General features: G+C 59.8%; 58 protein-coding genes and 1 riboswitch (2 of these 59 running past the window's edge). Of the genes, 10 read left to right on the plus strand and 48 right to left on the minus strand.

Annotated features, from left to right (window positions below; all coding sequences use genetic code 11):
• From KH389_RS06935 to KH389_RS06975, 9 genes are all read right to left on the minus strand, one after another.
• A protein-coding gene (locus tag KH389_RS06935) for a UvrD-helicase domain-containing protein (protein ID WP_213607106.1) crosses the window boundary here: on the minus strand, positions 1–106 show its 5' end (the start). It extends 1,364 nt beyond the left edge of the window; 106 of the gene's 1,470 nt are visible here — the first part of the coding sequence; the start codon lies at positions 104–106; its stop codon lies beyond the left edge, outside the window.
• A gap of 11 nt (positions 107–117) precedes the next feature.
• Positions 118–867: a TIGR03747 family integrating conjugative element membrane protein gene (locus KH389_RS06940; RefSeq protein WP_213607107.1), complete on the minus strand. Its 750-nt coding sequence runs from the start codon at positions 865–867 to the stop codon at positions 118–120.
• Between the two features lie 10 nt (positions 868–877).
• Positions 878–3,094 carry a type IV conjugative transfer system coupling protein TraD gene (gene traD / locus KH389_RS06945; protein WP_213607108.1) on the minus strand — a complete coding sequence of 739 codons (2,217 nt, stop codon included), beginning with the start codon at positions 3,092–3,094 and terminating at the stop codon, positions 878–880.
• Between the two features lies 1 nt (position 3,095).
• Positions 3,096–3,317 carry a hypothetical protein gene (locus KH389_RS06950; RefSeq protein WP_213607109.1) on the minus strand — a complete coding sequence of 74 codons (222 nt, stop codon included), beginning with the start codon at positions 3,315–3,317 and terminating at the stop codon, positions 3,096–3,098.
• A gap of 32 nt (positions 3,318–3,349) precedes the next feature.
• On the minus strand, positions 3,350–3,880 hold the full coding sequence (locus tag KH389_RS06955) for an integrating conjugative element protein (RefSeq protein ID WP_244988692.1): 531 nt from the start codon (positions 3,878–3,880) through the stop codon (positions 3,350–3,352).
• The gene (locus KH389_RS06960) at positions 3,877–4,437 is read right to left on the minus strand and encodes a lysozyme family protein (RefSeq protein WP_103470025.1); all 561 of its coding nucleotides are present in this window, start codon (positions 4,435–4,437) and stop codon (positions 3,877–3,879) included. The genes KH389_RS06955 and KH389_RS06960 overlap by 4 nt, the downstream gene beginning before the upstream one ends.
• Positions 4,422–5,180: a TIGR03759 family integrating conjugative element protein gene (locus KH389_RS06965; protein ID WP_213607110.1), complete on the minus strand. Its 759-nt coding sequence runs from the start codon at positions 5,178–5,180 to the stop codon at positions 4,422–4,424. The genes KH389_RS06960 and KH389_RS06965 overlap by 16 nt, the downstream gene beginning before the upstream one ends.
• 10 nt (positions 5,181–5,190) lie before the next feature.
• On the minus strand, positions 5,191–5,886 hold the full coding sequence (locus KH389_RS06970; protein ID WP_213607111.1) for a methyl-accepting chemotaxis protein: 696 nt from the start codon (positions 5,884–5,886) through the stop codon (positions 5,191–5,193).
• A gap of 676 nt (positions 5,887–6,562) precedes the next feature.
• Positions 6,563–6,838, minus strand: a complete 276-nt coding sequence (locus KH389_RS06975) for a hypothetical protein (protein ID WP_213607112.1) — start codon at positions 6,836–6,838, stop codon at positions 6,563–6,565.
• Here KH389_RS06975 and KH389_RS06980 point away from each other — a divergent pair.
• Positions 6,837–8,888: a TonB-dependent receptor gene (locus KH389_RS06980; protein WP_213607113.1), complete on the plus strand. Its 2,052-nt coding sequence runs from the start codon at positions 6,837–6,839 to the stop codon at positions 8,886–8,888. The genes KH389_RS06975 and KH389_RS06980 overlap by 2 nt on opposite strands.
• A gap of 193 nt (positions 8,889–9,081) precedes the next feature.
• Here KH389_RS06980 and KH389_RS06985 read toward each other — a convergent pair whose 3' ends face one another.
• Positions 9,082–11,142: a TonB-dependent receptor gene (locus KH389_RS06985; RefSeq protein WP_213607114.1), complete on the minus strand. Its 2,061-nt coding sequence runs from the start codon at positions 11,140–11,142 to the stop codon at positions 9,082–9,084.
• A 75-nt stretch (positions 11,143–11,217) separates the two neighbouring features.
• Positions 11,218–11,619 (minus strand): DUF2946 family protein, encoded by a 402-nt coding sequence (locus KH389_RS06990; RefSeq protein WP_213607115.1) that lies wholly within the window; start codon positions 11,617–11,619, stop codon positions 11,218–11,220.
• 147 nt (positions 11,620–11,766) lie between these two features.
• Here KH389_RS06990 and KH389_RS06995 point away from each other — a divergent pair, with 147 nt between their 5' ends.
• From KH389_RS06995 to KH389_RS07005, 3 genes are all read left to right on the plus strand, one after another.
• The gene (locus KH389_RS06995) at positions 11,767–12,147 is read left to right on the plus strand and encodes a DUF2946 domain-containing protein (protein ID WP_213607116.1); all 381 of its coding nucleotides are present in this window, start codon (positions 11,767–11,769) and stop codon (positions 12,145–12,147) included.
• A gap of 174 nt (positions 12,148–12,321) precedes the next feature.
• Entirely contained in the window at positions 12,322–12,711 is a 390-nt protein-coding gene (locus KH389_RS07000) for a DUF2946 family protein (RefSeq protein ID WP_244988693.1), read from the plus strand.
• Positions 12,712–12,787: 76 nt separating this feature from the next.
• Positions 12,788–13,363, plus strand: a complete 576-nt coding sequence (locus KH389_RS07005; protein WP_213607117.1) for a putative natural product biosynthesis protein — start codon at positions 12,788–12,790, stop codon at positions 13,361–13,363.
• A gap of 28 nt (positions 13,364–13,391) precedes the next feature.
• On the opposite strand, the gene KH389_RS07010 is transcribed toward KH389_RS07005, so the two are convergent.
• The 8 genes from KH389_RS07010 to KH389_RS07040 form a co-directional block, all read right to left on the minus strand.
• The gene (locus KH389_RS07010) at positions 13,392–13,823 is read right to left on the minus strand and encodes a copper uptake system-associated protein (protein ID WP_213607118.1); all 432 of its coding nucleotides are present in this window, start codon (positions 13,821–13,823) and stop codon (positions 13,392–13,394) included.
• A gap of 56 nt (positions 13,824–13,879) precedes the next feature.
• A complete protein-coding gene (locus KH389_RS07015; RefSeq protein ID WP_213607119.1) occupies positions 13,880–15,796 on the minus strand; it encodes a TonB-dependent receptor in 1,917 nt (638 codons plus the stop codon).
• Between the two features lie 106 nt (positions 15,797–15,902).
• Positions 15,903–16,283, minus strand: coding sequence for a DUF2946 family protein (locus tag KH389_RS27565; RefSeq protein ID WP_338053207.1), 381 nt, complete (start codon positions 16,281–16,283; stop codon positions 15,903–15,905).
• Between the two features lie 136 nt (positions 16,284–16,419).
• Positions 16,420–16,710 (minus strand): c-type cytochrome, encoded by a 291-nt coding sequence (locus KH389_RS07020; RefSeq protein ID WP_213607120.1) that lies wholly within the window; start codon positions 16,708–16,710, stop codon positions 16,420–16,422.
• Between the two features lie 247 nt (positions 16,711–16,957).
• Entirely contained in the window at positions 16,958–17,605 is a 648-nt protein-coding gene (locus KH389_RS07025; protein ID WP_213607121.1) for an energy-coupling factor ABC transporter permease, read from the minus strand.
• Between the two features lie 36 nt (positions 17,606–17,641).
• Positions 17,642–17,845, minus strand: a riboswitch (cobalamin riboswitch).
• A gap of 37 nt (positions 17,846–17,882) precedes the next feature.
• Complete coding sequence (locus KH389_RS07030) at positions 17,883–19,352, minus strand: PepSY domain-containing protein (RefSeq protein ID WP_244988716.1); 1,470 nt, start codon at positions 19,350–19,352, stop codon at positions 17,883–17,885.
• Between the two features lie 5 nt (positions 19,353–19,357).
• Positions 19,358–21,511 (minus strand): TonB-dependent receptor, encoded by a 2,154-nt coding sequence (locus KH389_RS07035; protein ID WP_213607123.1) that lies wholly within the window; start codon positions 21,509–21,511, stop codon positions 19,358–19,360.
• Positions 21,512–21,582: 71 nt separating this feature from the next.
• Positions 21,583–21,972, minus strand: a complete 390-nt coding sequence (locus tag KH389_RS07040; RefSeq protein ID WP_213607124.1) for a DUF2946 family protein — start codon at positions 21,970–21,972, stop codon at positions 21,583–21,585.
• Between the two features lie 682 nt (positions 21,973–22,654).
• Between KH389_RS07040 and KH389_RS07045 the strand changes: the two genes are divergently transcribed.
• Positions 22,655–23,086, plus strand: a complete 432-nt coding sequence (locus KH389_RS07045) for a DUF2946 domain-containing protein (protein ID WP_274611463.1) — start codon at positions 22,655–22,657, stop codon at positions 23,084–23,086.
• 46 nt (positions 23,087–23,132) lie between these two features.
• Positions 23,133–24,059: a LysR family transcriptional regulator gene (locus tag KH389_RS07050; RefSeq protein WP_213607126.1), complete on the plus strand. Its 927-nt coding sequence runs from the start codon at positions 23,133–23,135 to the stop codon at positions 24,057–24,059.
• A gap of 237 nt (positions 24,060–24,296) precedes the next feature.
• On the opposite strand, the gene KH389_RS07055 is transcribed toward KH389_RS07050, so the two are convergent.
• From KH389_RS07055 to KH389_RS07095, 9 genes are all read right to left on the minus strand, one after another.
• A complete protein-coding gene (locus tag KH389_RS07055; protein ID WP_213607127.1) occupies positions 24,297–24,917 on the minus strand; it encodes a class I SAM-dependent methyltransferase in 621 nt (206 codons plus the stop codon).
• Positions 24,918–24,972: 55 nt separating this feature from the next.
• Complete coding sequence (locus tag KH389_RS07060) at positions 24,973–26,397, minus strand: di-heme oxidoreductase family protein (protein ID WP_213607128.1); 1,425 nt, start codon at positions 26,395–26,397, stop codon at positions 24,973–24,975.
• 295 nt (positions 26,398–26,692) lie between these two features.
• Positions 26,693–26,848 carry a cytochrome bd-I oxidase subunit CydX gene (cydX, locus tag KH389_RS27695; protein WP_213607129.1) on the minus strand — a complete coding sequence of 52 codons (156 nt, stop codon included), beginning with the start codon at positions 26,846–26,848 and terminating at the stop codon, positions 26,693–26,695.
• 17 nt (positions 26,849–26,865) lie between these two features.
• Complete coding sequence (cydB, locus tag KH389_RS07070; RefSeq protein ID WP_213607130.1) at positions 26,866–28,020, minus strand: cytochrome d ubiquinol oxidase subunit II; 1,155 nt, start codon at positions 28,018–28,020, stop codon at positions 26,866–26,868.
• Positions 28,021–28,023: 3 nt separating this feature from the next.
• Positions 28,024–29,628, minus strand: a complete 1,605-nt coding sequence (locus tag KH389_RS07075) for a cytochrome ubiquinol oxidase subunit I (RefSeq protein WP_213607131.1) — start codon at positions 29,626–29,628, stop codon at positions 28,024–28,026.
• A gap of 33 nt (positions 29,629–29,661) precedes the next feature.
• Positions 29,662–31,374: an amino acid ABC transporter ATP-binding/permease protein gene (locus tag KH389_RS07080; protein WP_213607132.1), complete on the minus strand. Its 1,713-nt coding sequence runs from the start codon at positions 31,372–31,374 to the stop codon at positions 29,662–29,664.
• Positions 31,359–33,062, minus strand: a complete 1,704-nt coding sequence (gene cydD / locus KH389_RS07085; RefSeq protein ID WP_213607133.1) for a thiol reductant ABC exporter subunit CydD — start codon at positions 33,060–33,062, stop codon at positions 31,359–31,361. Before cydD ends, KH389_RS07080 begins: the two co-directional genes overlap by 16 nt.
• Before the next feature lie 314 nt (positions 33,063–33,376).
• Positions 33,377–34,207, minus strand: a complete 831-nt coding sequence (locus tag KH389_RS07090) for a DJ-1/PfpI family protein (protein ID WP_213607134.1) — start codon at positions 34,205–34,207, stop codon at positions 33,377–33,379.
• Between the two features lie 10 nt (positions 34,208–34,217).
• Positions 34,218–36,398, minus strand: coding sequence for a TonB-dependent siderophore receptor (locus KH389_RS07095; RefSeq protein ID WP_213607135.1), 2,181 nt, complete (start codon positions 36,396–36,398; stop codon positions 34,218–34,220).
• A gap of 380 nt (positions 36,399–36,778) precedes the next feature.
• Here KH389_RS07095 and KH389_RS07100 point away from each other — a divergent pair, with 380 nt between their 5' ends.
• Both KH389_RS07100 and KH389_RS07105 read left to right on the plus strand, forming a co-directional pair.
• Positions 36,779–37,162 carry a DUF2946 family protein gene (locus tag KH389_RS07100; RefSeq protein WP_213607136.1) on the plus strand — a complete coding sequence of 128 codons (384 nt, stop codon included), beginning with the start codon at positions 36,779–36,781 and terminating at the stop codon, positions 37,160–37,162.
• A gap of 117 nt (positions 37,163–37,279) precedes the next feature.
• Positions 37,280–38,644 (plus strand): PepSY-associated TM helix domain-containing protein, encoded by a 1,365-nt coding sequence (locus KH389_RS07105; protein ID WP_213607137.1) that lies wholly within the window; start codon positions 37,280–37,282, stop codon positions 38,642–38,644.
• A 163-nt stretch (positions 38,645–38,807) separates the two neighbouring features.
• Here the strand turns inward: KH389_RS07105 and KH389_RS07110 are convergent, their stop codons facing one another.
• The 16 genes from KH389_RS07110 to pilM all read right to left on the minus strand — a co-directional run bounded on the left by KH389_RS07110 (position 38,808) and on the right by pilM (position 50,690).
• Complete coding sequence (locus tag KH389_RS07110; RefSeq protein WP_213607138.1) at positions 38,808–39,038, minus strand: hypothetical protein; 231 nt, start codon at positions 39,036–39,038, stop codon at positions 38,808–38,810.
• 659 nt (positions 39,039–39,697) lie between these two features.
• Positions 39,698–41,947 carry a DEAD/DEAH box helicase gene (locus KH389_RS07115; protein WP_213607139.1) on the minus strand — a complete coding sequence of 750 codons (2,250 nt, stop codon included), beginning with the start codon at positions 41,945–41,947 and terminating at the stop codon, positions 39,698–39,700.
• Between the two features lie 97 nt (positions 41,948–42,044).
• Positions 42,045–43,484 carry a DUF6094 domain-containing protein gene (locus KH389_RS07120; RefSeq protein WP_213607140.1) on the minus strand — a complete coding sequence of 480 codons (1,440 nt, stop codon included), beginning with the start codon at positions 43,482–43,484 and terminating at the stop codon, positions 42,045–42,047.
• Between the two features lie 32 nt (positions 43,485–43,516).
• A complete protein-coding gene (locus KH389_RS07125; RefSeq protein WP_420831963.1) occupies positions 43,517–44,113 on the minus strand; it encodes a hypothetical protein in 597 nt (198 codons plus the stop codon).
• Positions 44,114–44,176: 63 nt separating this feature from the next.
• Positions 44,177–44,431 carry a hypothetical protein gene (locus KH389_RS07130; RefSeq protein WP_103470012.1) on the minus strand — a complete coding sequence of 85 codons (255 nt, stop codon included), beginning with the start codon at positions 44,429–44,431 and terminating at the stop codon, positions 44,177–44,179.
• A gap of 93 nt (positions 44,432–44,524) precedes the next feature.
• Positions 44,525–45,130, minus strand: a complete 606-nt coding sequence (locus KH389_RS07135) for a DUF3275 family protein (protein WP_103470011.1) — start codon at positions 45,128–45,130, stop codon at positions 44,525–44,527.
• A 60-nt stretch (positions 45,131–45,190) separates the two neighbouring features.
• A complete protein-coding gene (locus KH389_RS07140) occupies positions 45,191–45,601 on the minus strand; it encodes a DUF5983 family protein (RefSeq protein ID WP_213607141.1) in 411 nt (136 codons plus the stop codon).
• A gap of 70 nt (positions 45,602–45,671) precedes the next feature.
• The gene (locus KH389_RS07145) at positions 45,672–45,992 is read right to left on the minus strand and encodes a hypothetical protein (protein WP_213607142.1); all 321 of its coding nucleotides are present in this window, start codon (positions 45,990–45,992) and stop codon (positions 45,672–45,674) included.
• A 307-nt stretch (positions 45,993–46,299) separates the two neighbouring features.
• Complete coding sequence (locus KH389_RS07150) at positions 46,300–46,650, minus strand: hypothetical protein (RefSeq protein ID WP_213607143.1); 351 nt, start codon at positions 46,648–46,650, stop codon at positions 46,300–46,302.
• 88 nt (positions 46,651–46,738) lie between these two features.
• Positions 46,739–46,951 (minus strand): hypothetical protein, encoded by a 213-nt coding sequence (locus KH389_RS07155; RefSeq protein WP_213607144.1) that lies wholly within the window; start codon positions 46,949–46,951, stop codon positions 46,739–46,741.
• 65 nt (positions 46,952–47,016) lie between these two features.
• Positions 47,017–47,442, minus strand: coding sequence for a hypothetical protein (locus tag KH389_RS07160; protein ID WP_028700175.1), 426 nt, complete (start codon positions 47,440–47,442; stop codon positions 47,017–47,019).
• Positions 47,443–47,517: 75 nt separating this feature from the next.
• Positions 47,518–47,676, minus strand: a complete 159-nt coding sequence (locus tag KH389_RS07165) for a hypothetical protein (protein ID WP_213607145.1) — start codon at positions 47,674–47,676, stop codon at positions 47,518–47,520.
• Positions 47,677–47,729: 53 nt separating this feature from the next.
• Positions 47,730–48,302 (minus strand): STY4534 family ICE replication protein, encoded by a 573-nt coding sequence (locus KH389_RS07170; RefSeq protein ID WP_213607146.1) that lies wholly within the window; start codon positions 48,300–48,302, stop codon positions 47,730–47,732.
• A 323-nt stretch (positions 48,303–48,625) separates the two neighbouring features.
• Positions 48,626–48,751, minus strand: a complete 126-nt coding sequence (locus KH389_RS27490; protein ID WP_023629570.1) for a hypothetical protein — start codon at positions 48,749–48,751, stop codon at positions 48,626–48,628.
• A 249-nt stretch (positions 48,752–49,000) separates the two neighbouring features.
• Entirely contained in the window at positions 49,001–49,351 is a 351-nt protein-coding gene (locus KH389_RS07175) for a hypothetical protein (RefSeq protein WP_213607147.1), read from the minus strand.
• Between the two features lie 898 nt (positions 49,352–50,249).
• Complete coding sequence (gene pilM / locus KH389_RS07180) at positions 50,250–50,690, minus strand: type IV pilus biogenesis protein PilM (RefSeq protein ID WP_213607148.1); 441 nt, start codon at positions 50,688–50,690, stop codon at positions 50,250–50,252.
• Between the two features lie 104 nt (positions 50,691–50,794).
• Here pilM and KH389_RS07185 point away from each other — a divergent pair, with 104 nt between their 5' ends.
• Both KH389_RS07185 and KH389_RS07190 read left to right on the plus strand, forming a co-directional pair.
• Complete coding sequence (locus KH389_RS07185; RefSeq protein ID WP_244988694.1) at positions 50,795–51,073, plus strand: helix-turn-helix domain-containing protein; 279 nt, start codon at positions 50,795–50,797, stop codon at positions 51,071–51,073.
• A complete protein-coding gene (locus KH389_RS07190; protein ID WP_213607149.1) occupies positions 51,060–52,208 on the plus strand; it encodes a tyrosine-type recombinase/integrase in 1,149 nt (382 codons plus the stop codon). The genes KH389_RS07185 and KH389_RS07190 overlap by 14 nt, the downstream gene beginning before the upstream one ends.
• A gap of 265 nt (positions 52,209–52,473) precedes the next feature.
• Here KH389_RS07190 and pilV read toward each other — a convergent pair whose 3' ends face one another.
• The 4 genes in view from pilV to KH389_RS07210 are tightly spaced (at most 22 nt apart) and all read right to left on the minus strand, a layout consistent with a single transcriptional unit that may run on beyond the window.
• Positions 52,474–53,652, minus strand: coding sequence for a shufflon system plasmid conjugative transfer pilus tip adhesin PilV (gene pilV / locus KH389_RS07195; RefSeq protein WP_213607150.1), 1,179 nt, complete (start codon positions 53,650–53,652; stop codon positions 52,474–52,476).
• Positions 53,642–54,586, minus strand: a complete 945-nt coding sequence (locus KH389_RS07200; protein WP_103470003.1) for an ATPase, T2SS/T4P/T4SS family — start codon at positions 54,584–54,586, stop codon at positions 53,642–53,644. Before KH389_RS07200 ends, pilV begins: the two co-directional genes overlap by 11 nt.
• Before the next feature lie 11 nt (positions 54,587–54,597).
• The gene (locus tag KH389_RS07205) at positions 54,598–55,113 is read right to left on the minus strand and encodes a type 4 pilus major pilin (protein WP_213607151.1); all 516 of its coding nucleotides are present in this window, start codon (positions 55,111–55,113) and stop codon (positions 54,598–54,600) included.
• Between the two features lie 22 nt (positions 55,114–55,135).
• Positions 55,136–55,809: the 3' portion of a type II secretion system F family protein gene (locus KH389_RS07210; RefSeq protein WP_023628940.1), read on the minus strand. 493 nt of this gene lie beyond the right edge of the window; 674 of the gene's 1,167 nt are visible here — the last part of the coding sequence; the start codon falls outside the window, past its right edge; the stop codon is at positions 55,136–55,138.

Below are 55,809 nucleotides of genomic sequence, written 5' to 3' on the forward strand. Positions count from 1 at the left end.
CATAGCCCACCAACGTTGTGGTCTTGCCACTGCCAGCGCCGGCTTGGATAAGGAGTTTCGGGGCCTCCGACTGGATGATTGGCGACTGCTCGTGTGTCCATTGCATCGTTCTCTTCCTCACAAATACTTCTTGAAGCTCGCGGCCGTAATGCTCACGGACACCCCGAGTAAGGCAGCGCAGGGGAGTAGTACCAGCATTGGGCTGATGCTGATCGGGAGCGCCAAGTAGAAAGTCCAGGGGAAAATGGCCAACGGCATCATCGTTGCCCGGGCCTTGTGGTACAGGTAGCTGGACTCCCGGCCGGCACCAAATTTACGGAGGTCTCGCCGCACCAGACCGTCGACAAGGCCTGTGAGTGCAGCCATGGCAAAAAGCGGTACCGTCATCAGCAGCACGACCAGGCGGACGCAAAACACCAGGACGGTGAAGAGGGCGGCCAGGGCATAGTTCTGTACCGTTGTGACGCTCTGCGCGGCCCAATAGCGCATGTCCAGCTCGTTGCGGGGACCGGCTTGAGCGATCGACTCCATGCCCTGGACCCAGCTAAGCATCCCGGTCTTCACGACCAGCCAGTCGTAAGCTTCAGTGACCAGCCAGGTCGCGGTGCGCCCGGGCTCTTGGACGACAGCGCTATGGACCAGGCCCTTGGATAGCCAGCCGACCTCGCTGACCAGCATTTGCTGACCGTGCCGCCACCCGGCCTCTGGCCAGAAGAAGTACAGGCATACCCAGTCGACCACGATGGCGAGGAACAGCGAGCTGAACATTACGCCGATGAAGGTAATCGGGAACCAGAAGATCTTGCTGAACAGCGATTCCTGTCGCTCTTGCTGCTGTTCGGCCTTCTTTGATACGTCATCTGCCATTGGCTACACCTCAAGCTGCATCATCGGTGGCCACCTGGCGGAAATCTTCAACCAGGTCTTCGGGCAAAGCTGATTTCAGCTCTTGATAGCCAGGGGCTTCCCACCAATCGTTCGAGGACGCTGCCGATCGCCGCATGCCGGCGGCCAGCTCCTGCAGGTTGCCGGGCATGACCTCGTCTGGGTCGTTCGCGGGGAGCGGCATGCGGATTTTCCACAGATTCCCACCTTCGATGAGCGCGAAGGCCTGTCCCTTCGGCAGTCCCACCACGTGGGCTGGCTCAATCATCGGCACACTCGCCAGCTGCACCTGGTCGTGCGAGCTTGAGGTGAACGCGGTTTTGCCGTTGACCGAGTCGTTCGCGCTGCTCGCCGGCGTGCTGTTGTAGATCTGCACTTTTGGTAGCTGGTTGGTCAGCAGCTCAGCGGTCGCTGTTTCCCGAACACGCAACATGAATAGGTTGTTGAAGTTACCGATCACCTGGCCGGCTTTCGCCTTCGAGCCGATCTTCGCTTCGATATCACTCATCGTCTGGGTGTAGGCGGTGACCTGGATGCCGGCACCACCGGCCTTATTGACCATCGGGATGAATTCGTCCCCGATGAGCTCGTTGAACTCGTCAGCGTGGAGGTTGATGCGTACCTTGCCCCCAGCCATATGTCCGGGCAGGCCGTCGTCGATGCCGTGCTTGTAAATGTGGCCTGCAACAGAGACCAAGTCACTGAACATCGAGTTGCCCACGGCCGCACTGACTTCGGTGTCGGATAGTGCATCGAGGCCAACATAGACCACGGCGCGTTTTCGGATCACTTGCATCCAGTCGAAGATGGGACGCTCATCGGCGAGGTCCAGGTAGTCGGGGGCAAGCAGTTCAGCGATACGCCCAGTGGTGAGCTTCTCCAGGAGTGGCAGCAACGATGCGACGATCTTGTCGAAATAGGTCTTGTCGTAGCGGACAGCGCTGCGCAGGCCATCCATAACCGAATCGTTGATGCGCTTCTGGGTCAGGTACATGTCGATGGCCACCACGCGCAGCGGGCGGTCTTTCATGGCGAAAGACAGGTTCTTGCGATCGATCTTGCCTTCAAGTTCGACGATGGTTTGCCATGCCTTCGGATCATGTTCAGCGAAGTACTTCTGTGCGTACTCAATGAACAGCTCGTCGATATTGATGACGTGCCGGCGGATCTGCTCGTAGTCAGGGCGACGGCCGAGCGCGACAAGTGACTGGGCGATGATATTGACGAACCGCCAGGCGAACTCCCGGAATGCTGCAGAGTTACCCTCGCCGGAGAGCTGACCAGCGATGCGAGTGGCCACCTCACTGATTCGGCCGAAGCGGCCGATGGCGTTGTAGCGAGCGGAGATATCCGGCCATCCCAGATGAAACACGTAGAACTCGTCGAGGCGCCCGGCGCGCTTGCACTCGACGTACATGCGCTTGAGCAAGTCGGCATCGCCCTTCGGATCGAAAACGATCACGACCTCGTGGTCGGCCTGTTCCTCTGCTCGCCGGCGCCGGCTCCATCGATGAGAGGCCTGGCTCCGTCGCCCCATGCGGACTCGCGGCCCGCGGCGATGTGTTCGGCGAATGTCCTGGGTGATGAACACTTCCGCCAGGCGAGTCTTGCCCACCCGTGTGGTGCCCAGGACCAGTGTGTGACCTACGCGCTCACCCAGAGGGAGACTGACATTCTGCTCATCTGGTTCGATCCCGTGCAATCGGGGCAGGCCACCCACCGGTGGGAGAGGTCGAGCGGGGTTCCAGTTGGAATCCCAACCAGTGAGTTTTGTGATCAGTTTCAGTGGGAAGGGGGCGAACTCTAGGCGTTCCTCCAGCCAGCGCGCCCGCTCATAAAGGTTCGTCGGTTCCACGTATGCCGCGAACTGAGGGAGGTAGGTGTCGGCCAGGCGCTGTGTGTGCTTCTGAGTCCACCGGAACCCGCGTCCGATGAACAGGCGCTCGTTGCTGATCGGCATTTCAGCGCTGGTCATGGTGTAGTGGGGAAGTCGCCTGAGGTTCGCCTGGTACCTTAGGACCCTCCGCGCCTGCAGCAGTCGAATGGTGCCCAAGTAGATAAAACCCAGCGCGGCGACAATTCCAAATAGTGGGGTCAGCGCAAAAGCCCAGGGCGCGCCAATGCAAAGCGAAGCTGCCACATAGCAAACCGCAGTAGTGAAAAGCTCTACTGGCGGCCGGAGCAGAGATTCAAGGGTGTAGGTCGCCATCTCAAGTCCTCGCGGTGAATGTCATGGCGTCGACTTCCGCACGCGCTTGCTCAACCTGGTCCGGTGTCAGCCGTTCGGCCAGGCGCTGGGCGAATGCGTGTTCGTTGAGCTCGGAGATTCCTGTCAAGCGAGCACCGTACAGCTCGCTCACATGGCGAACCTGCTCGATCATTTGCTCCCGGCCGGGCCGGTGTAGGGGATGGCTGATGATCAGTGTGAACACCGGCGATAGTCGTGTTGGGCGCATACCGGTTCTCACTGCTGAAGGGTTGTAGCTGTGATCAGCACCGGGTAGTGCTGCAGCCCCAGGCGACCAGCAATATCGCTGGCAGGTACAGGCATCACCTGCAACCCAGGTGCCCAGCGGCGGATCTCTTGCAGTCGTGCAGCGTTGCTGACATTCACAGCAAGGCCTACTGCCTGCAGGCCTTGAAGTGCCGACAGCTTCTGCTTGAGCCAGGCCTGCGACGTTGGATCATCCCCAACGATGAACATCGGCTGCAGACCTGCTGCGTTGATCACTCGTCCCTGTACTGGGCCGGGGCTCAGTTCTGGAGTCGACACCGGAAATGCCCCGCCCGCCCGGACGCCAGTCACAACTGGGGTGGTGTGCGTAGGCTCGGGATCAATGTCTTGGTAGTAGGACAGTGCGGATGAGCCGCCACGGTCCTCCACCACGGTGAGCACCGCTTGCTGATCAGCATTGCAGGGCAGAGCCAGGCTGCTCACGATCGCGAGGGCCAGTGCCTGCACGGCGTGTGATCGCCGGGCGTGGGGATATGTCATGGGGTCACTACCTCGAATTTGATGCCGGTGACCCGGCTAAGATGTTTCGTGAAATAGCTACGGTACTTCGCGGCCGGCGCCCCCCCGGCAGGGCGGTGATACCGGCCCGCAGCATCGATCCAGGTTCCACCCTTAGCCTTTTGTTCAGCCAGGATCTGAGCGGTCACCGCCAGGTTCTTGTATGGATCCAGGCCTTCGCAGGGATAGCGGTAGCGATGCCCGTTGTAGCGAATATTTGTTTGTCCCAGCCCCACGTCGACTCGAGCGGGTCCAGCCTTAACAATCGCTATCATCAGAGCTTGGCAAGCGTCTGCTCGTGTGGCGAAGCGGTAGCCTGTTCCGGCCACATTCAACGTCCAGGGCCACGGCACAAGCTGCCCGCGCAATCGCGTCCCGCTTTCCTGCAGTGCCACCGAATAGAGCACAACGGGCGGGACCCCGTGTCTGATGCCGATCGCCTTGTAAGCTGCTGGCGGATCCTCTACACCCCATGCGTTGCCGGCGAGCAGAACCACCGACAGAACGTAGAGCCGCCATCCGCTCACTGACGACGCCATGATCCATTCACCTGTGTAACGGCGGCTGGCAGCGAGCCACCGAGCCCGAGGCGAACCCAGCGGCCCTGGTCATGATTCAGTGTGATCAGTCGGCTTTTAACGCTGGACGGGTCAATACCCGCGAGAATTGCCCAGCGGCGGATCCTTTCATCGTCTTGCTGGCTGCCGACGAAATACAGATCAAACGGCGTCTGTGACGCCTGCAGCCGTTTGACCTGGTCGATGCAGGGTAGGCAGTCGTCTTTGACGAAGAGTGCCATGCGCCCGTTGCCCTCCAGAGCTGGGCCGCTCCCGGATCCGGCCTGGCCCGAAGGGGTGGTCGAAATCTCAATGGCTTTGATGCCTGGGAACATGCGCTGGTACGCCTCGTCGTAGGCTCGCTGGTAGGCGAGCTCCCGATCGACTCGTTGGCGCTCTGCTTGGACCTGCAGCTCGGCGAACCGGCGTCGTTCGCTCTCTGATCGGGCCTCGATTCCCAGCGCGGTGAGAGGGTCAAGCCCTGGCGAATACACCCCCCGGGGCCCCTGCATTACCTCTTGATATCGTTCGTACTCCTTGGGGGTCAGGCCCCACTCCTGCGCGGCTCTATCATCGAGCTTGTTCTGGGACAGGGTGCTTTCGCTGGTGAGCTGTTGAACACTGGAGGCGGCCCCTCCAGCGGCGGAAGGAAGCGGCGCGGCCTCAATGCCAATTGCGGTAAACGCGCAGGCGCAGGCGATGGCTCGAACGAACGGTAGATTCATGGTGCTTTACTCATGGCTGGATGCTCAGGGTTCGGGTTGTTCCGCCGGCGTCGAAGGTTGCGGTCCGTTCATCTACAGCCCTGAGGCGCCAGTTGCTGCCGCTGACCACTTCCCCAGGCCGAATCAGGTAGATCTGGCTTAGCCGCGTGCTACCAGTGGGGGCAACAGACAGGAAACGCTCTCCGCCTCGGTATTCGAGGCCGACCATCTGAAAGGGCGGAGGATCTTGCGGGATTGGTGGGGCTTTAACCGGTGCGGGCTTCGGCTTCGGTTTGGAGGAGGCTTTGGGGGCTGGTGCAGTCGCCTGAGCCTGAGGCTTGCTCATTTTCTGCAGTTTGCCGTCGAGCGACTCAAGGTCGGCTTTCAGTACTAGGAGATCGCCCGCAGTCGCGGATGAGCGAGTGGCTTCAGCTGCAGCCTCGTGGGCCTGCGTTGCTGTGGCCTGCACAGCATCGATCCGGCTCGAGAGCGCTTGCTGGCTGATACGGAAGTCTTCCATCGTGACCAGGGGTTTGCCGGACACAGTGTCGAGCCGATCGTCGATCGCGCTCACCCTGTTCTGGAGTGCATCGATCGAGACTTTTTCTGCTGCGCCATTCACGGTGCGAGACAGAGTCGACAGCTGGTACTGCTGGAACGCAATGATGGCGCCCAGGATGAGCAGGCCCGCAGCAAGGGGCAGATGTTTTCGGATCGGCAGTTTCATGGGGGTCCTCTCGAAGCCGAGTACACCCTCGCGCAACCATGATCCTGATTCAGCAGAAAATACTTAGCCCGCCCGCGTGGAATTTCTTGATCGATGCCGAAAGGCAACCCTTTGCTGTCGAGCGCCGCGACTGAAAATCCACTCTTGCAGTCCGGTTCGCTCTCCGACCGCCTTCCAGTTGTACGTACCGTTTAGCCAAAGGAACACGCTGTCGAGTACCTCACGTAGGTGGTCTTTACCACTCTTGTTGGTTGCATACCGAAATGCCATCGAGTCTGGGTCAGCGGCGTCCAACTAGCGAATGAACTGGTGCACAGCATTAACGTTGGGTCTGGCTGCTCTGGGCCCATCTCCTTGAGACGATGACGCAATTCAGACCACAGAGGTATCAACTGATGCTTGTCGTAGTTTTTGGGCTCTTTGCCAGTCAGAACGCGAGCACTGTTTAGCATCAGCTTTAACTGCAGCTCCAGGGAGTGGCGGTACAGAAAGAGCAAAGGCTAAATGCCGCTATCCAGCGGTACCCGACGATTAGTCATAGCTCCACGAGGCCGTCAGCGGCACCTTTGTATGCAAAGGCGTAGAGGTCGGCACGAAAGTGAGACCAGTTCAGCATCGCTTTGTATTGCCAATCCGCGTTCTGAATAAACAGCTGCTGGCCGGAGAAGTCTGCCGGTCAATTGATAGCCTCGAGCTCCGGGTTAAGCATCGGTAGCGATTCTTCATCCATATCATCACCCCACGTTAGGCAGTCCATGGTTTGGGAATGTACGAATCCGCATTGACTGCCGGCAACCCTTAAATGGCCTTTGGGTTGATCTGCTAGGCGCGACCAAAGGGCGAACGTATCGGTGCCGTCTATGAGCGCGCGGAAGCCTATCTTTCTTGATTTGATATGATATAACATATCAATAGGCAAACAGGCCAAGACCCGGAGTTCAGGAGCTTTCATGAGATTTACGTCGGCCTCCATTGCCGCATTTACGGCATTGTTCACCCCTGAAATTTTTGCTGACCAAACTGGCAACTCCACCATCACCCTAGGTGAAGTGAACATTACGCAAAAAGCAGGCGTGGCACTGAGCACGGAAAATGTACTGACATCAGTCGACGTCATGGGCGGCGATCAGGTGGAAGACAAGAACGTGATGAATAGCTGGCAACTACTGGGGCAGATGCCAGGTATTCAACTGACCGAAACTGGCCAGGGAGCGGAGTCGGGGAAGGCCACGTTCCGCGCATTTAACGGCGAGGGCTATATCAATGGCATCAAGACCCTGATCGACGGCGTGCCGAGCAACGTCAACAGCGGCAACCAGCGTTTCATCGACATGATCTTCCCGCTGGAAATTGACTACATCGAAGTGGTACGGGGTACCAACGACCCCCGCTATGGTTTGCACAACATTGGCGGAAACATCAACTTTGCGACCCGACAAGGCGGCAACTATGTCGATAGCCGCCTGACCTATGGCAGCTTCGACACGAGGGAGGTGCAGCTGGCGATCGGTCACGAGGAGGGCAACATTGCCCAGAACTACTTCCTCGCCAAACAGGACAGCAACGGTTACCGCGATCACAGCGAGTCCAACAAGTACGCGCTCGGCGGCAAGTGGTTCGTGAGCAACGACGAACAGGATTTCCGGGTCGGACTGATCGCCCGGCTGTACCATCATCAGGCGGAGGAGTCCGGCTTTCTTACCCGCGAACAGATGCGCGACAGCCGCACCCAGTCGCCAGCGAAGAACGCCAACGATAGCGATGATCGCGATATGAAGCACCTGAGCTTGCACACCGATTGGCAGCTCAACGATGACCTGAACCTGAGCAGCAAGCTGTACTACAACAGTTACAACGATGACCGTACCATCACCTTCACCGACTATCAGTCAGGCAACGCCCCTCGCCAGCGCCGCCAGTGGGACGAGCAGCAGACTGGTGTCCTCAGCAACCTGACCTGGCGCGCCAACGACCTTCTTACCCTCGACGGCGGCATCAACTACGAGGAACAGGACAACAGCTACCGCCGCCTGCGCTACAACTACAGCGTTCCGACCGACTTTGATGTCGCCCCGGCGCGGGTGCAGAACGATGACCAGTACACCCTCCGAAACATCGGTGGTTACGTGCAGGCCGTCATCCAGCCGATCGAGTCGCTGAAGATTATCCCGGCCATGCGGGTGGACAAGTTCTCCGGCAACACCGAGCTACAAAATGGCGTCAAGGCGTCACTGCAGGACTACGGCTGGATCCGTCAGCCGAAGCTGAGCGTGGTCTATAGCCTCACCCCCGAGATCGATCTCTACGCCAACTGGGGCCGGACTTTCCAGATTCTCACTGGCTCGACCGCGCCAGCGTATGTGACCCAGGGACAGGTTTCGTTTGACCCGTCGATCAATACCGGCAAGGAAGTAGGGGTGAAGTTCCGTCCGTTCGAGGGCGCGCAAGCGCGTGTCGCTGTATGGCAACAGGACGCCACCGACGAGGTGGCAAACATGCCGAGCACGGGCACCACGGTCGGCCTGGGCGAAACCCGTCGTCGCGGTGTGGACATGCAGATTACTGCGCAACTGAACGAGCAGTGGACAGTCTGGGCCTCCCATGCGATCCAGGAAGCCAAGGTGGTCAAGGCCTACACTGCGACCGGCCAGTCGTTGTCGGGCAAGGAGGTCTTCTCTACGCCGCGGTACATCAGTAACGTCGGCGTCGACTACCGCTATAACGATGACTGGAAGTTCGGCCTGCAGGGCCGCGCGCAGGGTAGCTACTACATTGACGAGCTGAACGAGCAGGGCAAGTACGGTGGTTTCGTGTTGATGGACGCTAGCATCAGTTACCGCATGACCAGCACCACCAGCGTCGACCTGCAGGTGAAAAACCTGCTGGATCGCGAGTACGAATACGTCTGGTATGACAACTTCTTCTGGGGTGGTGACGACCAGCCGATGTTCTCTCCGGCGCCCGGTCGCTCGGCCTTTGTCTCTCTTAACATGAAGCTCTGAGAAGGTAGGAGCATTCACGCGACTGGCGTGAATGCTCCCATGAGTCCCTCGCCATGTGTGCGTTGGCTCTCTGGAAAAGAGCCCCCAGAGACTGGCAAAGACGCCATCATTTCAAGATGCGGCTGCCCAGCCGGCGTAGATGACGAGGGGCCGCCACCTCTTTCTCCACCAGATCGCCAGTCCTAAACGACCTTCAGAAATCGAAGGTCAGCCCGGCATACAGTGCACGGCCATCGCCAGGTGAGTGCAGCGAGGCATCGGCTCCATCCGGGTCATACCAGACATACTCGTAGTAACGGTTGGTCAGGTTCTTCAACTGCAGATCCACGCTCATCGACTCGCTGAGCTTGTAGGTCGCGCCCAGGTTCATCAGTACATAGCCGCCATAGGTACCTTGAGTATTCTCACGCTCAAGATAGTAGTTGGTTTGTCCGTTTGCCCACGCCGTCAGTTGCAACGCTGGGGTTACCTGGTAGCTGACGCCGGTATTCCACAGGTGGTGCGGCACATGGTCGATTTCCTTGCCCTTGCTGTCCGGGAGCGCGCTGCTGGGCTCAAGGATTTTCGAGTACTGCCAGGAGTAGCTCATCCACACTTCGGTGCGTTCGTCCGGGTGTAGGTTGACCTGCAGGTCGTAGCCCCAGCGGCGAGTTTCGCCGACGTTATCGGATTCTCCGCTCGGGTCGTTCAGGCGACGACTGACCTCGCCTGTTGCGTCTTGCCGCCAGTACGCCACTCGACCATCCATCCAGCTGACTGGGGTGAACTTGACGCCGGTTTCCCAGCCTTCGTTGATCGAAGGATCCAGATCATCCTTGCGTGGCGGGACCTTGTAGGATGCCGCACCTGTACCCACCTGGAACGTCCTGCCCCAGTTGGCATAGACACTGGCGAACTTCCAGGGCGAGTAAACAATGCTGAGCTTGGGCTGCTTGATCAGACCGTAGTCATTGATGTCATAGTCCTGCCCGGTCATCTTGTTGGTGAAATCGCCACTGATCTTGTCGACACGGTAGGCCGGGACGATTTTCAGCGATTCGACCGGCTCGATTTCAGCCTGCACGTAGGCCCCGACGGTGTTGAAGTCGAAGTCCTGGTCGCGGGTCTGCGCCTGACGTACCCGTTGCAGGGTACGATAACGCTCGCTGCGGTTCTCCTGTTTCTGCACGTCGCTCCCGCCTTCCAAGGCGAAGGCATGCAGCCAGTCTATCTGTGGTCGCCAGGTCAGGGAGGTGATGGCTCCGTACTGGTCCTCGTAGGTATCGCGCTCTTGCTGGGAACTGGTGCGCCAGTACTGCGTCCAGCGGCGGTCGTCGAAGGTATTGAGGTACGTTTTGGCCGACCACGACAAGGTGTCCGATAGGTCGGTGTCGAAATGCACACTGACCTGGTTCATCCGCCGCGTTCCCTTGTCCGTGGCGTTGTAGACGTTGGTCATCCGCGGGTGGTGGCGGGCGTTGTCCTCGGTCAGGTAGCCGGCCTCCTGAGCTTCCGACTCGTAGTGACGGGCAATCAGACCTAGGCGGAAGCTCGCATCGTCGGGGCTATAGAACCATTTGCCGCCGAAACTGTAGCGCTCGGTATCGGCGTGATCGCGGTAGCCGTCGACATGTTGGCGGGCAAAGAAGTAGTTCTGCGTCCAGTTGCTGGTCTCTATACCCTTGGCCAGTTGCACCTCGCGGGTGTTGAAGCTGCCGTAGCGCAGGCGGGCCTTGTTGTAGTTGCCGCCCGTGCGGGTGTTGATGTTGACGTTGCCGGCGATGTTGTTCAGGCCGTAACGCGGGTCGCTGGTGCCGCGGACGACCTCGATGCTGTCGATGTCCATAGGGAACACCGAGTCGATGAAGGGCATGTTGCCGTCGTTGGTGTTGCTGGGAATGCCATCGATGAGCAGCTTGACGGCGTTGACCTCGCCTTCACCGTTGAAACCCCGGAATGACAGCTTGCCTGAGGTGGTGCCCTGGTTGAATTCGGTCAGCATGACGCCAGGCGCGCGGCGGAACAGCTCCCAACTGTAGGCCACGGGCATCTTCTCGACGATGTCACCGCCAAGGATATCCACCGAGCTCAACACGCTGCTGGTGGCTAATGGGCCTGTACTGTTGCCGCTGACAGTGACCGCCCCTAGCGTAAGGGTCGAGTTATCGCTGGACAGCGTTTCTGCTACTGCTTGGGACAGTGGGCTCAGGCTGGAAACACAGGTAAGGGCAAACACGGGCAGTACGGCACGTGCGGTGCTACGAAACGCAGGCATGGAAAGCTTCCTGGCAAAAAAGTCGGGCACGGTCATCACGCGCGTTGTGCGCAGGACCGGGTAGAAGTCGACAGCTCAGGCCAAGGGGGAAGCGCGCGGATTCAGGTTGGGCCACTGTTCACGGGGCAGAGGCAAGATTGGGATATGGCCCAGCAGCTCAGCGGGCCAGAAACGCGGATAAAGATGCTTGAAGTAGTCGCCGACCAACAGTGCCTGCCCGGCGTGACCGCAGCAGCAATCACCGGATTGCAGCTTGCTGTCGGCATGATCCGCCAGTTCGGACTGATCGAGCTTGAGTTGCGCCAATAGCGACTTGGGTAGGCTCTGCACGCCGTGCAGGCTGCAGAAGCTGCCGAGAATCAGCGACTGCTCTACAGGTGGTTCGCGCAGGGAACGGTCGAGCGGCATCACCAGCAGGTTGAACAACACTGCGAAGCAAGCGAGCAAGCAGAGGTGAGTGCGAACGCGTGACAGCATGGACCGCCCCATGAAGTAAGCTGCGCATTAAGCCGCATACGAGGCGGCCTGTAAAAGTTCCATGGAGCGGCATTATGTCGCAGCCTTGCGCTCATGCAGTCCCGCTGGGCTTCAAACAACCGAGCTTGGATGCTAGAGTCGCCGGCCATGGATCGTCCTGCTTCCAACCGTCCCCTCATTGCCTGGATTCTGTATTTCAGCGTCCTGTTCAATGTGCTTTGCTGTGGCCTCAGCCACGGGCAGGCGCTGGGCTTTGCGCTCAATGGAATCGGTGGCAGCTTCTGCAGCCTGGGTAGCGACACCTCGGTTCTAAAGATCAAACAGGACGGTGGGTTGACCACTGCCGATTGGAGCAATCCTTTCACCTGCCCCATGTGCTCAGCGATACTGCTTCTGCTGCTGTTTCTGGTTGGCGTCGCCTGGCTACTGGCGTGCGCCAATCCAAAGCCCTTCAAACGCGAGGTGCGCAGCCAGGCACCACCGCGCTACTGCTGGCCATCGGCCAATCCCCGCGCTTCTCCTCTCTGATGTAGTCAGCGCCTAGGCGCTGAAGCGGGCCTGTGCCCGTTTGTCGAATGCAGTGCTGTTGATTGTGCGTACCTGCTGGTACGCCTTCGGCCGGCACTGCGACGTTCATCGTCGCCGGAGGATCAGCTTTGTCATGAAGAATCTAAACTCCGCACGCGCTCCGTCGGAAGAAACGTGACCGTGCGCTGCGGCCTGCACAGTCGATCCAGGGACAACCTCTGGGTCGCTGCGCTGGTGGCCATGCTGCTCAAGGTGTTGGTGCTGCCCATGGCAAGCACCCTGGGCGAGTTCAGCCTGGCACAACTGCTGACGGGTAGTTACTGCTCATCCGGTGGCATGCAGCCGGTGGTATTGGACATGGATGATGCCGGCAAGCCGGTGGTGTCCGATGCCGGTCATTGCTGTTGCTCTAACGGGGCTCCGGCTCCGCTGCCAACGGCGCTGATCATTACGCCGATACCGCCCGGATCTTCGCTGGTGCCGGCGATGTCGCTCGCCAATGCCTATGTTCCTCGGGAACGTTGGTCCTCGCTCAATCCGCGTGCTCCTCCTGCGACAGCCTGACTGCAAATGAGAACAGGCTACCCGGCACAATTCAGGCCGGGGCCTGCCGAAGGCTATCTGACGTATGGAGTACGTGATGTCTCGTCCCATGAGCGTGTCGACCCTGTTCGACACTCAGGCTCGCCCTGCGCGCGGAAGCGATTCCCGCCTGCCGTTTCCCGACTACCCTTGCAACGCTCGCAGTTTTGTCCACCTGGATGCACGGCTTCTACCGTATTGGCACACGTTGTTCGACGTCTGTCCTGGCCTGCTGAAGCTCGATCCCCCGGAAGGCCTGGAACTGTTCCGTCGCTTCATGACCTGGGCTTACCGACATCATCCGGCACTGGATTGGACCTATTACATCAGTGTCTGTCGCTGGCTGTTGGGCTCGCCCTACAGGTCGCGGGTGACCGACGAACACATAGAGGCGCTCCTGGCGGCGGCCGCTGCATTGTGGGTTGCGGGTGACATGTCCCAGGCACGTGGTCTGGTACTGGCTTGGCAACCCATGGACGGAGTAGTCGTGGAATGGAAAGCCGGCGCGCAGCCGGCTGGATGCACCATGGAAGAAGGCGTCGGGCTGCCACCCCCTTCCTGGGAGTTTTCCTGGAGCCCGCTCAGTGGCAAGGGACTAGAGAACTTTCGTCGCTGGTTGCCTGTACCTGGCTAGGCCCGCGGAGCCCGGGCCGGGGCAAGCCTCAATGGTTGCCGTGCCCGGGATCTTTATCGACCTTGACCACGCCCTGGAATAGGGCGAATTGTTTGACCCTCTCTTCGGACTGGGTCGCTTCTGCGCTGCGCACTGCCTGGCTCAACTGAGTGGCATCAGCGTCACTGAGCCCGGCACTGCGCAGGGTGGACGGGTTGAGCAGCGAGTCGCCGGCGCATAACACCACGCGCCATCCATGTGGCCCCTTGCGCAACAGGGCTCGTCCACCCCGCTTGTCCTGCAGCCAGCCTGCGACGGCATGATCGCCCTCGACCGTGACCGGGCCCACGTCCAGCGGGGCATCCGGGCGTTCGAAACTGTGCCGCATCAGTTGCTGGATGCTCTGTTGCTCACTGGCGATATCCGCCATTGCCAAGAGGGGACTGCACGCCAGCAGCAGTGCGAGGATCGGTGCTTTCATCAATGTGTTCCTTTGCAAGGCTGCCGGCGGTGAGCCGGCAGCGTCCGTTTTCGGGCTCAGAAGCCCATCTTCACACCCAGTTGCGCCGAGGTGCCGGGCATCGGGTAGTTGGTGCGGTAGGCATAGTCGCGGTCGAACAAGTTCTCTACGGCGACGAACACTTCGCCCACCTTGCCCAGCGCCGGTACTGCGTAACCTACGCGCATGTTGACCACGGTGAAGCTGTCGACCTTGGAGAAGTTGCTGGCACCTGCGGTACGTTCCTCTGCCAGCACATACATGTCCTTCTGGTACTGCGCATCGGCGGAGAGGCGCCATTGGCCGATCTCGTAGGTCGTGCCCAGCGACAATGACTTCTGGGGGGCGTAGGGCAGGGTCTTGAGCGACGGATCGAGCCAGGTGAAGCCGACGAAGCTGCTCCAGTTGCTGGTCCAGCGCTGTTGCCAGGTAGCTTCGGCACCCTTCACGCTGTAATCGCCCAAGTTGATGTACGAAGGGCGGGACACCGCCGGCGGGAACGCGAACAGGTAGCGGTCCTGCAGTTTGTCCTTGAATACGGCGAGGTCCAGGGTGGCGCTGTCGATAGGGTTGAAGCGTACACCCAATTCCTGGTGGTCGACCTTTTCCGGTTTCAGGTCTTTCCAGGTTTCGCCCAAGGCAGGTATCAGGCTCGACATCACCGAGGCTTCAAGGCCGGGGTAATTGATGCCACGTGAAGCATTGGCGCGGAACTCGACATTGTTCGAGGACAGCAGCAACCCGGCATGAGGTGCAGTAGCGCTATCGAAGACATTGTGGTCGTAGGTGCGCACGCCGGCCGATGGGGTCAGGGTCCAGGTGTCGTTCAGTGCAAAGGCGTGGCTGACGGCGATATGCGGCGACGTAACGCGCAGGGTTGGCGCGTCGAACTTGGCTTGTGGCGCCGGAGCGATACGCTTGAAATGCACCTCACCCTTGCTTTCGTCGATATCCAGGCCCAGGGCGACCTCACCGCCTTGCCAGGGGCGGAGTTGTTCTTCCCAACGGATGCCTTGCAGGGTGAAGTCGCTGATGGTGTCGCCGTCCAGACCGGTCTGGTCCAGCGCTGCGCCGCGTCCTTCATTGTGGTAGACCTTGAGGCTGCCATTGCCCCAGTCATGGTCGTGGTCCAGGGACAGCGAGGCCAGCGTGCCACGGGTGTTGAACTCACCGTTCTTCGTATCCGGCAAGCCTTTCTGGCCTGGATCGGATACCTGGTTGTTGGCGTGCAGCACCAGCAGTCCTGCGCTCCAGTTGTCGTTCAGACGATAGCCGAGGCGCGCCATGCCATTGTTCAAGCGGCCGTCGCCGTCTTTGCGGTCACCATCGGAGTGGGCTGCACCTTGAGCCAGTAGGTAGTCGAAATTGCCTTCGCGGCCTATCAGGGTGGCTTGTTCGGTGGCGGTGCGGAAGCTGCCACCCGTCAGTTGCATTTCGCCGTGATGGTTGTCGCCCTGCTCGGCGACCTTAGGCGTCAGGTCGATGGCGGCGAAGGTGTTGCCGAATTTCTGCGGCTGCGGTCCTTTGTAGATACTGATGCTCTGCATGCCATTAATCGGTAGCAAGTCCAGCAAGGGGTGGCCCCAGACCCCCATGTAGAACGGCACGCCGTCGATATAGGTCTTGATCTCGCTGCCGGGGCGGCTGGCGCCCATGCCACGAATGTAGACTGCGCCACCTTCGGCCCCGCCGAACGACCCCACCGGATTGAATCGCGATACCACCACCCCTGGAGTGCGGCGAAGGGCGGAGGACAAGTCGAGGGCATTGAGGTCACGGATCTGCTCCTGGCCTACCACAGTGGTAAGGCTGCCGAAGCTGTCGACGCTGTTCTGGTCGATGACCGAAGTGCCCACAACGGGCGTTTCGGCAAGTTCAACCGAGTTGGTTTCGGCCAGCGTGGCGCCGCTGGACAGTGCAAGTGCGGCGGCGCAGCAGAGGGTTTTCTTCTTCATTCTCTGGAAATTTCCTGATGCTGTGAATCAAGGTAGGCCAGCGTCGCGCACATGGCGGCATCCCTATGTGCTTAAAACCAGGGCGCGGGACGGCAATGGAACTGAATCAGGTCAGAGCAGGTGAGGCGCGAGGATTGGCAGGTGGCCAGAATCGGCGTGGCCAAGTCGCGGGCGCGATGGGCAGGAGTGTTTGAACGGCAGGATCGGCAAAAGGCAGGCTGAACTGCAGAGACGTGAAAGCAAGACCGGTATGGCTGCATAGCGGACAGTCGAGCGTAGCGCCGACTGCCAAGCCATCGCCAAGCCATTGCTCGAAGCTGATTGAGCGGGGAACCGCGCCTATGTGGCCGCAGAATGCGCCGCCTAATCCATTGAGCGTCAGACCGATCGCTTGACCTTGCCCCAAACCACAGTGCAGCACGGCGAAAAAAAAGCTGGCGTAAAGGAGCCAGGTGAGTGAGCGGCGACGCGCTGCTGATCGGTGCATATCCTTTGCTCGATGACCGCTTTGGAATAGTTCGATGCGGGAGTCTAGCAATGCTTGTGTGTTACGTCCGGTGCGACAGCCTGCCGCACCGAACTTACCCCTTCGCAGGTACCCCAGTTCGGCCCTGGTACCTGGATCACTTTGACATGTAGTCGATCACGGCCTTGTAGTCCTCGGCCGTGCAGTCCATGCACAGGCCACGTGGCGGCATGGCGTTGAAGCCTTCGGTAACGTGTTTGACCAGTACCTCGCTGCCCTGCGCCAGTCGAGGCTTCCAGGCTTCGGCGTCGCCTTTCTTAGGAGCCATTGGCAATTGGCCGTTGTGGCACATCTGGCAGGCTCGATTGAATACCGCCTCCGGATCTTGCGCTGCCTGTGCCAGGCTCGCCACTGCCAGGCAAGCGAGCATCACCAATGTCTTTTTCATGAATGGCCTCTCAGGTTTTCTTATTGGAAAGAGCGGAGTGTATGAAGCTTGCCGCAGATGTCAGTTGCGACCGTATGACGCACCTTTTCCGCTAGTCGCGAGCCTGTGAGGCAGGTCGGCGATGAGCGATCGAGGTGCGACCTACTGTCGCACCCTCGATTTCATTCACGAAATTGGCGCCATTAAAAAGCCGGGACTGAATTCAGCCCCAGCTCGTGTCGGTGTCAGATGGACACTTAGGTCGAAGTCAGACAGCCAGCGACTTCACGCAGGTCAAGCGGGAGACCAGCAGACTATCGGCATGGCGCTTGAGGGTGCGCACCACCAGGCAGGTGAACAACGGTTCGCACAAAACCAGTGGCAGGTATGACAGGGCGAACAATGCCCAGTTGTGAAGCGGCGTCGGCTCTTCGCCCAAGGACAGCCAGAATCCGACCATGAGCACCACGCCCGTGTAGTACAGAGCGTCGAAGCGGACTACCTCAGCCCAGCGGATGCTATGACCGCCCTCATTGAAGAATCGCCTGCCAAGCGTGTAGTGAGCAGTGATCAGCGGCAGCATCAACGACAGCGAGTTCACTCCCAAATGCACCAGGTCCTGTGGCTCGAACAGCATCCCCTGAAGCAGCAGGCCTATTGCAAAGCCCAGCAGCGTGGGGACGAAGCCGAACACGAAGTACACCGCCGAGGCGCCAACGAAATGCAGTTCGGAGGCACCGACGGGGAGATGGAAGACTTCCATGAAGATCGAGAAGAACACCGCTGCCAGGACGGTCTTGAGAATATCGTCGGGTCGCTTTAGCAGGCGTGGCGCAAAGACGGCCAGGGTGCCCAGGGCGGTGACGTTGGCGTACAGCACTTTCGCGGCGTTCAATACGCCAGGTTCGATATGCATCGTTACTCCCTCCGAGTGATGCGATTTTTAGAAAAGCCCAGCGGGCTGCCTGCGGCAGGTTTCCTGGCTCGCGGGTCGTCGTAGCGGACGCGCCTTCCCGGTCGAAATGGACCAGTGGCATGTTGCGTCCGTACTCTCCGCTCACAGTTGCGGGGGCAGCGCGGGAATCGCCTTTGTGGAGGCTTGCCCGCTTCCCTGTTGCCTGTGTCTTGCGTCACAACCGGCAGACGCTGCAAGGGTAGTGTTGCTAAACGTATTCGCTAAGCGCCTGTCGTTCTCAGCGGCGCGGTCGTATTCGCCATAATCTGCGCCAGCCGAGAACTACGCCGCTCAGGGCTATGACCGTTCCGCCAAGGCTGAAGCCGATGATCATGCTCTCGCGTAAAGCGGGCCGTTGCAGGAGCGGTTGCCAATCCCAGCTGTGCAGCAGATTGAACAGCCAGCGCCCGGTGCGTTGCGTGAGATCGTGACTGGCAACCAGTTCACCGCTGGCAGGGTCCAGGTAGATCCAGGTCCCGGCGGGGTCCTCGAAGCGCAGGCGCAATACCGGCAGTGGCCGGGGCTGGAAGCCATACATGCTCTGGGCATCACGGGCGAAGTAATGGAAGTCGTAGCCAGTCTGCCAGTCGACGCGCAGCGATGTTTGCGGCGAGATGGCTCGTGCTGCAGCTTCCAGTCGCTCGCGTTGCAGCTGCCTGGCGGGCAGAGCGCCTAGTTCGAGGATCCGGCTGTCCCCTACTGCGTTGCGCGCCACCAGGTAGGTGTTTTCGCCAAGACGCCGCCATTGCAATTCAACCGTCCTGAAAGCGGCTTCCTGGTCCAGGCTGGCCAGTGCCTGTTTCACGCTCTGGCCGATATCCGTAGCTCGTAGCAGTCCTTGCTGCAAGGCGCTAATGTCCAGGCGAGAGTGGCTGTCGGTCAGGCCCCAGGGGCGCATCGACATCAGTCCGCTGAACACCCATGTCACCACGACGACTCCGAACAACAGGCCGCCGATGTGGTGCCAACGTAACCAGCCGCCCGGATAGGGACTGCAGGAGCCGCTGCGGTAGCGCGTACGCAGGCGAACCCGCATGACGCCAACCACCATCCCAAGCAGCGCCATCAGAGTGCCCAGCAGAGACAGGCCGATCACCAGCGTGCGCCAGCCATTGTCGAAGCCGAAACCGCCGCGCAACGGGTAGAGCCAGTGCAGCCAGGCGCCGATCCAGTTCCACGTGCGCTCCTGAGCGCTGGCATCGCGCACTACCTCGCCGGTCCTGCCCGACAGGTACAGCCAGGTGCACGCTGCATCGCCGACTTCAACCCGCTGCAACGGTCTTTCAGCATCGAGCGCTCGGGAGTGGGTCCACATGTCTTCGTCGAGGCTGCCCCGGTACTGGAGTGGCACGTCACCGGCGTATTGCCGGGCACTGGCCAGTGCCCATCGTGCATCAACACTGGTTAGCAGCTCACCGTTGGCGGCGTCGAGTGCCACGCGGCGACCATCGGCCAGGTCGAGCAAGTAGTACGGGCGTCCGCCGAGGCTGCTCAAGCGCAGCGCCTGCAGTGGTTCGTCGACCCAACGTGCCGGTAGCTCGGCGCAACAGCCCGCCGGCAGGACGGGCAGGTGCGCCAGGCGCTCGGTCGGAGTCAGCTTGGGGTAGCCGACGTACAGCATGACCACCCCTGAGACGAACCACAGCGCCATGAACAGGCAGGTGACGATGCCTAGCCAGCGGTGCCATAGATAGAGTTGGCGCTTCAGCTTCATCAATAGCGCCACTGCACGGCGACTTCCAGGCTGCGTGGTTCACCCACGTAGTACTGGGTGTTGGTCTGGTGGATGAAACGCGCGTAGACCTCATCGGTCAGGTTGCGCAGGCGCGCGCTGAGCTGAACGTGCTTGTCCAAATCATGGGTCATGGACAAGCCGTACAAGGTGTAGGACGGCACCCACATGGTATTGGCGGTGTTGGCGTAGACCGATGATACATAGCGGGCATCGGCACCGACCTGCCAGCCGGGAGCAAGGTCGTAGGTCAGCCAGAGGTTGGCGGTGCGCTCAGGAATGTTGACCGGGTTCTTGCCCTTGCGTGAATACACCACGCCACTGACGGTTTCGTTGAATTCGTCGTATTCGGCGTTGACCCAGCTGAAATTGCCGGCGGCCAGCAGTTGCGGGGTGACCTTGAACGAAGCTGCCAGCTCTATACCGGTGGAGGTTTGCTGGCCGGCCTGCTCGGTGGTGTTTGGCACGGTCGAGGACGGCACCGAGATGTTCTTGCGCACGATGCGGTAGGCTGCGGCGGTCGCCGAGCCGCGCCCGTCGAGGAAGTCGAACTTGCTGCCAACCTCGACCTGGCGCCCGGTGCTCAGGTCGAAGTCGCCGACCTGGCTGATCGAGGCGCTGGTCAGGGTACCGCCCGGCGGCTCGGCCGAGGTGCTGTATTGTGTATACAGGCTCAGGTTGGAAGTCAGGTCGTAGACAAGGCCCAAGCGTCCGGTGATAGCGTCCCAGCGCCGGTCGAGGCTGGTGCGGGCGACATGGTCGACGACATCGAAGTCGATGTGGTCGTAGCGCAGGGCGCTGATCAGGGACAGTTGGTCGGTCAGGCGGGTACGGTTCTCGACGAACAGCGACGAGGTGTCGGTGGTGGTGCTGCGGCCTTTGCTGCGCGGCGCGTCCATGCCTGGGATATCTAGGAAGCGATCTGGATCGAAGGCGCTAGGGTCGACCGTGTCGAAGGCGCCCTTGGATAGCGGGTAGTTGGTCTGCTGGTTGCGGTTGTAGTCGACACCGAAGGCCCAGTCGCTGGCCAGGCCAAACAGCTGGCCTTGGTGGCTCAGGTCGATGCGGTTGCCATTGACCTCCTGGTCATGGCGCTGGCGATAACCGCCGGAGCGGGCGATGGTGCTGTTGTCGGCGTTGTAGCGATAGACCTCAAGGTTGCGGTAATCGCGTTGGCCGTCGTAGTGGTAGAAGGTGTTATGCAAACGGGTGGAATCGTCGAAACGGTACTCGGTGATCGATCTCAGCCAGCGGGTGCGCTGTTCGTAGCGGCCGTCTTCGACGTTGTAGTTGTTGAAGCGGTCGTGTTTGTCGATGTGCAACTCGCCCACCAGCGGTTGCAGCACCGGCGTACCCCAGTAGGGGCTGTCTTCCTTTTCTTCCAGGTACTCGAGGGCCAGCGTGTGCGAGAGCTGGTCGTTGATATCGCTTAGCAGCGAGAAGGCCAGGTTTCCGGCGCCATTTTCCTGGCGATCGATATAGCTGTTGGTGCTGGTGCGGCTGTAGTCGAGGCGGGCGTAGTGGCGCGGCCCGTCGCCTGTGTTGAGCGCTTTGTTGAAGCCGACCGAGGTTTCCATGGTGTCGTAGCGGCCGTAACTGACTCGTCCTTCGAACGTATCTTCGTCACGATCAGCGAGCTTGGTGATGACGTTCAGGCTACCGCCTACCGCGCCGCTGCCATTGAGGAAAGACGACGGACCGCCGAGCAGTTCGACGCGGTCGTAGATCCACGCGCCGACCGGGCGTGCTGCGCCGCCATACTGCAAGTTGATGCCGTTGAACAACTGACTGATCTGGGCACCGTTGAAGCCGCGATACGCCACATACCCGCCCCAGCCGGGTGGCGCGGAGGCATTCACCCCGGGCAGGGCATTGGCGGCATCCTGGAAGGTCCGCGCGCCAATACGCTCCATGGTCTTGCGATCGGCCACACTGACCGAGGCCGGGTTTTCCCGGGCGCTGAGGTTCAGGTTCGAACCGCTGTCGATGGGGCGGTCGAGGTCGAGACTGGTGGCTTGACTGGCCGTGTCGGCCATGGCGCTCACTGTGCTGGTAGGCAGGGTCAGGGCATTGTCCTGCGCCCAGGCGCAGGATGCGCTGCCAACAAGCAGCGCCAGGGTGGTCATGCGAAACATAAGGGTTTCCAGGCTGGAAAGAGATCGGCACGTGCCAGCCGATCGTCATCGACGGCCAGTGCGCAGCGTTTTCAGAGCACGGGAAACAGCGCGGGAGAGGCTCGGGGATTGAGCAAGGGCCAGCGTTGCCTCGGCAGTAGCCGCATCGGCTGGCGTGGCAGGAGGTTGATCGACTCGCCGGCCAGCAGGGCGAGCAAACCGAAGAAAGCGGCCAGCAGGGTGGCGCCGAACAGGCTGGCGATCACGCAGTCGCTGGTCATCGGCAGCGAGTGCGAGCCAAGGTCGTTGTCGCCCTTGAACGGGCTGCTGCCGTCGAGTGAGCAATACTCCCCATCGTCCAGGCCGCTCAGGCTCAGGCCAGCCATCTGGCCATGGCCCATGGCGCACAGCAATGAGCCGAACAGAACGCTGAAATACAGCATCCAGGCGATCGGCGCTTTGTGGTGGCGGACTAGGTTCATGGGAAGACTCGAATCGACGAGACAAGGTACGGGGTGGCGAATTGTATCTATTTGTATCCGTAAAGCACTACACGCCCTGCAAAAACATTCGGATGGATTATGGGTAAGCCATGCGTCAAGCCGATGAAGCGCCATAGCAAGCCAGCCGTATAACCGCGTGCGACTGCGAGCGGTGCGACCGTCCGCCGCAGCCGTTGCGCGGTGCCCGTCATTGATGGCCTCTTCTCCAGGATGCTGTGGCGAGTTGCCGCAGGCCAGTGGCGCGAGGCCTCCATGCTACTGTTCGGGCACGACGTGAAGGTTCCCTGGCAGGTTTACAGCGCGTCGCCAGCGCCGGGCTCCACAAGGACCCCGGCCTTTTTCATCTGGCGCTCCTGGACCGTGCGGCGGGTTGTCACAGTTTCTGCCCGCTACAGAGCGATATTAGAGTGCCCTCCCCGCGCAGTGGCGCTCCTGGGTCGGCTGAAAGACTCTAGTCAGAGAGCTGGACAAGCAACACAGCCTGGAACTGCACATGGTCAATTTTTTTAATCGCCGCTACTACCCTTCGCTGAGCACACCCAACTGCCATAACTTCTACGGCAAGCCTTGTCGTTTCACACTGACCGTTCGGGACGGCTATTGAACCGCCAGCAACCCGCCGGGCGCAGTTGAGACCAGGGTAATGGCAATGCGCTGCGGCATGCACAGAACTACCAGGGACAACACCTGGGTGGTTGCGTTGCTCGCCATCGTTCTGGAGATCACGACCTTGCCAATGGCGGCAGCCTTCGGGCAGCTGAGTCTGGCGCAGTTGCTTTCGGGCAGTTATTGCTCCTCAGGCGGTACGCAGTATCGTCCCTTGGCCTTCGACAAGGATGACAACGACAGTTCCAGACTGACCGGGCAAGGTCATTGCTGCTGCTCCCAGGCACATGGTCCGATGCCCTTGGCCAGGCCGCCAGCGCTGTTCCCGCCAACGCTGGCGTCGACGTCGCTGCCGGAACTCTTTTGTGCTTTCCAGCCGTCCCCCCGTGATTGCTGGCCAACCTCGAATCCGCGGGCATCTCCGGTGCAAGGCGCTTCCTCTCGCAGGCTCGCCTGCAACGAGAAACGCATCGCCGTGGGTGCCTGAACCGGTCGGCCGATGCCATCCTTCGGTATTATCGAGACCATTTAAGATGGATGTACTGCAAGTCATGCGCGCGTTCAGTTACGTCGTGCATACCGGAAGTCTGACCGCCGCAGCCGCACGGCTGGAGACTACCACCGCGAATATCTCGCGCATGCTCGCCAACCTCGAAGCACACCTGCATATCCGCCTGCTCAACCGAACAACCCGGCGCATCGCCCTGACCGAAGCCGGCAAGCTTTACCTGGAGCGTTGCGAGCAGATATTGAGCCTGGTGGAGGTTGCCGAGGATGAGGTGCAGCAACAGCACAGTCGCCCGGTCGGTCAGTTGCGGATTCACGCCATGCACGGCCTGGGGCAGAGTTATGTCATGGACCTGATCAACCGTTATCGCAAACGCTACCCGCAAGTGACTTTCAATCTGACCATGTCCAATCACATGCCTGACTTGCTGGAAGAGGGCTATGACATGTCGATCCTGCTGCAGGAAACACCGCCGGTGGTCTCCTACGGGGTCAAGGAGCTGGGCGCAACGCACGGTATCCTGTGCGCCTCGCCAGACTATCTGCGGGTCGCTGGCACCCCTGAAACACCGGAAGACCTACGTCAGCATGCCTGCCTTGGCTTCTGCGATCCTTCCCGGCCAGTTGACGAATGGGTGCTTTACGGCCCGCATGGCCGTGCGCAGGTATCACTGGCCGAGTCGCCTCTACGGGTGGACTCCGAAGAAGCGATGCGTTCGGCGCTGACCTGTGCGCTGGGTATCGGCCTGCTCCCGGCATATGCAGCGGCCCCGGCCTTGCGCAGCGGTACCTTGGTGCAGGTAATGACGGACTATCGGTCAGGTCGCTGCGGTATCTATGCGTTGTATCCATCCGCCCGGCGCCCTGATGTCAGGACCAGCACCTGGGTTGACCATCTGGTCTGCCATCTTCCGGGCATGCTGGCGGGTGATGCGGCATTACTGTGTGCTTGATTGTGGCGCAGTCGCCTGGTGCGACAACCTGACGCATGCTGTGCAGGCTGTCCTTTTGCGAAAGAGGCTGCGGGACTGGGTGTGGCGTATCGTCGCAGCCTGGTCTGTGCAGCCGTAAGTGCTAATCTTTGTGCCGGTCCGATGTTTTCCTTGGCAGGTTTTCATCTAGCCGGTGAAGAGCCAGGCCTCAGTGCCTGGCTCTTCTGTTTCTGCGCAAGGCACAGGGCATGAAGTTGCTCAACTGCAGTTCCTGGGTTTGCGCGCAATAATTTCAAAGAGGTGCCAGTGCTTCGGACCTCGCAGGCTGTTGCCGTCATACTCCAGGGCATTGAAGGTGATCAGTTCCAGACCGTTCAACAAGGCGCGCGCTTCGCCTTCACTGTGGAACGTCCTTGTGCAGTCGTGGCTCCAGTCGTCGCGATCGCCGAACAATTGGCCGACGAACACTCCATCGGGCCGTAGCGCGTCGACGATGAGTCCCCAAAAGTGCATGAAGCTCGCCGGATGACAGAACGGCAAAGCCATCCCGGCATGGATCAGCTGGGCCTCAGGCAAATACTTGAGCGTTTCGAAGCGTTCATGCATGACCTGTAGGCTGCCGGGCGCGAATCCCGCTCCGATTGACTGGACCCTTAGAATGGATTGCGGGGCCTGGTCAATAGCCAGCACCCTCCAGCCGGCCTTCAGCAGTGCGAAGGTTTCATTGCCCGCACCGCAGCCCAGGTCGATCGCCTGCTTGCAGTGCGCTGGTCCCACGCTATCCATGGCGTTGTGGAGCAGTGCTGATGCAGGGCGGTTCTCATGATGTCGATAGTAGCTTGCCCATGATGCCGCTCGTTGCGAATCGTTGGCAGACATTCCCTTCCTCCCATGGCTGGTCGCTTCCCAAAAGCATCCACAACGGTTTCATGAATTACAACGACTGCAGAAATTCCAGCAGCGCCTTGCGCTCCACCCGGCTCATGGCTTGTACTGCTTTGCGTGACCCGGCGGCTTCGCCGTCGTGCCAGAGAATGGCCTCAAGCAGTGTGCGGGCACGTCCATCATGGAGGAACTGGCTATGACCACTCACGGCTTGCGTCAGGCCGATACCCCATAACGGCGGCGTTCGCCACTCGCGACCGGAAGCCTGGAACTCGGGGCGACCATCGGCCAGGCCTTCGCCCATGTCATGGAGGAGCAAGTCGGTATAGGGAAAGATTCGCTGGCCAGAAAGTTCGGGAACGGGGTGTTGCCCGGTCACGTAGGAGGGCCGATGGCATTCTGCGCATCCTGAGCGATGGAACAACGCCTTACCCTGGAGCACACCCTGACTATCAGCGCCCCTTCGCGCGGGGACGCCTAGGGTCTGGGTGTAGAACAAGACGCTGGCCAGGACCTTGTCCTTGACTTCGGGCACTCCGGCAGAGGGGGCATCACGGCACTCGGGCTGATGTGTCGTGCAGTCATCGGAGGGAATCAACGTACTGGTCAGCCCCATGTCACCGGCGAACGCATGGGCGTTCTGCTGGTTCAGGTTGGGCTGGCCGGCCTTCCAGCCGAAACGACCTGTCACAGTCGTCTGCAAGGCATCGTCCCAGACCCGGTTGAGATGACCGTTGACCGGGCTGCCGCTGGCCATTTGGCGGATGACGTTGTCACGCAGGTCTTCCTCGCCGATAGCCTCCAGCAGCCCCAGCCCAATCATGGGCGGAGCCACCCGCAGTGACATCAGGGTATGAGGATGGAACGGCCCATATCCCGGGTCCTCGATGGTAAAGCGCGGTTTACGTAACTCCACCTGCTCGTTTTCAGCCAGTTCGACCTGCACTGTGGTGTAGCTAAGCGATACCCGTCCCTCGGGCGCATGGCCGCTGATAGCCATGTCCTGCAATTGTCCGCCGTAGGTCGGTTCCGGCACCACGCCCAGGCGCTTGAGCAGATCCTTGTCTGTTGGTCCCGCCGGGATCGACAGTCGCACCAGCGAGGAAAGTGCCGGACCAGTGCTGTTTTCGGCAGGCGCTGCACCTCGACCATCCTTGATATGGCAGCTCTGGCAGGAGTCAGTGTTGAACAGCGGCCCCAGGCCCGAACGCCCACCAGTGGTGGCTCCCTGAGCGTCGATGGCCGGACGCCATGCGCCACGGAAAAACGCGTTACCGACAAAAAAGTCCATGCGCCGTAACGGCGAGAGGTTTGCTGCCGGCATGGAGAAAGCGTCCTTGTCGTTGCGGTGGACAGTGGTCGCGCCGCTGGAAAGCGGCTCGCCAGGTTCGACCTTGGCGAAATCGTCGGCGTTGTTACAGGCAGACAGCAGACTGGCAAGCGCCAAGAGGACAATCGGGAGGGACATGCGCATTGGGGGAGTCACAACTTCAAGCGTGGCTGGAAATTCTAACAACCGGTCTCGAGCCGCCAGGACTGCGACAACCCGCCGCACCTGCGCTTGCCCCTGCACCGGAGGGGCACGTGCTGCCGGCCTGCGGTCGGATGTCGCAGATGGCGCGGGTGTGCCGCGCCACTCAGCCATTGGTTGATGCCAGTGCTTCGGTCCATTTCATGAGGTCGGCAGTTCACTGGACCATCTTGACCTTTACACCGCCCTCCCTCAGGGGGCGGTGTGCATGGGCACGGCGTTGAAGCAAACCGCTGGCCTAGCCAGCGTCCTCGCCCGGGTTTGGGGTCGAGGCAACGTCATGCATCAAGGCCCGCCGCACCATACTGTCCTCGGTGAGTTCGAACCACATGCCGTTGAGGACGGCGAAAGCGGCTGCCAGCGGCAGTCCGAGTAACCAGGCGAAATACCACATGCCAATGCTCCTTTGAATCAATACGCGTGATGACTGCCATTCTCGATGGCCTTGACGTCCACCTTGCCCCACAGCACCCGATATACCCATGCCGTGTAGGCGATGATCAGTGGCATGAAGATCAGTGTGCAGACCAGCATGATGAACAGGGTCAGGTGACTGGACGACGAATCCCAGACGGTCAGGCTGAAGCGTGGATCGAGAGTGGATGGCAGGATGAACGGGAACATCGAGGCGCCCACGGATATCACAATGCCGCTGATGCCCAGGCTGGTTGCCAGGATGGTCGCGATGTCACGGCGTGCACGCATCAGCACGAAGGCGAGGAGCAGGCCAACGAACCCCGCAGCCGGTGCCAACATCGTCCAGCCGTGTTGGCGGTAGTTCTGCAACCAGGCTCCGGGTGCAACAGCCGCGCTCTTGAATAGGGGATTCGAGGGACCGCTTGGATCGATGGGGGAAGTAATGGTGTAGCCCTGCACGCCGTACCACAGCGCAACTCCCGCTGCAGCGTACAGGGCGATGCTTACCAGCGCACTGGCGCTGCCAAGCACACGGGCGCGCTCCGCCACGGCACCCTCGGTCTTGATCCGCAACCAGGCAGCACCATGGGCCACCAGCATGCTTACCGACAGTAGTCCGCAAAGCAAAGCAAACGGGTTGAGCAGATCGAAAAAGCTTCCCTCATAGAAGATGTACATCTCCGGGGTCAGGCGAAACGGGACGCCCAGAAGTACGTTGCCCACTGCGACGCCACATAGCAGTGCCGGAACGAAACCACCAAAGAACAGCAGCCAATCCCAGGTCTGGCGCCAGGTTTGCGAAGCACGCTTGCTGCGGTACTTGAAGGCTACGGGGCGCACGATCAAGGCTACCAACAGCAGAAACATCGCCAGGTAAAAGCCGGAGAAGGACACTGCATACAACTGGGGCCAGGCGGCAAATATTGCTCCGCCGCCGAGGATCAGCCAGACCTGGTTGCCTTCCCAGGTGGGTCCGACAGCGTTGATGACCACGCGTCGTTCAGTATCCGTCCTGGCAATGAAGGGCAACAGAGCGCCGGTTCCCAGGTCGAAGCCGCCCATCACGGCGAAGCCCACCAGCAGCACGCCAAGCAGTACCCACCAGATCAGCCGCAGGGTGTCGTAGTTCAATAGCTCATGCAGAATCATGCTTCACTCCGCGGGTGCGTAAAGGGGTTGACGGGTCGCCACGCTGGCAAGTGTCGGTGTCACGACCGGGACTTGTTCAGGCTCCAGTTCCGGGCCCTGCCTGACGGCCTTGAGCATAAGCTTCATCTCCACGACGAAAAGCACGCTGTAGATCGCTACGAAACCAGCGATGCTCAATAGCAGGGTCTTGATGCCCAGGTTGGACACGGCCATGGCGGTAGGCAGCACACCTTCGATCACCCAGGGTTGGCGTCCATACTCGGCCACCAGCCAACCGGCCTCGATCGCTACCCAGGGCAGCGGAATGGCCAGTACGGCGAGTTTGAGTAACCAGCGATGCTGCTCCAGGCGATGACGGGCCGAGAGCCAGAAGAACGCGGCAGTCAGGGCGATGAACAGCATCCCCAGACCAACCATCACGCGGAACGACCAGAACAGCGGGGCGACATGAGGAACGGTATCCCAGGCCGCCTTGGTGATCTGTTCTTCGCTGGCTTGGCGAGGGTCGTCAACATAGCGCTTGAGCAATAAGGCATAGCCCAGTTCGCTGCCATTGGCTTCGAAGGCCTGCTTGAGCTCAGGATCGAGATGTGTGGTCGAACCGGCCAAGCGGATGCTCTCCAGCGCATCGTAGGCCAGTATGCCTTGGCGAATGCGGGTCTCGGCTCGCTTGACCAGGTCATTGATGCCCGGTACCTCCTCGGTGAGCGAGCGGGTGCCGATCAGGCCCATGACGATGGGGATATGCACGGCGTAGTGGGTTTCACGAGCGTCCTGATCGGGAAAGCCAAAAGCGGTGAACGGCGCCGGAGCCGGTTCGGTTTCCCACATGGCTTCGATTGCGGCCAGCTTCATCTTCTGGTGTTCGTTGGACAGGTAGCCGCTTTCATCGCCCAGCACCACCACCGAGAGCGATGAGGCCAAGCCGAACGACGCCGCAACGGTCATCGAGCGCTTGGCCAGGTCCACGTGCCTGCCCTTGAGTAGATACCATGCGGAGATGCCGAGGACGAAGATTGCCCCACAGACATAGCCGGCAGACACCGTATGGACGAATTTCGCCTGTGCCACCGGATTGGTCAGTACGGCGAAGAAGTCATTGACCTCCATGCGCATGGTTTGCGGATTGAAAGCCGCGCCAACCGGGTTCTGCATCCAGCCGTTGGCGATCAGGATCCACAGCGCCGAAAAGTTGGTACCGATAGCCATCAGCCAGGTGGCTATCAAGTGCTTCACCTGGGTCAGTTTGTCCCAACCGAAGAAGAACAAACCGACGAAGGTTGCCTCCAGGAAGAACGCCATCAAGCCCTCAATGGCGAGGGGCGCGCCGAAAATGTCGCCGACATAATGGCTGTAGTAGCTCCAGTTCATTCCGAACTGGAACTCCATGACGATCCCGGTGGCCACGCCCATAACGAAGTTGATGCCGAACAGGGTGCCCCAGAACTTGGTCATCTGGCGCCAAACAACTCGCCCGGTCATCACATAGATGGTTTCCATGATGGCAACCAGAATGGACAGCCCCAGGGTCAAGGGCACAAACAAGAAGTGGTACAGCGCCGTGAGCGCGAATTGCAATCGCGACAGGCTGACGATATCCAGCTCCATCTTTTCTTTCCTCTAATCAGGTCAAACGGATTTTCAATCGGGACGTAGCTCATCCAGAGCCGCATCGAATCCTGAGCTGCCTCGTCGAACCTCACGGATGATGCGGCCGTGCTCCAGCACGACGAGGCGGTCGGCCAGCGCCGCTTCGCGGCGTAGGTGGGTGGCCAGCAGCCAGGTACGGCCCGCGCCTTGTTCGGCGAGCCGGGCCAGTACTTCCTCTGCTGTTGGCTTATCGAGCCCTTCGGTAGGCTCGTCGAGCAGCCACAGCGCGCGCTCGCGCAACAAAAGTCGGGCCAGCGCCAGACGACGGGCCTGTCCGGCGGAAAGGCCGAGTCCGCTATCGCCGAGGCGCGTCTCCAGTCCACTAGGCAGGCGGGCTACCGTCTCGAACAGGCCGGCGATGCGCAGCGCCTCCCACAGGGCTGTATCTTGCGCATGCGGCGCGGCGAGCAACAGGTTGTCACGCAGCGTGTCGTTGAATAGCTCGGTGCGCTGGGTCAACCAGGCGTGGTCGATCAGGCGCAGTTGGCCTAAACGGGGTTGCAGTTCTCCAGTCAGTACCGCCATGAGCGACGACTTGCCCGCGCCGCTGTGACCGACCAGGGCGACGCGCTCGCCCGACGCAATGCGCAGGTGGATGCCATGCAGGCAGTCATGTTTCGCGCCGTCGTGGCGGACATGGATATCCTGCAGTTTGAGGGCGAACGGATCACAGGGAACTGGTGCCGATCGCTGTGGCGTCATGGTGATGTCGGCGTTCTCTGTCAAGTACGGGACCAGGCGCCGCGCCGCCAGCGAAGTTCGCGCCAGTTCGAAGGCTCCCCGTCGCAACGCCCCCAGTGGTTCGGCAAGCGTCAGGGCCAGGAGGACAGCCAGCACCGCAACAGGAACGCCGATAGCCCCGGTCGTTACCAACCACCCGGTGACGGCAAGAGTGCCTGAAAGCAGGATGCTGCCGAGCAGTCCGAAGGTCATTCCGGCGCGGGTATCGAACTGGTGCAAGCGGTCTTCTTCGCGAGCTAGGCGTCGGTCGATATGACCCAATGTTCTGCAATGATCAGAGAGTTGCCCTGTCATCATCAGGTCGGTCTGACCGGACAGCAGGTCGGCGGCCTGGCCACGTAGCCGCTCGACCAGAAGCGCCCGCTTGCATGCCGGGCGCAGCCCAGCGATCCACAGGTAGCTAAGCGTCGGTAGCGCGGTCAGCGCTAAGGCCATCAGAGTCGCCAGAGCCAGGCCCGGGCTGATCAGCGCCAAGGCCAGCGTCGCGGCGAGACTAGCGACCAGTGCGCTCTGTAGCGGAATGCACAGGCGCAGGTACAGAGAGTCCAGTGCGTCGATATCGCACGTCAGACGAAACAGCAGGCGGCTAGGCCGCAGGGCGAGGGCCCGAGCCACGTGAGGCCTGGCCCAGGCGCGAAACAGCTGTACGCGTAGTACCGCGACCGCCGCAAGTGTGGCGTCATGGGTAATAAGGCGTTCGCCATAGCGTGAGAACGTGCGCCCCAAAGCGAACAGGCGAATACCTGCCGATGGCATGAATACGTCGAATGCCAGTGCAGTGGCGACGCTCAAGCCAGCAATCGCAGTCGCGCTGATGAACCAGCCCGACAGACCCAGCAGCGCCATGCCGAACAGCACCGTCACTGCCGACAGAAGTACACCGGCCTGCAAGGGGCGTCGCTGCAAGCACCAGAACATTTGCAGGACCGTGAAAAGTGGTCGGGCTTTCAGGCCGGATAGCATGGCGCTTCCTCCCTGCAAGGTGTGCCGCATGATCCAGGAGCCGCTCGGTCCATCGAGATCTGTCGCGCCATCGCGGCGATCAACAGGGGATCATGGGTGGCGACCACCAATGTCTTGTTCCTGGCGATATCTAGCAGGGCAGCAGTGACTCCAGCGGCAGCCTGGCGATCGAGGTGCGCCGTGGGTTCGTCGGCAAGGATCAGTTCCACCTGCGGGTCGAGGGCGACACGGGCCAGGGCCAGACGAACGTTTTCACCACCGGACAGGCCGACGCCGCCTTCCCCGAGGAAATTACCGGCACGGGCACTCTCGACTTGGTCAAGACAGGCGGTCACAAGCGCTCTATCGACTGCCTCGCGGCTGAATCGGCGCCCCAGCGTGACATTCCGGGCAATGCTGGTGGCGAACAGGTGGGGCTGCTGGCTGACCCAGCCGATGCACTTACGAGGTACGCCGACCTGTAGTGTCCCCGCCTGGACGGCTAGCAGTCCTGCCAGCGCCGCCAGCATGCTGGACTTGCCACTGCCGCTGGGGCCGGTCAAGGCTACCCATTCGCCTTTGCCGACAACTAGAGACAAGTCCTCGATGATCGGTTTGGCAGCGCCTGGATGGCGCAGACTGACCTGATTCAACACGATGAGTGGTTGCGTCGCGGTGTCCGGTGCCGAGGGAGCGCCCGAAGGAACATCGGCTAGCTTACTGCCTCGCCGGCCCAGGCTCTGCAAAGCCTCCAGTGCGCTGATGCCCGTGGCTCGGTCATGCCAGACCGCCGACAGTTCGCGCAGCGGCTCGAAGAACGCAGGGGCGAGCAGCAGGATGAACAATCCTTGGCCCAGTGTCAGTGGTGTGCCCCAGGTACCATAAGGTACCTGGCCTAGGAGGTGGAAACCGATGTACACCGCCACCAGTGCCACGCCGAGGGCGGAGAACAGTTCGAGTACCGCCGAAGATAGAAAGGCGATGCGTAACACCCGCATGGTGCGCTGGCGCAGCGACAACGCTGCGGCGTCCAGGCGACCAGCAGTGAGGGGCACGGCATCCAGTGCGCGCAGGGTAGTCATGCCCTTGAGGCGGTCAAGCAGGAATGCGTTCATGCCGCCGTGCTCCAGCAACAGCGCCTCGCTGGCCGCCTTGGCGCGCCATCCAACCAAGGCCATGAATAGTGGGATCACTGGTGCCGCGACCAGCAGGACCAGCGCGGCGATCCATGAATACCAAGCCACTGCCGCCGCTATCAGCCAAGGCTGCATCATCAGTTTTTGTCGTACGGGAAGATAACGCACCAGATAGGGCAGGATAGATTCGGCTTGTTCGGCCAGGATACTGGCCGCCTCACCGGCCGGAACCCGTCGCAGGTCGAGCGGCGAGCGTGCAGCGAGGGTGGTCACCGCCTGCTCCCGCAGCACCGTCAGGTACGTGCGGGCTTTTTGGAACAGCCGCCGTGAAGCCCATGCCTCGGCAAGGCTGCGGATCACACCCGTCAGTAGCAACGCCAAAGCCGCTGGCCAGACACGAGCCATACCCTGCCCTTCCATCAAGCCCTGCGCGGCCCAGGCAATGCTCGCGGCCTGAATGATCCACAATAGCGAAGCGGCGACATGGACCGCGCAAGCCGTGCGGTCAGCTTGGTACTGATCCGGGGCAACATGGAGCTGGCGGGCGGCAGGGGCCGTTTGAGGGCGCGACACGGGTGACCTCGAAAAACGTAAAGGCACAGGGTGGAGAGGGCTGTGCAGGGTGAGCGCACTCTAGGGATGGGGCTCGGCCTGCTCAACCGCGACCATCCGCCGCACTTGGCCATGCCGAGAGGTCGGATACGCCCGGCACAGGAACTGATCCGACCATCTGCGCCGCCTCTAACTAGCGGGCTGCGGTGGTCTGTCGCAGCGACTCTCGGCGGCGCAGTGCGGAGCAAGCGCCCACATTCACCTGAGCGGCCCCATCGCCGAGCCAGTACCGGCTTTCTTTCCCTGGCACTTCAGCCTCGGTTTGGCATTGGGTTTCAAACGTTACTGGCTGCTGCCAGTGCTGCCGCCTTTCTGCTGAAGTCCGCTACCAGATCGATCATTGCTGCCTTTACTCCAGCAGGTGCCGTCTTCATCGAACCTGCGTTGAACGGCGGTTCTGGATCGTACTCGCTCATGAGTTGCGTGCACTCGGCGTAGGTCTGGTCGCGTAGCTCGGCTACCATCGCCAGGCCGAAGTCCAGACCGGCTGTCACCCCTGCGCCGGTGATCCTGTTGCGGTCGCGCACCACGCGCGCCTCGGTCGGAATCGCGCCAAACCTGGACAGCACCTCTCGACATGACCAGTGAGAGGTCGCCTTGTAGCCCTTCAGTAATCCAGCAGCCCCGAGAATCAGCGAGCCTGAACAAACGCTGGTGATGTACTTGGCTCGCGCACCACGGTCGGCGAAGAACGCCAAGGTGGCCGGATCCGATGCCGCGGCCAGGGTGCCGTCGGTGCCGCCAGGAGCAAAGAGAACCGTCAGATCACGCGGGCAGGTTTCAAAGGTCGCGTTGGGAACTACCGTCAGTCCCGCGTCACTGGTCACCGGCTCAAGGGACTTGGCGACGATATGTATCTTCGCGCCCATCAGTGCGCCGAACATGCAATGCGGGCCGATTAGGTCCAAGACGGTCATGCCGGGATATACCAGCATGCCGATCTGCTCATCACCCATCCACTTCACCTTGTCCATCTCCGGCCCCATGCTCGGCATCGGGTGGCCATGCGGCATCGACTCGGCAGCAGTGGCTGCCAGAGCGGAATTACCCATCAGTGGCGCAATCAAGGCGCCAAGCAGAAGGTTGCGACGTTGGTTGTTGATCATGGTGAAGTCCTTAGAAGCGAGCACTGAGGGTGACGTAGGCCGAGCGCGGTTGAGTCGGCATGACCAGTGGTGAGCCGAGATACTGGTAGGTCTCGAAGACCTTGCGCCCAGTCAGGTTCACGCTGGAAAGCGATACGCTGTAACGGTCGAAGTCGTAGGAGGCTTGAGCGTCGAAGAGGGCGTAACCCGGTACCGAAACGGTGTTGGGCAGGGTCAGCTCACGGGCACTGAGCGCAGTGACGCCGGCGCCGAAGGACAGGCCTTTGGCAACGCCATCGAGAATGCGATACCGGGCGGCCAGGCGGCCGCTGTGCTTGGGCACTCGCGGCAACGCCTCACCGACCGGGATCGAATTGTCTTTCCGGACTTCGGCCTGGGTATAGGCGTAGTTCGCGAGTATCGACACGGCCGGGGTCGGCTCCCAGGTCAGGTCCGTTTCGAAGCCGCGTGCCCGTTGTTCTCCACTCTGGACGCTGTAGCCCATCACGGCATTGGCAGGATCAGGATCCGGTGTGGCAACGTTGCGTCGTGTTTGCTCAAAGAGCGCGAGCGTGCCGGACAGTCCGATATCGCTGAAGGCCAGTTTCACACCACCCTCATAGTTGCGGGAAAGCTCGGGCTTCGGTGCTTCAAGTCCGGTGAAGTTGAACGCGCCCCGAAAACCTTCGGCATAGGCGGCATACAGCGCCACGCTGTCAGTCAGGTCGTAGGTCACACCCAGGCGCGGAGTAGCCCGGTGGTAGGTTTTGTCGATATCGCCGACGACTCCCTCCTGTTGCAGGCTGATGCTGGTGAAGCGCATCGACGCCAAGAGGTGCCAGCGGCCATAGGTGGCCTGATCCTGCAGGTAGAGCGCGCTGGTCTTGTAGTCGTTCGTGGTGGCGCTGCCTGCCGCGAGCACGGGTGTCGAGCCATAGGCAAAGCTGTAGATGGGGTTGGCCAAGTCCAGCTCGCCGGTATATTCGGCACCCGACATGGCTGACCAGAAGTGCGTGTCGTCGTAAGTCGCACCTACAACGAACTCATGCTGTCCGCCGAGTGCGGCGACGTTGAACGCCAGGTTGGCATCCAGGGTGCTCTCTCGAATACTGCCCGGCAGGTAGAGTTTGTAGATCGAGTATGTTGTCGGCGCTGCCACCGGGTCAGTTGCACCCAGGGCCCAGCTTCCGTAGTCCCGCGCCTGCATCTCGTAGTACTGGCCGGTGACGGTCAGGCGAGTGTCATCGTTGAAATGGTGGATTAGCTCCGCCGTGCTCAGGCGGTTTTCGATCGTGGTGTCGGGCTGTCCATGACCTGCACCAGGAAAAGCATTGCGGTCGATCTGGCCGCGCAATGCCTGTTCAGCCGGCAGTCCGGAGTATTCGAGCTGGCTGCGCTTGTCGTACTGGCCGCGCAGCAGCAGCTCTGTGTCGGGCGATAGCTGGAAAGCGATGCTTGGCTTGATCGACCAGCGCTCACCGTTGACCTGGTCGATCCAGCTGTCGTTCTTCTGGTATTCAGCGGACAGCCGGGCTGCGATGTTGTCGTTGATCGGCGTGTTGAGGTCGATCGCTGGGTTGATCGTATCGAAACTGCCGGTCCGCATGGACAACAAGGCACTCGGCTCGCCCTCAGGACGGTTGCTCACCACGTTGATCAGGCCGCCGAGCGGGGCACCTAGTCCACCGCCATACAATGTCGACGTAGGCCCCTTGAGCACTTCCACCCGCTCGACACCCATCATGCTGGTGGGGTCGATGTAGGCTGCGGTACCGCCGAAAGCGGGCATACCGTTCATATATATCTCTGCCGGAAATCCCCTCACGATCGGTTGGGTGAAAAGGGTCTCCTCGGCCTTCGTCGGGCGTACGCCGGAGACGTTGAGCAGGGCATCGCCCAAGGTCGAGCTGGCCTGTTCCTCGATCAACGAGCGGGTGATTACCTGCACCGACTGCGGTACTTCTTTCACTGGGGTATTGGTGCGTGTAGCGGAGGTGGCGTTGGGTTCGCTATAGCTTGTGCGCTGCCCCTTGACGATCACCGGCTCCAGTGTCCAGCTGGGCGCGCTTTGCTGACCCGGAGTGGGTTTGGCAGCGATGGTTGAGATGTCCACATTTTCGGCCAGTGCTACGTTGTGCAGGCTCAGGCTGACTGTCAGGCATATCGCGTGACGTAGGAATGGAAGTCGGAGTGGGCTGGAAGGCAAGTGCATGGGCGGGCTCTTGGATGGGAAAAGGGCGGCCGGCCTGTGCTGCATGATGCAACTGACGTAGGTACGTGCTACCTGCCACCTTCGCGGAGCAGGTAGTTTAGGGAGTGTCAGATGGCACTATGGACTGCGACGATCGACCGCAGTCTGGAGTCTTCCGGCGATTGGGCACCGTTAAACCGGTCGGTGTCGAGATATGGATATATATATGCGGCATCTTGTCGCCCCCGATTGGGGGATTCATTCTCGCTGATCGTGTCGTCGGTTGCATTTGCGCGGATCTGGTACCTCCGGCCTGATACGGTGGGCAGCTCCCTGACTCACAGTTGAACTAGAATTAATGCTCCCTGGTTTGAGGGACATGCGGCTGATAGAGTCCGCTCATGAATAGCCCTCGCACACGCTCTTTGATTGCCTGGACGCTCTACGCTTGCGTCCTACTCAATCTATTGTCGTGCGATATCGTCCAAGGCCAGTCCAGCTCGGTGGCGATGAATCGCGCGGTCGATGGATTCTGCTCGCTTGTGCATGATGCACATCCTGCTGCACACAAAAGCCTGCCAGCTAGCCATCTCTCCCTGAAGGCTCAAATGGATTGTCCATTGCGCACCGGGGCACTGGTCATGCTGCTGACGCTGTTCGCCCTGTTCTGGCCGCGTTACGCCCAGTCGCCGCTTGCAGCCATAGAGCCACGCTCAAAAGCGCCTCCTCGCTACTGCTGGCCGTCCGCTAATCCCCGCGCATCTCCTCAGGCACTGTATATCTGACTGCCGTCCTCGCGGCCGTTGATCGGTACCGAGGAGCGGTATCGATTCGTATCAAGAATTTCAAAGTGGCAGAACTTTCGGTTCCCAAGTCACAGATCTGATAAAAGAGGTCGCTTTATGTCAACAAAACCAGCACGCGCTGGCACCTCGGCGTTCACTGCATTGCTCAAGCGCCTGCACTTCTATATTGGGTTGTTGACCGGCCCGTTCCTGCTGGTCACCGCGCTTAGCGGCGTGGCCTATGCCCTCACGCCACAATTGGAAAACTGGCTCTACGCAGACGTGCTGAATAGTCGTAGCCAAGGTCCAGCCAAGCCACTGGACGAACAGATTCAAAGTGCGCGGAGCGCGGTCGGGCCTCATGCGCTCATTACTGCCGTGCGCCCCGCTCCAGTTGTGGGCGATACCACTAGGGTGATGTTCACCGACGCCAGTCATGGCCCATCGGAGAGCCGCGCGGTGTTTGTCGACCCGGTAACGGCGCAGGCGCTCGGGGAACTGAATGTTTACGGCACAAGCGGCGTGCTGCCATTGCGCACAGCGATTGACCAGTTCCACCGCAGCCTACTGCTCGGAGACCCAGGACGGCTTTATAGCGAATTGGCAGCATCCTGGCTGTGGATTGCAGCTCTGGGCGGCCTTGTTCTATGGCTGTCCAACCCCGCTGCCACCGGGCGTCGCAAAAGCGTCCGAAAGCTGCATCGAACCGTTGGCTTGTGGTTGTTGTTAGGGCTGCTATTTTTCTCTGCTACCGGCCTCACTTGGTCTCGCTATGCAGGTGAAAATATTGGCGTGTTGCGGGCCAAATTCGGTTGGTCCACGCCTAGTGTTAGCACTGTCCTCGGCACGAACAGCCCTCCTGCGATCTCCGATGAGCATGCGGAGCACCATCACCACGCGATGGACATGAACATGCCCATGCCGACGGTACAGGCCACGCAATTCCTCGATGTTCTCAACAGTGCCCGCGCTGCGGGTATCGACGCCGACAAAGTCGAGATCAAGCCCGCCCGCGATGCCGCTGCCGCCTGGGTTGTGCGTGAGATTGCTCCAGGTTGGCCGACCCAAGTCGACGCCGTATCGATTGATCCCCGTAATCTTCAGGTCGTGGATGAGGCGAAATTCGTTGACTACCCCATCGCTGCCAAGTTGACCCGTTGGGGTATCGATGCCCACATGGGATTGCTATTCGGCCCGCTCAACCAGTTGATCCTGGTGGTGACAGGTCTGGGCTTGGCGTTGATGGTAGTTCTTGGCTACCTGATGTGGTGGCGCCGCCGGCCAGTAGTGGCGCGTCAGCCAACGCTATTGGCCGCATGGCGTGAGCTGAGCCTCTCGGCGCGTTGTGCGTTGATCTTGTTCGCAATTTTGCTCGGCTATACGCTGCCCGTGCTGGGCGGCAGCCTATTGCTGCTATTGGTACTTGATCTGTTTCTGACTCAACGGGCCGCTACCGCCAGGACGGCGAATGAAACCCCTTGATCTGACCCGTATGGCAGGACGCCAATCCGGAAACGGCTTGGCTATCTTTGACATGCTTATGGTGCTGCTCGGGCCGCTGATTGGCCAGAGTAGCGGCTGGATATAGCGTCAAAAGGCTGCCGAGCATCCGTGTATGCCCATGCAACCTGCAGAGCACGGCCATTCAGGTGCCCATCTGCATCATCTGCTGGATGCCTGCGGTTACTGTTCCCTCTTCTTCCATACACCTGGAATCCCATAGCCCCATACCGAGCCGCATTTCCGGGCAGTCGCGACCAGCCATGGCCGCCCGTTCTGGCTGCTGATCGGTGGCCTGCGCTATGAGGACATCAACCTGCGGCGCACGGTAGAAGACGTGAACCTGGGCACTTCGCAGTAGTTTCACCATACTCATGACCCGTTCCCCTGGCGCCTCGGTACCGTCTACAACCTGACTCCCGATATCCAGCTCTACGCGCATTACAGCACGGTGGTAACCCCGGTCTCGTCGTTCTTGCTCATTTCCTCGGCCAACGGCGACTTCGGTCGCGTGGCGTCGAGTTGACCAGCTCTACACAACTCACGGCTCAACTGCGGGCCGATTTGGGTGTTTCGGTCGTTGATGCCCGCTATTAAGAGTTGATCGGGGCTGGCGGTACTGATCGCTCGGACAATCATCCGGTGAACTTCCCTCGGACAACTGCCAGCGAAGCACTGATCTACCGCTTCGAATCCTTGCCGATCACGGTCGGGGCATACGTAAGGCACTCCAGCGGTTTCTATACCGACACGGCCAATACGTACTTGGTGGAGGGTACACCTCACGTGATGCTTTGATTGCCTGTGAAATGAAGAATGCGATCCTTACGCTTCGTGGACGCAACCTCACGGACAGGCTGTATGGCGAGTACTCGGGTTACTCATAGACGCAGGTCTATCTGGATGCGCCCCGCAGTGCTGAGTTGAGCCTCGCTTTCAAATTCTCTCGCAGTGTGAGAGATTTGTCGCGGCTTCGGTCACGAAGCAGAGTAATAGCATGCAGGGAAAAAAGGCCACCGATTGGTGGCCCTTTTTTCATGCAGCTGTAAGTTGTCTAGCAAGAATCATTTCAACAGAGTCCCCATCCTGGTTCAGTGAGTCGAGCCCGGATTCCGGTACATCGCCCGAAGTGCTCTGCGCCACTGCGATCTTCTTGGCCATTAGCTGCAGGCAGGTGATCTGCGAGCTGCCGGCATAACCGAAGAAAACCACGCGGACTGGGTGTTTCTGCCCGATCCTCCACGACCGCCGAGCGGCTTGCTGCAAGGTGTACACGTTGTACCCCGTCTGCAGGAACGCGATGGTTGGGAAGTCCAGCAGGTCCAGACCGGTCTTGACCAACTCCGGGTTAGTGAGCAGCACGTCGACACCGCGGTCGACCTGGTCGAGGATCCAGTCCTCGCGCCGAGCCGTTTCGACCGTGGCCCGCAGTACCGCCACGCGGAGGCCTGCCTGCTCGAGGACCTTCTTCAGCCTGGACGTGGTGTCGCGCGTCCCGCTGTAGACGGTGTATGCAAGGACCTTGCGGCCTTTCGCCTTCTCCTCGAGGCACAGGTTCAGCAGCGCCTGCTCCTTGGGCATCAGTTCATCGTCGCCGAAGAGCGCCGGCACGAAGGCCAGCGTGTCGCGGGTACGCGGATGTTTGACCATCTCCGATCGGAAGCAGCAGTCCGGCCAGGCCAGCAGCACATTGAGCACCACTCCCAGAAGGGTGGTGTCTCTACGGGCCAGAGCCTGGCGGAGTTCAGCGGTCAAAGTGGCCGCCAGGCGCTGGTAGGCCGAGGCCTGCTCGGGCGCCATGGTCACGTCGATGAACTCCTCTTGGTAGTTGGGCAGCACATTGCCACCGATATCCTTGAGCTTCAGGAACACGGTGAATGGCAGCACGAACCGGTGGATGCCTTTAGGGCCGAAGCCTGGGGCCTTCACGGTGCGTACCGACAGCTTCTTGCCCTTGGCGGTCTTGTGCGAATCGCCATCCCGTTCGGTGTAGATGTCCTTGAGCACGCCGTGATCGCGCATGAACGACATGGCAGCAGGCGCCATACTGCCGCGTGCGTTGGGTCGGTAGCCGTCCTCGATCATGCGCTGGGTGAGGATGCGGAACAGGAGGTAGAACAGGTCGTCGGCGTAGCCACCCATCAAGGTCCCGGTGAGGAGCACGGTTTTTCGCGCCTTCGCGGCCAACACCCCCATGGCCTGGCCCTGGGCCGAACCGCTGTTCTTGTACTCATGCCCCTCGTCGACAACCAGCAGGTCGAAGAAGCCATCGGGTAGGTAGCGCTTGATGAACTCTGTCGGCTGGTAGCCGCCTTCGCCGAATCCGAACTCGATGTTTGCCATCGCCCGCTCCATGCGCTTGGCCTGGCGGTCGCTGAAGACGAAGTTGCCTTTCGCGTCCATCAAGTTGATGAACTCTGAGACGTTGTCGACCAGCATCGAGGCCAGAAAGTCCTCGCCGAAGTCGTTCAGCAGCCGTTCCGCTCGGACGGGGCCGATCGTCGGTATCCGGCACATCGACTTCAGGATCGTCGAGCGTCGGTCCCCACCATCGGCTTTGCCTGGGCGCATAAGCGACCAGAGGGCAGCGTTGCAGGCCGTGCAGTTGCGACGGCGATCACCGCGCTCGAATTCGTCCACGGTGACCAGGTTGCCTTCCAGGTCCTCGAGGACCTGGCCACAATCGGGACATGCCGCCAGCAGCTGGCCACCTGCAGTACGCCGCTTCCAGCAGGCGAGTCGCCAGTGGAAACCCATCCGCATCCTGACGCGGCCGAGGATGAAGAACTCCGGCCTGCCGTCGTAGGTTTGCCCCGACTGGTCACGTAGCTTGAGCAGTTTGACCAGCGTGTCCGGGCCGTTGAGCACCCAGACGCGGGCGCCTGGCGTGGTCTCCAGAATCTCGCGCCGCCACTTGTAGACCAGGTGAGGTGGTGAGATGACGAGTGTTCGACGGTAGCCTGCCGCGTGGAGCACGGCAGCGACTGCGATGGCCATCATCGTCTTCCCGGTACCCATCTCGGCGTTGATGATCGCAGCTTGCTCGTTGCGATCGAGCAGCAGTGCCGTGATGGCTTGGACAACCTCAGCTTGCGCCACGAATGGCGTGCGCTTGAGACTTGCCATCACGGCCTGCCGCTGTTCGTTGATGCTGCCGGTGTAGACCGGAGGGTTGGAGCGGTTGAGTGACGCCAGGAGCTCGTCGCCGAACTCGTCGATGAAATCCGTCAGGTTGATGTTCAGTGGGGAGTTGGCCGAGGCGGCTGCTTGGGTCAGTGCGTTCATGTGCATCTCCTGCAGGGAAAACAGGGCATGCACAAACCCCGGTGGGTATGGGCATACCCTGTGGGTCGGTGTGGGGTTGTCGCCGTTACGGCGCAGATCAATAGTCGCTGGGAAGCAGCAGGGTGGTGGCGCTACGGTCGGCTTCGGTGATGATCCAGAGTCTGGACTCGCCGCCGGCGTCGATGTCGTAGCTTGAAAACAAGCGGTCTCCGTGGGTAAGTGCGAGTTGGTTGGAGGCTCGATCGTCATCGCATAGTTCGCCCCAGTCGCCAGCCAGGTGGCGTTTCAGCGCAGGGGTAGGGTTGAGCTGCCCGGTTTCCACCAAGTGGCTGATAGCGGCAGTCATCATGATCTGCCCTGGGCTAAACAGCTGTGCTGTGACTCGTTCGTCCGTGGCAGGCGCTTCGTCGATGCTCGCCGGCGAGGAGCTGATGATCAGGACCTGGCCGTGATGCACTGACGAAGGCGTCATCTCCCAAGCACGAATGATCGGGATGAAGCGATCGGTGAGGATCCTGACTTCTGAGACGTTACCCTTCTCGTCCTCGGTGAATTCGGTCTTGCGCACCTTGTCCTTGTAGGTATCACCCTTCACGACCAAGGTCCGCCCCGACTTCGAACGTACAACACCGGAGATTGCGCCGGCGGCCAGGGCCAGAGCGAGGTGCCAGCGGGAAAGCTCGCGGACAGGGGCTCGGGGTTGAAGACCGGCCTGACCGAAATGCAAGTTGAAGTCGGGCCAGAGACCTCGCAACCGCAGAATCTCGGCGGAAAATTGCTCCGGCTCCAGGGTAATGCGGTAGAAGTGCTCCAGCTCGCTAGCAACTGACGGGACGAGGTACGGCTCCCATGGCCAGATGGCCGGGATCTCCTCGGCCTGCTCCTGCCCGGCGCCGATCGCCTGCAGACGAGCCCTCACCTGGTTGGTGGAAGCCCGGGCCAGGTCCTGCCGGCGTACACGGATGCCGAAGATCACCACCTGTTTGAAGGTGGGGTCTGCAGCACCGTATACACGCAGTTCGGCGAAGTGGTTGCTCAGCCATCCAGTGAACTCGTCGTCCAGCACGTAGTGAGGAACGATGAGCACCATGACGCCTCCGTACTGAAGAAGCGGGAGGCAGCGTTGATAAAATGCTTTCTCCAAGCGCCGGCGGCCGCTGCCTTGGTACTGGGATGCACCGGAGTGATCCGCGACCAGGTCACCGTAGGGTGGATTGAGCCAGAGCAAGCCGAACGACTGGCGGCTGATCAAGGTGTCGAAGAGGTCGCTGTGCAGCACCCGATCGAGCAGGCCACGCGCGTGATCCGCGCGTTCGCGATCGTACTCGACGGCGAACGCTTGGACCTGATCGCGGCCCAGGAGGTGAGCTGCTTCAGCAAGGGCAACACCCTCGCCGGCGCAGGGGTCGCAGATCCTCACCCTGCCCGAGGTGGCGGGAGTGAGCGCCTGCAGCGTGCGTTCGAGCGTGATCTCATCGGTGGGGTAGTAGCCGTTGCGGGCAAAGTTGCGCGCAAGGCGCGGAAACATAAGGGCCATAAGCGTTCCTTGAGTTTTTGGTGAGCCCAGGCCTACGCCTGAACTTCAATCGTGAGTTCGCCGCGACGGATCAGCTCTCCGAGGGAGGGCTCGAGCACGTCGAGCTGGAGAGCGAGTCGCCAGGCGCAGATGTTGCCGATCGCCCCAGGTAGGGCAATCAGCATGCGGTGCTGGGTGAGGACCTCCATCACGGGCTCGCGCCAATGGTGGAGAAGGGGCAGCGGGCAGACCTCTATCACCAGCGGCCAGAGCCGTTTGTGTGGAGCTTCATTGCGCTCCAGGAGGGCGAACGCGAAGTGATTGGCTTGGTCGGGCGCTGCGGCGCGTCGATCGAACAGCCAGAGGTGCAACATGCTGCCGAATAGGGTGCCGCGGAATTGACGTGTGGTGCGCTTTTCCAGCAGGTCATGGTTAGGGAAAACGGGAATGCTCCGCCCGTCGACGAGAATGTGAAACTGCTCGATGCCATTATCTTCCCGGCCAAGTGTGAGCCTGGCCAGAAACTCCTGCAGTGCGGTGTCACGACCCCAGGCCGACATGAACACCAGGTTGCGCTGCTCGTCGCACACACAGGCGTCGACGTACAGGTCCGGGCATTCCTCGATTTGGAACAAGGGGGATGGGTGCATGATGGCCTCCATTGTGGAGGCGTCCGTCCCAGAGGGCGGATGCCCCCCGGGGTGGTCTGGTGGTTAGTTGAAGGTCCTGGTGTCTGGATCGAACACCACAGGTTTCTCATTGTGCAGTGGCCCGTGACCAGCACGGAAAATCTGGATGCGATACTGGTCACGGAGGCGGATAGCGGCCTCGGCCTGGTCCAGTGTGAGCTCCAACTCCTCGATGAACAGGTCGACGAGCTCCTCGTCAGTCGACACCTCGTTGTTGGACAGCTGGTCCTCGATGTTCGCGAGGGTTTGTTTGCTCAAGTTGCTGAAGATGGCGTTCATGGTGGTGCTCCAGGTAGAAAAATGGAGCCCCCCGAGGAGGCCCCTCAGGGTGTGTGGTTCAGGTTGGCCACGGCAGTGGTGTGGCAGGGCGCTTTAAAGCGAGGCCCTGGTCCAGGTTTGAGTTTTGAAGTCCATGGTGAAACCGAGCTGGTCCAGTCGGGTGCATTGGGCGCGCAGCCGTTGTCGGTCAACGGTGGTGTCGAGCCTCACGGTTTCGCTCAGTGGCCACACCGTGCCAAACAGCTCGGCATCGATGTCGTTCGTGCTTGGTGGTGCCGTTGGACTCATCCCGAAGGGCTCATCCGAGGCGAAGGCATCAGTTTGGGGCTGTCGCGCCGGTGTATTTGGAGTCCGACGTGGCGGTAGCGGTGTGGATGGTGGCCCGTCCTCTTCAAGAGGGTCAGGGACGTTTGTTGGCAGGTGTTCTTCGTCCTCTCGACTGAGACCTGTGACATCCTCCAGGGTCATGCCCTCGAGTTCAGCCCTGATCTCAACTACAAGTCGACCGCCGTGCGAGTAGTACGATGGTCGAATCTGCTTGATCGCGAAGTCACCTCGGTATTTACCCTCCTGGTACTGATCCAGAAGAGCATCCTTGATGGTGAACTCACCGATCGAGGTACTGAGGCGGCCGACGTTGAAGAGCCCGAGTCGACCGGAGATGGTGCGGATGGCCAACTGGCCGGTGATGGAGATCATGTGCGCTCCCCGTAAAGCATGGGGAACACCAGCGGGTGCTCCCCGCGAGGTGGAAGGTGATCAGCAGTCGAACAGAGGCAGACCGTTGAGAACGTTGCTGTTGGGGTCGATGACCAGGAACCTCACTTCAGCCTGAGCGGCAAGGGTGAGCACTCGGATGGTCTCCTCGCTGAAACCCTCGGCGGCTTGCAGGGCTTGAAGTGTCGACAGGTCGTACCCCCAGAACTGTCCCAGATGATGGTCGGTCCAGGGCGTACTGAGAAGTTTGAAGCCGATGGCGTAACTGTCGGGCAGCGTGAAGCACTCGAAGTGAAGCAACGCTGTATCAGCATCCTCGACGAGTGTTTGCAGGTCCGCCCTGTCTTTTTCGGGCAGGTGTGCTGAGGCGATCTCGAAAGCTCGGCTGCAGCAGGGATGGGGTTGAGGGTGATCACCGGCAGCGATCTGGAAGGGGTTGGGTGATTGTGCCATGTGGCGTGCTCCTGATTGAGAGGAAGCCACCCCAGAGGGTGACCCCTCTGGGTGAGTAATAATGGCTGTGTCAGGCGGGGTCTGCAGCGTGCTGCAGCTGGATCTGGATGTAGGATGGCTCGTCCTCGGGGGTCACGATTTGCAACATGAGGGCGACCCAGTCACGGTCGCGGCCGGTGTGGCGCTTCGTGTACACACCGAAGGACAGAACAGTGGCCTGAGGCTGCTGCTTGAGCTCTTGCCACGCCGTTTGGACGACGGTGGCGAGGCGTTGGCTCATCTCGGCCACCCGCATGGGGTTTTCGAGATAGACCGCCCGCACCCAAGCCGGGTTGTCCAGGACTACAGGAAGGGTGAGGTATGCCTCGGATGAGGCGGGGGAAAACGACATATGAGGTCTCCAAATAAAGCGAGGCCTCGTCCGCGAGGATGAGATCCCCGCAGTTAGGTAATGTAGAAGGCACTCCATCACTGGGTGATGCGATCGCGCTGCCGAGTGCTCGGCGATCTTGGGTGGGTTGGCGCAACGCGCTGGAGCCTTAAACCCTGGCTCCGGGAGGCACTGTCAACGACAGTGAACCAATACGGAATTCGTTTCCCGGCCTGTAGGCAGAGGCCTCACAGTTGCCAGGTGCCTGCTTTGAAAGTCCCCCCGAAGGGATACCCTTCGGGGTGGAGGACTGGTGATGCAGGGTGGGTCAGATCATGTCTTCGTAGATCTCTTCCCAGAGGTTGGAACTAGCTTCCTGTACAGCGCGGTAGTGCTCATCATCGAGCTTGAAGCCTTGCCGTTCTGCCTCACGTTTGAACAACTGGTCGTGAGGAAAGGTGAGAGCTGCATACTGATCGCGCAGCGTAGTGAGCAGGCTCATCTCGTACAGTTCGAAGTGTTGGCCACAGCGATCCAGGGCGAGGTTCGAGCTTGCTTTGATTGAGTCCGCGAACCGCCGCTCAAGCGCGTCTACGCGGATGAAGGCCCCGGCAACTCGTTTCTCGAAGGGATTGGTGATGAACATGACGCCATTGAAGACTTGGGTGGCTTGAGACATGGTGATTCTCCGATGAGGGGGTCACCAACCCGCTCGGGTGATGTACCCGATAAGGTTTATAAGAGCGCAGCCGAAGGATGTCTGGTTGTTACAGCTCGATGGCATACGTCGCATCGATACAAAAAGCGATACCGTCGGTGAGTACATCACGCAATTCCCAGTTCAATACCCGAGGCTTATTCTCATCCAGCCACAAAAACGCTGACAGGACTGATGAGAAATGAACTGACCCTTCCAGGTCGGGATAATCAACTGGTACGTAGAGGAGTTCGAAATTTCGCTCGAAGTTCAGCAGAGGCATGATGTCTCTCCATTGAGGATCATCAGCCAGATCGGGTGATGTTCCCGATACGGTTAAGTGAAATGCTACAGATCATTCGGATCCATAAGACCCTGTATGACCCTGATAAGGCGTGTATTAACCCGAAGATCCTTGGGAGTTATCTCGCCTCGGGCATAGGCCATGTCAGCTAGATGGTATTCACGGCCGCTGAGCTGCGCATAGACATCAACAAGACGATATCTGTCATTTGACAGTTCATCATCCGTGATTGACCAGGATGAGGCGAAGTGAGGAAGCAGCTTGGCGTAATCGCACCACTGCATGTTCGTGTAGTCTGGGATTCGCACCCCGTTATCATCGATCTCACAGCCCAGATGCGCGAATGAGGTCGAGTAGTACAGCCTAGGTTTCTGACCCTGGTTACGCAGCTCCAGAATATCTGAGCGCGCGGTAGCGAAGTCAGGGAAGCACTGCTGAATATCTCCAGCGACAGTGATGCAGTAGGGCATGGCGAAGTCCTTTGTGAGGAAAACGCCTCCCGAAGGGGATCGTCGTCCCCTATTGGGTAGGAATCAGGTTAGTGATCAGTGGGGCAGCGCAGTAGGGACTGTGTTGGCTTTGCGGTTGAGCACGTCGATCGCAAAACCGCTCAGCCCAATGAAAGCGCAGGCACCGAAAACAATGTCGCTGAGGATTACAGCGGCGACCAGGATTAGAAGGTTCAACGCGAACAGTACTTTCATGACTGCCTCCTTGGCAGAATATGAAGGCGCTGAAATCAGCGCCTTGATAGGGGTTATGCAGCCTGGTTGGCTTCCTTGGGAAGATCATTACCGAGGTCATGGTCGAGTTGCTCACCGAACTGGTCGGCGACTGGCTGTCCCTGATTCACGGGTTGCTCAGGTTGTTCCTGATTCAACGTTTGATCACCACCAGGTTGTCCCTGATTTTCAGTGGGCGGGGTGGCATTTTTCGGCTTCGCTTCGTAAACCAGCTTGCCGTCAACTTTGATCCAACCGATGAAGAGCAGACGGCCTTTGAGGCTTGCGCCGGCCTGACCCTTCTTGTCGCCTTTATCATAGGTGAAAGCGTCAGCCCAGATGTCGCCGATTCGGAAGGAGACGAGCACCTTCTTTTTGGCTTCAACGGCCTGCTGGCAGCGTTTAACCAGCGATTCTGCCTCAGCACCGACAACGTTGCAGTCGATGTAGGAATACTCGGCTTTATCAGTCGCGCCGTGCAAAGCTGCAACGGTGACACAGGTGAAGGGCTTGCCCTTGCGGGGGCTGACTTCACGGATACGGTTGAGGTAGCCGATACCGGTGGTGTGCAGGTCGAAGAATTTGGATTCGTTGGATTGGTTGCTCATGGTGATTCTCCAGTTTCAATAGCGAAAGCGGAGAAACACTTCGCCCATGGGGAAAGTATTCCCCGCGTGGGTTGGGATGTAACAAGTTGGGTGGGCTTCCATCAATCTCTCGATTGATCAATCGCGCTTCCGGAAGCTTGGCGATTTTGGGGAGATCAACACCGCAGTGGGTGTAGCAGTCTTTCAGATCATGACTGCTCGGGCTTGGGTTACTGACGACGTCAGCAGCTCACGGTCACAAGGATGGAAACGGAGAAACACATTGTCAAGCCCTGAAAGAAAAAAACCCTCCAGGTGGAGGGTTAAGTAGGGAAAACCGATGATCAATGTGCTCGAAGAATCTTCTGGCACCGGCGTTTGATATTAGGCCAATCGGCCCAAACCGCCATGCCGACGCAGATGACGAGCAGGGCGGTGAACATGAGGATGCCGAATGTGGTTTGGCTCATGTCATTCCTCCGGGGTGAGGTAAATGCCTGTGATCCAGATTACAACACCTACCACGAGGGCGAAAGCGGTCAGGAGACGGCTAGTGCTGAGGAAGATACCTACGAGGGCGGCGGCAACGGCCGTCGTTCCGATCTTGCGAAGGTCGTCTGCCACAGCGGCACGTTTTTTTGAAACCATGGCGTTCCTTTGATCGCCAGGCCCTCACCTTGCCAGGTGGGGTGCCTGGCACTGGGTGAGGTTGGAGGGAGTTAGATCGCAACTGGAGCTATGAGATCGTTCAGCGGCCCCATACGCAGCTCTGATGCTTTGGGTTTGCTCGGCTTGCGCTGACGGGTACGGCGCTTGGTCGGTGGTACCGCTTTGGTGTTGTTTTCGAACCACTGGTTCAGATCAACGCCGCGGCGTGCGAGGGTTGGAATGCGGCAAAGCTCATCCCAGTCGCTGCGGGTGGGTGCTATGTTCGCGAGTTGAACAACAGGCCGAACATGTGCTGGGACTACTGGGGCTGGACGTTTCATGGCGCGCAGGAACTCACGGGTGAGGGTGCCGAGCGCGTAGCCAAAACGGAAGCCGGTGGAGGGTGCGGACATTGCGGTCATGGTGTTTCTCCTGCGGTTAAAAAATGCGGAGAAAACACTGACCCTCACGGGGAAATGTATTCCCCGCTGGGTTTGCGGAAGGAGCTTCTATCGACGGAGGTCGACCGGTCGTGCTACCAGAAGCTAAACGACCTTGGGCTGGTGGATCACACAGACTTCGTGCTGCAGCATTACGGATCCTAGCTGCATAGGGCATGTTGCTGACGACGTCAGCAGATCACGGCTTAATAATCGGAGCGGGGAAGGGTTGTGTCAAGCGGAGGGGGAAGGGGGGGAGAGATGGAGGGAGAAGTCCGGCTGGATCAGCCCTTGAAAGGTGACCCAGCCGTGTTTGAAAAAAAAAGTTGAAGGAGCCACCTGTGTCGGAATCGTCGATCCCTGGGCATTGATCGTTTCGACTCTCATCACCTGGCCATTCTCGTGGCTTTGGCCAGCAAACATGAGGCACGCATCCGCGCACAAAAGGAGCCCGGCTTATCGCCGGCGGGCCACCGGCAAAGGAGAGAGTACCCATTGGGTAGCCTCATGGACCTTCGACAAGTCCATCAGGCTACCCAAGGGGAAGGAAAGAGGAGGGGCCACATTACCAATGTGGCCCTTGGATCAAAGAAGCACCGAACCTCTTGAAACTCTATGTGCCTGTGAACTCGATCATCACGAGTTAGACGGCTGCGCGACTAGAGAGAGCAGGGAGACACAGGGAGAGCTTTCAACCAGATTCGCACGCCCTTCCCGGAGCTATAGCGTGCTTACGGTTTGGTGTTGAGGCGAACCACAACACCTGGGCGCTACTGATGACCGTCAGTAGCCAGCGGGGTTGAACCAAAACTGATGTCATTATGGGTTGTACCATGGCCGAGATGCAAGGCTCGTAGGCGTTTTCGCGAGGCGTCAACTGTCAATAGACCGCAACGACTGCACCCTCTGGGACGGGCGCTGGAACGGCTATCGCCATGTTACCCACCTTCGGTGAGAACAACTGGCCAGACCTCTTCACACCAACGGTGGCGGACTCAGTGCGCTCGGTCAGTGCGGCCGGCAAGCCGGCAGGAACCGTTCCCGCGATGTAGGTGTATGACACACCACTCACGATGTATGTGGCGATCCCGCTTTGCTTGGTGTACCAGCTTGGAAGGTTCAGGGATGAGTCCGTCGGTGCTCCAGTGAACCCAGGGTTGGACCGGGCATACTCTGCTGCGGCCGAGCGGTATATCAACATACTCCGGCTGAGGGCATCGATCGTGGCCTGCTCAGTCACGGCCTCATCGGTGTGCTGCACCTGAGTGAAGATGCCTCCTGCCACGATCAGCAGGGTCATAGCGATCCAGTAGATGTACATGAAGAAATCCTGGGGGATGAGCGTTGTGGACTATAGTCCGCTGACGATTATAGTCAACAACCCGAAAATTCTGACCTTTGATCTCGTGATCTCGGGTTGGACTTTTGGAATTACAACCAGACTCTTCGAAAAAGCACAATCATGCATTCGGCATGGTGTTGGCCGAGCTGCGCACTGCTCGGGGCATCTCGCAAGAAAAGCTGAGCTTTGAGGCTGGTGTAGATAGGTCGTACATCAGTCTGCTTGAGCGTGGCCACAAATCTCCAACCCTGGATACCGTTTTCAACCTTTGCTGCGCATTGGAAATCCAATTCGACCAGCTGGCCAGGCTGCTGCAGGCCAAACTGGAAGAGTTGAATGACCTAGGACATGACGCTCGCTGAAGGCCTAACCCTTTATCGACAGAAAGTCTCCGTACTAAAGAAAGGCTTTGTACAAGAGAGTTACCGTATCTCAAGTCTGCTTAAGTCCAAGTATGCCGACAAGAACATGCGTGATTTTCGAAGCCCTGATATCGCTAGTCTCCGCGACGAGCGTCTCTTGCAGACCAATCCTAAAACGGGTTTACCCATTTCACCTTCTACGGTGCGCCTGGAAATGTCGCTGCTGTCGAACGTGTTCGACATCGGCCGGATCGAGTGGGGGGTGTGCGAGTCGAACCCGGTCTCGAACGTACGCAAACCGAAAGCAGCACCTGGCCGAGATCGGCGACTTACAGCCCGAGAGGAGCGCCAGATCATGCGTTATTGCCATGCGCATCCCACACCAGACCTCTACGTCCTGGTTGTGCTGGCGATCGAGACGGCTATGCGCCAGGGGGAACTGTTGAAGCTTGAGTGGGAGCACATCAGCCTACAGCGACGAATTGCGCACCTCCCCGATACCAAGAACGGATCGAAGAGGGATGTGCCCCTGAGCCTCAAAGCTCGTGATGCGTTGATCCAGCTCGGGTCACGGACGAAGGGCAGGGTGTTTGGCTATACCGCTAATGGGTTGAAGTCGGCCTGGCGCATCATGCTGCAGCGGCTGGACATCAAGGACCTTCATTTCCACGACCTCCGGCATGAAGCCTGCTCGCGCCTCTTCGAGCTCGGCACACTCGACATTATGGAAATTGCTGCGATCAGCGGTCACAAGAGCCTGGCGATGTTGAAGAGGTACACCCACTTGAAAGCGTCCCGATTGGTGAAGAAGCTTGAGGGAAACAAGCACCGTGGCCAGCAGGTGATCATCAATCATCTGGTACCGTACCCTGCTGTCGTTTCGGAAACACCCAGCGGCGTCACCGTGCGGGTGCTCGACTTCGATGGTGTACAAGGCGCTGGGGGCAATGCAGAGTTGGCAAAGCGAGTGGCGGAAGATGCGCTGCTACGTCATCTGATGGTGTCGTTAAGGGACAAGGAGCCCATCCCAGCTCCTGATCAGTATCTGGAGCAGGTTAACGAGGGCGACATAATCATGCTCGACCCGTTGAGCCAGAATTGCCCCTCAGACGGGGGTCACACTTTTTTGCGGTGATTAGGTGATGTCTTGAGATTGCCCAGGCCTTGTGGGTTGGGCATCTCCGAGAAATCCCATTGCCAATCCGGGGTGTGGAAATCAGCTTCAAATGCCTCGCTCGGGGAAAAGGTGATCGGTGGGTACGTCTCCTATCACGACTCATCCAAATCTGCTGAAGCGTATTGTCCGGAAGGATCGGTTCTGATTGGTCTCATAAACGATATGACGTTAGATAGTTACCATCTAGCTTGTCAGATGCTGGAGTAATGACGCATTGGCAATCTCATTTGTAACAGTAAACAATTTGAGTCCCACTGCCCGAGTAATACCAATTCCCATCGCTATAAGTTAGGGCCTTGGAGTTCCCGCTTCCGTAATTGAGTGTGCAAATTGCCCAAGCCCCCAACGCAGACCCCGTGACTCTGTAAGGTCCATCTAGGCTCCCTTTGCTACTCCTCCACACACCGGATTGGCAAGAAGGTGTGAGGCACTGACAGGTAAGGGGGGCGCCCAGGTTGTTTTTCGATTGAATTCCGATCTTCGGGCACGCCTGTCCCTCGACAGCGGTGCTCTCGATATCCAGGTATTCCCCAACTGTCACACGTCCGTCCGCCTGCAGTGTACCGCCGCGGATTTTCCCGCCGGTCAACAGGCCCTTGTCGTTAAGAACCCTGACCCAGTCTGCATCAGCTTGGTAGATGCCGCCCCCCCACTTCTCGTTCACCCACCCAGTGTCGTTCTGGCTTCTGAACCAGCCGTCCTTACTGGTGATGTCGCTTGTCGCGGTGACCGCGCGGGCATTGTTGATGTCGTTGCCAGCCATATCGATCGCGGTGTTCATCCGGTTGTACTCAGGGTGGCCTGGTACAGCGTTGCGGTAGAGGTAGTCGTTGGCCAGCTCGCCGTCCATCAAGAAGAGCGCGCTTGCGGTATGTCCCTGCCCAGGGTTGATGCCGTAGTTGCTGAGCGCCACTTCCCATCCACCTCGCACACCCTGGATGACTCCGGGCTTGAGTGACGATATGAAGCCGCCCGGCCCGCCAAGATGCTCAGCTATGGTCCGAATGCCGAGTTCCGGGATGACCTGGCCACCTGTGGTCACCACAATGGCCTCGAGCTGGTTCGCGTTCAGGCGTCTGGCCAGGCCGACGATGGTCTGGCCGAAGCTATTGGTCGAGCTGAAGCCAGCCGGCAGATACTTGGTGTTTTGCATCATGTCTACGGTGACCTGGACAGGCGTAGTCGGGCCAGCATTGCTGAGCACCACGGAGTAGTTGTCCTTGAGGTACTTGGCAAAAGCGTCAGCGACAGTCCGCTGGTGTTCCGCGGCGATCCGGTAGTCCTGCTGGTTGCCGTAATTGAGCATCCACCAGCCCGCGAGAGACAGCATGAGGCTCATCACTATCAGGCCGAACAGGCCATCAATGGTAAAAAATCCAGCCTGCCCGCGTTTACTGGCCATGCCAGAGACTCCTGTTCGATTGGGTGACGATGTCTTGCTCGATCATCTGAAGGTGCCCGCTCCGGATCTTCTCGCGGATGGACGGCGCGTCATCCAGGGTCAGTGACAGCGTTTGGAGTGTGAGTCGCGGCTGTCCGTGATCTGGACGGAGGAGGGTTTGGTGAATGACCACAGTCAGCCCCTGTGAGAGCACCTCCAGGGCATTCGGCATGATGGGCTCGGCAAGTACAGCCAGGCGCTGGATGGAGCTCCCGATGCTGCCGCCGTGCCCAGTGGAGAAAATGAGATGGCCATTGATGGATGCCTTGATGACTTCAGCGGCAGTGGCCGTGTCGCGAACTTCACCGACCAGGATGAGGTCTGCGCGAGTTCGAAGAGCGCGTATCAGGGTTTCTGAATAGCCGCCTTGCATACGGGAAACCGGCAACTGGATGCAGCGACCAGAGCCATGTTCGCCTTGGAGGAGCGTTTCAGGCGGGTCTTCTACAGTCAGGCCCAGGCCACCGCGTGTTGTCAGGCGTGCCTTGACCGCCGAGGCTGCACTGCTGGTCTTGCCGGTGCCCATCTCACCAGCGAAGTACACCAGACCCCGGGTGTCCTCGGCGAGCAGGCACTCGTAAATATGGTCCGGTAACCCGAGATCCTCGAGGGGGATGATGGTTGCTCTTGACCGATTCAGCACAAAAAACGGCTTAGTGAAGACGTCCAGGTTGTACGTCACTCGCAAGAGCACGCGATCCTCTAACACGAGGGCGAACTCAGGCTCACGTGTTGTTTCGTACTGATGCAGACACCGCGCTCTCAGTTCCTGGATCTCGGTCGACCACTCCGTAGGAGCGGCGGCCTTGCGGGGCTGACCTGCCAGCCCCTTCACATCGGCAAAATCATGGCCAAGATAGAGGTCCACGAACTCAGCATCTGCAATCAAGCTCACGCTGGCAGCCTTCAGTAAGTGGTCCAGGAGATCGAGTTCATTTCGTTGGAGCAGCCTGTTGTAGCGACGGCGGGAAGGATCTCGCCACTGGTAGCGGAGCCACCATTGATGGCTGTGGTGGTCTGCTTGTCCTTGGCGATCTTGGTGGTCAGCGTGATGCAAGCTGCTTTGGGGACGTTGCTCTCGGAGAGAGTGAAGGTCATGCCATTGCTCACAAGCGTGACGGCGCCGTTCCACTGGTTGGTCAAGGTGGTGCCCGAAACGCCCATTGAACCGGTTCCGTCGATAGCGATCAGCGAAGGCACGAGATTAGTCCCCGATGTGCCATATCCAGAAGAACCCTTCAGCTTTTTGGCGTTGGTGATGATGGTGGTGATGTTGCTTTGCTCTACTGCGGCATCGGAGCTTCCCAGCATCTTGTAGCCAATCCAGGCGATGAAACCCAAGGCGATGGTAATGAGCATGATCCACATCACGCCGTCGATGGACAGGAAGCCACGTTGGTTTTTTGGGGTAGAGAGTGTCATTGGTTGCCTCTGGGCTGTGTGCTTAGTGTTGGATTGAGTCCATCAGGCCTATGGCCAGCTGGAAGATGCCGACCATCACGAAGATCATGAGCAGGCCCATGATTACTGCGGATAGGGCTGTAAGGGACTTCGAGACCGTTTCCACCCGCTTGAGCATTTGCTCGAGCCAGCGATTGGCGAACCTCTCCATCGATGCGGCGAAACTTTGGCGTGTGGCCAAGACCTGCAGGAAATGGATGGCCATCGGATCCGGGAACTGGTGCCCGGCTAATTTGAGTGCTGTACCGAAGTCTTTACCCGAACTGACGCCGTAGTTGATGGCGTCGATCCTTTCTCGCAGCCAGGGAGAAGCGCTCCGGCTGAGAATGCTGAGCGCACTCAGCTGGCCCACCCCGGCGCGGAGCATCACTGACATGTTCAGCAGGAAGATCGAGCCGTGCAGGACTTTGTAGATTGACCATGGAGGAATGCCTTCGAGCCGCAGCCTGGTGGTCTGCAGTAGCAAGCTGAGCTGCGTTTTCCAAACCGGGCTGTTCGGTCGAACCTGCAGGCCGCAGAAGTATGGGAGGGTCACGAACGAGACGACGACCAGGGTCAGCACGACTGCAACGATCAGAAGTCCGTAGTTCGTGACTACCTTGGAAATTACATAGAGCAGACTTGGGATGCCGGTCCACAGCTCTGGATCTTGCCGCT

It is taken from the genome of Pseudomonas qingdaonensis (assembly GCF_018398475.1).
In the GTDB taxonomy this organism is placed as follows: Bacteria; Pseudomonadota; Gammaproteobacteria; order Pseudomonadales; family Pseudomonadaceae; genus Aquipseudomonas; species Aquipseudomonas palmensis.

Bases quoted from the DNA above. Each gene is read 5' to 3' on its own strand.
- KH389_RS07115 (WP_213607139.1), bottom strand. From the start codon at position 41,947: ATGAACGCACTGACCCAAGCAGCCGCCTCGGCCAACTCCCCACTGAAC.
- KH389_RS07170 (WP_213607146.1), bottom strand. From the start codon at position 48,302: ATGAGCAACCAATCCAACGAATCCAAATTCTTCGACCTGCACACCACC.
- KH389_RS07190 (WP_213607149.1), top strand. From the start codon at position 51,060: ATGACGCTCGCTGAAGGCCTAACCCTTTATCGACAGAAAGTCTCCGTA.
- KH389_RS07025 (WP_213607121.1), bottom strand. From the start codon at position 17,605: ATGCATATCGAACCTGGCGTATTGAACGCCGCGAAAGTGCTGTACGCC.
- KH389_RS07135 (WP_103470011.1), bottom strand. From the start codon at position 45,130: ATGATCTCCATCACCGGCCAGTTGGCCATCCGCACCATCTCCGGTCGA.
- KH389_RS07150 (WP_213607143.1), bottom strand. From the start codon at position 46,650: ATGTCTCAAGCCACCCAAGTCTTCAATGGCGTCATGTTCATCACCAAT.
- KH389_RS07010 (WP_213607118.1), bottom strand. From the start codon at position 13,823: ATGAAAGCACCGATCCTCGCACTGCTGCTGGCGTGCAGTCCCCTCTTG.
- KH389_RS07045 (WP_274611463.1), top strand. From the start codon at position 22,655: ATGCACAGAACTACCAGGGACAACACCTGGGTGGTTGCGTTGCTCGCC.
- KH389_RS07055 (WP_213607127.1), bottom strand. From the start codon at position 24,917: ATGTCTGCCAACGATTCGCAACGAGCGGCATCATGGGCAAGCTACTAT.
- KH389_RS07040 (WP_213607124.1), bottom strand. From the start codon at position 21,972: ATGAACCTAGTCCGCCACCACAAAGCGCCGATCGCCTGGATGCTGTAT.
- KH389_RS07120 (WP_213607140.1), bottom strand. From the start codon at position 43,484: ATGGCCCTTATGTTTCCGCGCCTTGCGCGCAACTTTGCCCGCAACGGC.
- cydB (WP_213607130.1), bottom strand. From the start codon at position 28,020: ATGATTCTGCATGAGCTATTGAACTACGACACCCTGCGGCTGATCTGG.
- KH389_RS07175 (WP_213607147.1), bottom strand. From the start codon at position 49,351: ATGACCGCAATGTCCGCACCCTCCACCGGCTTCCGTTTTGGCTACGCG.
- KH389_RS27490 (WP_023629570.1), bottom strand. From the start codon at position 48,751: ATGAGCCAAACCACATTCGGCATCCTCATGTTCACCGCCCTGCTCGTC.
- KH389_RS07160 (WP_028700175.1), bottom strand. From the start codon at position 47,442: ATGCCCTACTGCATCACTGTCGCTGGAGATATTCAGCAGTGCTTCCCT.
- KH389_RS07050 (WP_213607126.1), top strand. From the start codon at position 23,133: ATGGATGTACTGCAAGTCATGCGCGCGTTCAGTTACGTCGTGCATACC.
- KH389_RS06955 (WP_244988692.1), bottom strand. From the start codon at position 3,880: ATGACATATCCCCACGCCCGGCGATCACACGCCGTGCAGGCACTGGCC.
- KH389_RS07095 (WP_213607135.1), bottom strand. From the start codon at position 36,398: ATGCACTTGCCTTCCAGCCCACTCCGACTTCCATTCCTACGTCACGCG.
- KH389_RS06940 (WP_213607107.1), bottom strand. From the start codon at position 867: ATGGCAGATGACGTATCAAAGAAGGCCGAACAGCAGCAAGAGCGACAG.
- KH389_RS07015 (WP_213607119.1), bottom strand. From the start codon at position 15,796: ATGAAGAAGAAAACCCTCTGCTGCGCCGCCGCACTTGCACTGTCCAGC.
- KH389_RS06995 (WP_213607116.1), top strand. From the start codon at position 11,767: ATGGATCGTCCTGCTTCCAACCGTCCCCTCATTGCCTGGATTCTGTAT.
- KH389_RS07020 (WP_213607120.1), bottom strand. From the start codon at position 16,710: ATGAAAAAGACATTGGTGATGCTCGCTTGCCTGGCAGTGGCGAGCCTG.
- KH389_RS07075 (WP_213607131.1), bottom strand. From the start codon at position 29,628: ATGGAGCTGGATATCGTCAGCCTGTCGCGATTGCAATTCGCGCTCACG.
- pilM (WP_213607148.1), bottom strand. From the start codon at position 50,690: ATGTACATCTACTGGATCGCTATGACCCTGCTGATCGTGGCAGGAGGC.
- KH389_RS06985 (WP_213607114.1), bottom strand. From the start codon at position 11,142: ATGCCTGCGTTTCGTAGCACCGCACGTGCCGTACTGCCCGTGTTTGCC.
- KH389_RS07100 (WP_213607136.1), top strand. From the start codon at position 36,779: ATGAATAGCCCTCGCACACGCTCTTTGATTGCCTGGACGCTCTACGCT.
- KH389_RS06990 (WP_213607115.1), bottom strand. From the start codon at position 11,619: ATGCTGTCACGCGTTCGCACTCACCTCTGCTTGCTCGCTTGCTTCGCA.
- KH389_RS07090 (WP_213607134.1), bottom strand. From the start codon at position 34,207: ATGATCAACAACCAACGTCGCAACCTTCTGCTTGGCGCCTTGATTGCG.
- KH389_RS07005 (WP_213607117.1), top strand. From the start codon at position 12,788: ATGTCTCGTCCCATGAGCGTGTCGACCCTGTTCGACACTCAGGCTCGC.
- KH389_RS07140 (WP_213607141.1), bottom strand. From the start codon at position 45,601: ATGGCACAATCACCCAACCCCTTCCAGATCGCTGCCGGTGATCACCCT.
- KH389_RS07165 (WP_213607145.1), bottom strand. From the start codon at position 47,676: ATGAAAGTACTGTTCGCGTTGAACCTTCTAATCCTGGTCGCCGCTGTA.
- KH389_RS07110 (WP_213607138.1), bottom strand. From the start codon at position 39,038: ATGAGTATGGTGAAACTACTGCGAAGTGCCCAGGTTCACGTCTTCTAC.
- KH389_RS06975 (WP_213607112.1), bottom strand. From the start codon at position 6,838: ATGAAAGCTCCTGAACTCCGGGTCTTGGCCTGTTTGCCTATTGATATG.
- KH389_RS07125 (WP_420831963.1), bottom strand. From the start codon at position 44,113: ATGCACCCATCCCCCTTGTTCCAAATCGAGGAATGCCCGGACCTGTAC.
- KH389_RS07205 (WP_213607151.1), bottom strand. From the start codon at position 55,113: ATGACACTCTCTACCCCAAAAAACCAACGTGGCTTCCTGTCCATCGAC.
- KH389_RS07130 (WP_103470012.1), bottom strand. From the start codon at position 44,431: ATGAACGCCATCTTCAGCAACTTGAGCAAACAAACCCTCGCGAACATC.
- KH389_RS07035 (WP_213607123.1), bottom strand. From the start codon at position 21,511: ATGTTTCGCATGACCACCCTGGCGCTGCTTGTTGGCAGCGCATCCTGC.
- KH389_RS07145 (WP_213607142.1), bottom strand. From the start codon at position 45,992: ATGTCGTTTTCCCCCGCCTCATCCGAGGCATACCTCACCCTTCCTGTA.
- KH389_RS06980 (WP_213607113.1), top strand. From the start codon at position 6,837: ATGAGATTTACGTCGGCCTCCATTGCCGCATTTACGGCATTGTTCACC.
- pilV (WP_213607150.1), bottom strand. From the start codon at position 53,652: ATGGCCAGTAAACGCGGGCAGGCTGGATTTTTTACCATTGATGGCCTG.
- KH389_RS06960 (WP_103470025.1), bottom strand. From the start codon at position 4,437: ATGGCGTCGTCAGTGAGCGGATGGCGGCTCTACGTTCTGTCGGTGGTT.
- KH389_RS07080 (WP_213607132.1), bottom strand. From the start codon at position 31,374: ATGCTATCCGGCCTGAAAGCCCGACCACTTTTCACGGTCCTGCAAATG.
- cydX (WP_213607129.1), bottom strand. From the start codon at position 26,848: ATGTGGTATTTCGCCTGGTTACTCGGACTGCCGCTGGCAGCCGCTTTC.
- KH389_RS07105 (WP_213607137.1), top strand. From the start codon at position 37,280: ATGTCAACAAAACCAGCACGCGCTGGCACCTCGGCGTTCACTGCATTG.
- KH389_RS07060 (WP_213607128.1), bottom strand. From the start codon at position 26,397: ATGCGCATGTCCCTCCCGATTGTCCTCTTGGCGCTTGCCAGTCTGCTG.
- KH389_RS06965 (WP_213607110.1), bottom strand. From the start codon at position 5,180: ATGAATCTACCGTTCGTTCGAGCCATCGCCTGCGCCTGCGCGTTTACC.
- traD (WP_213607108.1), bottom strand. From the start codon at position 3,094: ATGGCGACCTACACCCTTGAATCTCTGCTCCGGCCGCCAGTAGAGCTT.
- KH389_RS06970 (WP_213607111.1), bottom strand. From the start codon at position 5,886: ATGAAACTGCCGATCCGAAAACATCTGCCCCTTGCTGCGGGCCTGCTC.
- KH389_RS07155 (WP_213607144.1), bottom strand. From the start codon at position 46,951: ATGCCTCTGCTGAACTTCGAGCGAAATTTCGAACTCCTCTACGTACCA.
- KH389_RS27565 (WP_338053207.1), bottom strand. From the start codon at position 16,283: ATGCACCGATCAGCAGCGCGTCGCCGCTCACTCACCTGGCTCCTTTAC.